This window comes from Nocardia sp. NPDC057227, assembly GCF_042669725.1.
GTDB classification, from domain to species: domain Bacteria; phylum Actinomycetota; class Actinomycetes; order Mycobacteriales; family Mycobacteriaceae; genus Nocardia; species Nocardia asteroides_A.
Window position 1 is genome coordinate 1 of sequence record NZ_JBHUXA010000033.1, and the last position, 57,671, is coordinate 57,671.

Sequence of the window (57,671 nt, forward strand, 5' to 3'; positions counted from 1 at the left end):
GCACCGATATCGGTGCGGGGCCCTCGTCGTCGGGTCAGGGCCGCTCGAGCGGGTGCTGCAGCGGGACGTGCGAGAGACCGCCCCAGGCCAGGGCGACGGTGGTGTCCACCGCCTCCTCCTTGGGGATCGGGCGATCCGCCTCCAGCCAGTACCGCGCGGTGAACTGGCTGGCGCCGACCAACCCGACCGCGAGGATGCGGGCGCGGTACGGGTCGAGCCCGGAGTCGTGCGCCACCACGTCGAAGACGGCGTCGACGCAGGCCTCGGTGGCCTGCTCGACCCGGCGCTGCACCTGCGGCTCGCTGGTGAGGTCGGATTCGAAGACCAGCCGGAAGCCCTGCTGCTCGTTGTCGACGAAGTCGTAGTACGCCTGGACGGCGGCGCGCACGCGCTGCCGGTTGTCGGTGGTCGAGCGCAGCGCCTGGCGCACGCTGGAGACCAGCATGTCGACGTAGTTCTGCAGCACGGCGACGTACAGCTCGAGCTTGCTGGTGAAGTGCTGGTACAGCACCGGCTTGCTCACTCCTGCGCACTGCGAGATCTCGTCCATCCCGGAGGCGTGATAGCCGCGGAGCACGAAGACCTCGCTCGCGGCCTGGAGTAGCTGCTGCCTGCGCTCGTCGCGCGGCAGCCTGGTGCCACGTTTGGTCGCGGTGGCACCGCGGTTGCCCGCGGGCTTGGGATCGGGCGACGAGTTGCGCGCCATCCGATCCACGAGGTCAGTCATTTCGGCTCTCCCAGTCGACGCCCCGGCAAGAATGGGGGTTTGCACCGGGTATCCCAAGCACGATACCAATTGTCGGGCGCCGCCCGTGCCCGGCCGTGATTACCGGCCCAACCCCGCTGCGGCGTGCGGCGATTCGAGGCAGACTGGCCGCTGTGAGAGTCTGTCTCCCGTGACCGACCGACCGGAACCACCGTCCGGCGCCGAGCTCGACCGCCTTCCCGTCGCGGCCGGTGGGGCCCCGCCCGTCCTGTACAGCCCGCCGGATCGCTCCTTCCAGCCGCTCTCCGCGAGCTGGAATCCGATCGAGGACGGCCCGTTCGCGGGCGAGCCGGAGTCGCCGCGGCGCGGCCCGATCCGGCGGTTCCTCGCCACCTACGGCTGGCGCGCCTACGCGCTGCCGGTGCTGCTCGCGGTGACCGTGCTGGTCGGGGTGGACGCGGTGCGCGGCGGCGGGCCGCCCGCGGTGGTGGTGGCGAGCGGGGTGCCCGGCTTCGGCACGCTGAGCCCGCGCGCGGACGACGTCGGCATCATCGGCGCGCCGCCGGGTGAGGGGAAGTTCCCGGCCGACCTGCCCACCGGCGCGCTGCCGGACGGCGGGCCGTTCACCGAGGTCGGGGCGGGGACCTGGCGCGTCGTCCCGGGCGGCACCGAGCAGGTCGGGCCGGGCACGCAGTACGTCTTCCGGTACACCGTCGAGGTGGAGGACGGGGTCGACACCGCGGCGTACGGCGGCGACGCGGCGGTCGCCAAGATGGTCGACTCCACGCTCGCCAACCCCAAGAGCTGGAGCCATGATTCGCGCTTCGGCTTCCGCCGGATCGACCAGGGCGACCCGGACTTCCGGGTGGCGCTGAGCACGAGGGCGAGCACCAGGAAGGCGTGCGGCTTCGACATCCCGATCGATTCGTCCTGCTACAACGCCGACTCCGAGCAGGTGGTGCTCTCCGAGGCGCGCTGGGTGCGCGGGGCGCCCGCCTTCGAGGGCGATATCGGCTCCTACCGGCAGTACCTGGTGAACCACGAGATCGGCCACGCCATCGGCTACCACCAGCACCAGCCGTGCGAGACCGACGGCGGGCTGGCGCCGGTGATGATGCAGCAGACCTTCGGCACCGACAACAACGCCATCGCCACGCTGGATCCGAGCGGGGTCGTTCCCATGGACGGGAAGCGCTGCCGGTTCAACCCGTGGCCCTACCCCCGTGGGTGAGGGCGGCTGCTCGGCCCGCGCGGGCGGCGGGTGCGCGGACCGACAGCCCTACCCCCGGGGGTGAGCGCGGTCTCCCGGTGCGCGACGATGACCGGGAAGAACCGGCCGGTCACCGGCGTTGCACGGAGAAACTCACCGGCCATCGACGCGAGGAGCCCTTGACGTGTCATCACCGAAGTCGCTGCCGCCACTGGTCGAACCGGCCGCCGAGCTCACCAGGGACGAGGTGGCCCGCTACAGCCGCCACCTGATCATCCCGGACCTGGGCGTCGACGGGCAGAAGCGGCTGAAGAACGCCAGGGTCCTGGTGATCGGCGCCGGCGGGCTCGGCTCCCCGGCGCTGCTCTACCTGGCCGCGGCGGGCGTCGGCACGCTCGGCATCGTCGAGTTCGACGAGGTGGACGCCTCCAACCTGCAGCGCCAGGTCATCCACGGCGAGTCCGACATCGGGCGGCCGAAGGCGGACAGCGCGCGCGACTCCATCCTGGAGATCAACTCCGGCATCGACGCGCGGCTGCACAAGATTCGGCTGGAGCCGGAGAACGCCGTCGAGCTGTTCCGCGAGTACGACCTGATCGTGGACGGCACCGACAACTTCGCCACCCGCTACCTGGTGAACGACGCCGCCGTGCTGGCGGGCAAGCCCTACGTCTGGGGCTCGATCTACCGCTTCGAGGGCCAGGTCTCGGTCTTCTGGGAGGACGCCCCCGACGGTCGCGGCATCAACTACCGCGACCTCTACCCGGAGGCCCCGCCGCCGGGCATGGTCCCCTCCTGTGCCGAAGGCGGCGTGCTCGGCGTGCTCTGCGCCTCGATCGGCTCGGTCATGGTCACCGAGGCGATCAAGCTGCTCACCGGCATCGGTGAGCCGCTGCTCGGCAGGCTCATGGTCTACGACGCACTGGACATGAACTACCGCACCATCAAGCTGCGCCGCGACCCGGAGCGGCAGTCGATCACCGAGCTGATCGACTACGACGCCTTCTGCGGCGTCGTCTCCGACGAGGGCCAGGCCGCCGCCGCGGGCTCGACGATCACCGCCCGCGAGCTGGAGGCGCTGCTCGCCGCGGACAAGGTCGAGCTGATCGACGTGCGCGAGCCGGTGGAGTGGGACATCGTGCACATCGACGGCGCCACGCTCATCCCCAAGGACCGGATCCTCTCCGGCGAGGCGCTCGCCGAGCTGCCGCAGAACCGGCCCATCGTGCTGCACTGCAAGACCGGGATCCGCTCGGCCGAGGCGCTGGCCGCGCTCAAGCAGGCAGGCTTCGCGGACGCGACGCACCTGCAGGGCGGCGTCATCGCCTGGGCCAACCAGGTGGACAGGACACTGCCCGTGTACTGACCGCAGCCGCTGGTCACGGCGGATGCTACGGATGTGCTACAGCAGTTTCCCGCTGCGGCGCGGCGACCGTCGGGGTTCCGGGAGCGGCGTTACGGTACCGCCGTGACCTCCGAGGAACCTCCCGACTACGTGCGGGCAACCTTCGGTCTCCAGTCGGTGACTCCGGTGTCGCTGGGTGACTGGGACGGCGGCTGGTTGCTCGACAATGTGGTGCTCAGCCCGGTGGCCGACCACGCGCGGTCCGCGTGGTCGGCCCGGGTGCGCGAGACGCTCGCGGTGGACGGCGTGCGGCTGGCCCGCCCGGTGCGCGCCACCGACGGCCGCTACGTCGTCTCCGGCTGGCGCGCCGACTACTACCTGGACGGCGTCCCCGAGCCGAGGCACGACGAGGTGGTCTCGGTCTCGCTGCGGCTGCACGAGGCCACCGCGGGCCTGGAGCGGCCGCGCTTCCTGGCGCAGCCGCCGGTCGCGCCGTGGCTGGACGTCGACGTCTTCGTCGCCGCCGACCGCGCGGCCTGGGAGGCCATCCCGCTGCGCAGCCTGCGCGGGGCGGGGGCGCCGGCGCCCACCTCGCCGGACGGCGTCCGCAGCATGGAGCTGATCGGCCAGCTGGCCACGCTGCGCCGCCCGGTGCGCACCCCCGCGCAGCTGGTACACGGCGACCTCTTCGGCACCGTGCTCTTCAACGGCCTCAGCACACCCGGCCTCACCGACCTCACCCCCTACTGGCGCCCCGTCGCCTGGGCGGCCGGGGTGATCGTGGTGGACGCGCTCTCCTGGGGCGGCGCCGACGACGGGCTGCTCGAGCGCTGGAGCGAGCTGCCCGAGTGGCCGCAGATGCTGCTGCGCGCGGTCATGTTCCGGCTCGCCGTGCACGCCCTGCACCCGCGCTCGAGCGCGGAGGCGTTCCCCGGCCTCGCCCGCACCGCCGACATGGTCCGGCTCCTGGTCTGAACGCGCGAACGGCGCGCCGGGGGCTCCGGCGCGCCGTTCCTCTCGTGCTGGGGTCAGACGTTGGCGTAGGCGAGCGAGGGCGCGCGCTGCACCGCGAACGAGGACCGCAGGTAGAACCACCAGGTCACCCCGGCCATCACCAGGAAGGCGACGGCGTAGGCCCAGAAGGCGGGCGCCATGCTGCCGAAGTTGATGTTCGACAGCCGGAGCGCCTGCTGCAGCAGGTACCCGCCGGAGGCGCCGACCGCCCCGATGACGCCGATCGCCGCCCCGGCCTGGCGCCGGGCCGATGCCGTCGCCTCCGCGGCGCTCATGCCGTGCGCATCAGCCCGCCGGGTGGCCTCGGCGCTGAAGATCGACGGGATCATCCGGTAGGTGGAGCCGTTGCCGATCCCGGTGAGCACGAAGAGCAGCAGGAACGAGATCAGGTACAGCGGGAAGCTCTTCATCTCCAGCGCCGCCATGATCAGCACCACCGCGACCGCCATTCCGCCGAACACCCCGACGGTCATCCGCGCGCCGCCGACCCGGTCCGAGATCCAGCCGCCGAACGGCCTGCTGAACGAGCCGACCAGCGCGCCGAGGAAGGCCAGGTTGCCGAGCGTGGTGATCCAGCCGATCTGCGCCAGGTTCGGGAAGTTGGCCTTGATCAGGGTCGGGAAGGCGAAGGAGAAGCCGATGAAGGAACCGAAGGTGCCGATGTAGAGGAACGACATCACCCAGGTGTGCTGGTTGGTGAGCGCCAGCTTGTACGAGCGGCCGTCCGACTTCGCGGTCGCGATGCTGTCCATGTAGCGCAGCGCGCCGAAGGTCGCCACCAGGATGAACGGCACCCAGACCAGCACCGAGAGCGTGATGCCGAAGCGGTACCCGGCCGGGTCCTTCGCGGTCAGGTGGGTGCCGAGGGTGATCAGCAGCGGCAGCACCAGCTGGGTCTGCGCGACGCCGAGATTGCCGCCCGCGGCGTTGATTCCGAGCGCCGCGCCCTTCTTGCCCTCCGGGAAGAAGAACGAGATGTTCGCCATCGACGAGGAGAAGTTGCCGCCGCCGACCCCGGCCAGCGCGGCCAGCACCAGGAAGACCCACATCGGGGTGCCCGGCTGGTTCACGAACCAGGCGAGCCCCAGCGTCGGGATGAGCAGCATGGCCGCGCTGAAGGCCGTGAACGCCCGCCCGCCGAAGCGTGGGATGGCGAAGGTGTACGGGATTCGCAGCGCCGCGCCGACCAGGGTCGGGGTGGAGGTGAGCAGCAGTGCGTTGCTCACCGCGACGGGGTCGCCCTTGCCGAGCCCGGCCAGGAACGGGAAGCCCGCGGCGCCCATGCTGGTCACCACGGTTCCCCAGATCACCCAGACGCTGAAGCCGAGATTCTCCGCGAACACCGAGAAGGACAGGTTCTTCTTCGCCGTGCGCTTGCCGCCGGACTCCCAGAATTGCGTGTTGTCCGGCTCCCAGCGCTCCAGCCAGCGGCCGCGCTTCTGATGGATGAACGGTTCTGTCTGCGTACCGGATTCGGCCACCGCTGTCATCGGATTCCTTCCCCTCGACACCTCGGTCCAGAAAAAGGTAGGAAATCGTTGTTGCGTCCCCGTGGCCCCCGGTGACGCGGGCGGCAATTCCCGCTCACATCGGCGGCAACCGGATGGTGACCCTTCGGTTACCTCAGTGGTCCGGGTACTCGGCGATGAGCGAGCCGAGGAAGCAGTGCGCGGCCCGCTCGGCGCGCTGCTGGTCGCCGTCGATCACGGCCCGCACCAGGTCGGTGTGCTCCTCCTGGTACCCGGAGGGCTGCTTCACCGCCCGCGCGGCGATCACCCGCTCGATGGTCGGCAGCAGCGAGTCGTAGAACTCCAGGTACACCGCGTTGTGGCTGGCGACCACGATGGCCCGGTGCAGCTCGACGTCGGCGGCGACCGAGCCGGCGTCGTAGTGGTCCCAGTTCTGCTCGTTGCGCACCGCGAGCAACCGGAGCAGGTTCTCGATGTCGGCGTCGTCGCGGCGGCGCGCGGCCAGCCCGGCGGCGGTGGTGTCCAGCGCCTTGCGCAGCTCGAGGATGTCGCGCTCCTCGGCGTCGGCGAAGTACTTGCCGAGCGTGCCGCCCACCTCGGAGGCGGCGATGACGTAGGTGCCCGAGCCCTGCCTGCGCTCCAGCATGCCCGCGTGCACCAGCGCCTGCACCGCCTCGCGCACGGTGTTGCGGCCGGTGCCGGTGAGCTCGGTGAGTTCGGGTTCGGTGGGTATGCGCGAGCCGATCGCCCAACGGCCGGAGCGTATTTCGGCTCGCAGCTGTTCGGTCACCTGGGCGATGAGGCTGGTGCGCCGGACGGGTTGCACCGGAACAGGGTACCGCTGCTCACACCGGGTTGCCCGACATCATCGGGTCATCCTATGATTTCCGGGTGACTGCCACACTCGACCCATCGGCGACCGAATCCACGTCGACGCAGCCTGCGGTGCGTCGGCGCGCGTTGCTGGAGGGTCGCCTGCTGGTATTCGCCGCGATCGTGATGTCCGCCTTCACCCTCCGGGTGGCGGTCACCGCGTTCAGCCCCCTGGCCGAGCGGATCGGCGCCGACATCGGCTACGGCACCGCGGTGGTCGGGGTCTTCGGCATGATTCCGACCGCGGCCTTCGCGCTCTCCGGCGTGCTCGCGCCGCTGCTGGTGCGCCCACTCGGGCTGGAGCGCACCGCGCTGGTGGCCATGCTGGCCGCTGGCACCGGCATGCTGATCCGCGCCACCGTCTCCGGCACCGGGGCGCTGCTGGTCTTCTCCGCGCTCGCGCTGATCGGCATGGGCATCGGCAACGTGGTGATCCCGCCGCTGGTCAAGCGGTACTTCCCGGACCGGGTCGCGGTGCTGAGCGCGCTCTACATCACCATGGTGCAGCTCGGCACGGTGTTGCCCGCGCTGGTCGCGGTGCCGCTGGCGGAGGCGCAGGGCTGGCGGATCTCGATCGGGGTCTGGGCACTGGTCGGCTTCGCGGCGGCGGTGCCGTGGTTCGCCGTGCTGCGCGTCCGGCGCGGGCGGGACCGCGCCGACGGCACCGCGCTGCCCGCCCCCGGCACCGCGCGTGGCCGGGTGTGGCGCTCGCCGGTGGCCTGGGGCATGGCCGTCATGTTCGGCATGACCTCGCTCTCCACCTACGCGATCTTCGCCTGGCTGCCCGCCGTGCTCGTCGACGCGGGCGCCGACGCGGCCTTCGGCGGCACCATGGTGGCGCTCTTCGCGCTGCTCGGGCTGGTCGCGGCGCTCGGCTCGCCGGTGGTGATCGCCCGCTTCGCGAACCCGTTCCCGATCGTCCTCGGCTGCGCGGTGTGCTTCTGGGTGGCCTTCGCCGGGCTGTACTTCGCGCCGATGGCCGCCCCGGTGCTGTGGGTGGTGATCCTCGGCCTCGGCCCGAGCACCTTCCCGATGGCGCTCACCCTCATCAACCTGCGCACCCGCACCCAGGAGGGCTCGGCCGCGCTCTCCGGCTTCGCGCAGGGCGTCGGGTACGCGGTGGCCTGCGTCGGCCCGCTGCTCTTCGGCGTGCTGCACACGGCGACCGGCGGCTGGGCCGCCGGTTTCGGGCTGCTCTCGGTGGTGGCCGTGGTGATGCTGCTCGGGGCCTGGCAGGCCTGCAAGCCGCGGATGCTCGAGGACAGCTGGTGATCCGGTTGCGCCCCGCGCCTGCCCGGTTCATGCTGTAGGTCACACCTCACCGGCGGCAACCTGCGGTTTCGGCTCTTCGTGACGCGACGAGAACCGTTGTGTCACCTGCCCGAAACAAAGCTCCGGGTCTCACCCCCACTCCGCGCGGCAGGTGAGCAACCGTTGATCCGGTGGCAATTTCGCGCAGCATCCCGGCAATACCCGTTCCCTACCGTTGGGCCATCCGCATGACAGGGAGGCCCCGTTGAGCACGTCGACCCGCACGCACACCATCACCGACTGGGATGCCGAGGACGTCGCGGCCTGGGAAGCAGGCGGCAAGGATGTCGCCAGGCGCAATCTGATCTGGTCGGTCTTCGCCGAGCACGTCGGGTTCTCGGTCTGGTCGATCTGGTCGGTCATGGTGCTGTTCATGCCCGCCGACCAGTTCGGCATCGACCCGGCCGGGAAGTTCTTCCTGGTCGCGGTGCCGACGCTGGTCGGTGCGCTCCTGCGCATCCCCTACACCGTGGCGACGGCCCGCTTCGGCGGCCGCAACTGGACGGTCTTCAGCGCGCTCATGCTGCTGATCCCGACACTGCTCACGCTGTACTTCGTGAACCAGCCGGGCACCTCGTACACCACCTTCCTGGTGGTGGCGGCCTTCGCCGGGCTCGGCGGCGGCAACTTCGCCTCGTCGATGACCAATATCAACGCCTTCTACCCGCAGCGGCTCAAGGGCTGGGCGCTCGGGCTGAACGCGGGCGGCGGCAATATCGGCGTCCCGGTGATCCAGCTGGTCGGGCTGGCCGTGATCGCGACGCTCGGTAACGAGTACGCCTCGGTGATCTGCGCCGTCTACCTGGTGCTGATCGCGCTGGCAGGCGTCGGCGCCGCGCTCTACATGGACAACCTGGCGAACCAGAAGGCCGATCTCGGCTACATGCTCACCGCGCTGAAGGTGCGCCGCTCCTGGGCCGTCGCGTTCCTCTACATCGGCACCTTCGGCTCGTTCATCGGCTACGGCTTCGCCTTCGGCCAGGTGCTGCAGCTGAGCTTCCGGGCGGGCGGCGACACCGCCGCCCAGGCCACCCTGCACGCCGCGTCGATCGCCTTCCTGGGCCCGCTGCTCGGCTCGCTGGCCAGGCCCTACGGCGGCAAGCTCGCCGACCGGGTCGGCGGCGGCCGGGTGACCGCGGTGGTCTTCGTGCTGATGACCGCGGCGGCCGTACTGGTGGCGGGGGCGAGCACCGTCGGTGACAGCAACGGCGGCGTGCCGACCGGCGGCACCATGACGGCGCTCGTCGTCGGCTTCATCGCGCTCTTCGTGCTCTCCGGGCTCGGCAACGGCTCGGTCACCAAGCTCATCCCGTCGGTGTTCGAGGAGGAGTCCCGCACGCTCGGCCTGGCCGAGCCCGAGCGGGCCGCGTGGTCGCAGAACACCTCCGGCGCGCTGATCGGCTTCGTCGGCGCCATCGGCGCGCTCGGCGGCGTCGGGATCAACCTGGTGCTGCGCTCCTCCTACGCCTCCACCAGCTCGGCCACCACCGCTTTCTGGGTCTTCACCGGTTTCTACGTCGCGTGTGTCGCGCTCAGCTGGCTGGTGTTCGTCCGCCGTCCCGCCACCGCGGCCACCGACATCGTCGTCGAGGCGGAGGCGCTGGTCCTCGAAGCCGAGGCCGACGCCGTCCCCGCCCGCTGACCCGCAACGACTCCCCGAAGGGACTCCCCATGACATCCACAGCAACTCGCACCGCCGTGGTCGTCGGTCACGGCATGGTCGGCCACCGCTTCGTCGAGGCACTGCGCGCCAGGGACACCGAGGGCACCTGGCGGGTGATCGTGCTCAGCGAGGAGGCGCTGCCCGCCTACGACCGGGTCGGGCTCTCCTCCTACATCGGCAACTGGGAGACCGCCGCGCTGGCGCTGCCGGGCAACGAGTACGCCGGCGACGCCCTGGTGGAGCTGCGGCTCGGCCAGGGCGGCGCGGCCATCGACCGGGATGCGCGCACCGTCACCACCACGACCGGCGACGTGCTCGCCTACGACGCGCTGGTGCTCGCCACCGGCTCCTACCCCTTCGTGCCGCCGGTGCCCGGCCACGAGAACGCCGAGTGCTTCGTCTACCGCACCCTCGACGACCTGGACGGCATCCGCGCCGCCGCCGAGGCCGCCGGGCCCGGTGCGCACGGCGTTGTCGTCGGCGGCGGGCTGCTCGGGCTGGAGGCGGCGAACGCGCTGCGCATGCTCGGGATGACCCCGCACGTCGTCGAGTACAACCAGCGGCTGATGCCCGCGCAGGTCGACGAGGGCGGCGGCGCGGTGCTGGAGCGGCTGGTCAGCGACCTCGGGCTGCACGTGCACACCGGCGTCGGCACCTCGTCCATCGAGGCCACCGGCGACACCGCGGCGAACCGGCTGAAGATCTCGCTGAGCGACGAGAGCGTGATCGAGGCCGGGCTGCTGGTCTTCTCGGCAGGCGTCCGCCCGCGCGACCAGATCGCCAGGGACGCCGGGCTCGAGGTCGGGCCGCGCGGCGGCATCGTCACCGACCTCGGCCTGCAGACCTCGGACCCGCACATCTACGCCATCGGCGAGTGCGCCGCGGTCGAGGGCGTCTGCTACGGCCTGGTCGCCCCCGGCTACACCACCGCCGAGATCGTGGCCGACCGGCTGCTCGGCGGCGCGGGCGAGTTCCCCGGCGCCGACCTCTCCACCAAGCTCAAGTTGCTCGGCGTCGACGTCGCCAGCTTCGGCGACGCGCACGGGACCACCGAGGGCGCGCTCTCGGTGGTGCTGCACGACGCCGCCAAGGGCACCTACGCCAAGCTGGTCGTCTCCGACGACGCGCAGACCCTGCTCGGCGGCATCCTGGTCGGCGACGCCTCGCAGTACGCGGCGCTGCGCCCGCTGGTCGGGCGGCCGCTGCCCGCCGAGCCCGCCGCGCTGATCTCCCCGGCCGGCGCCGAGCTCGGCGCCGACGCGCTGCCGGACGACGCGCAGATCTGCTCCTGCAACAACATCTCCAAGGGCGCCATCTGCGGCGCCATCGCCGACGGCGCCTGCGACGTCCCCGGCATCAAGAGCTGCACCTCGGCGGGCACCTCGTGCGGCGGCTGCGTGCCGATGCTCAAGAAGCTGCTGGAGCAGTCCGGCGTCGCCATGTCGAAGGCGCTCTGCGAGCACTTCGAGCAGTCCCGCGCCGAGCTCTTCCAGATCGTCCAGGTGACCGGGATCCGCACCTTCTCCGGGCTGATCGCCAAGCACGGAAAGGGCTCCGGCTGCGACATCTGCAAGCCGACGGTCGCCTCCATCCTGGCCTCCACCTCCAGCGAGCACATCCTGGACGGCGAGCAGGCCGCGCTGCAGGACACCAACGACCACTTCCTGGCCAACCTGCAGAAGAACGGCACCTACTCGGTGGTGCCGCGGATGCCGGGCGGCGAGGTCACCGCCGAGCAGCTGATCACCATCGGCCAGGTCGCGAAGGAGTTCGACCTGTACGTGAAGGTCACCGGCGGCCAGCGGATCGACCTCTTCGGCGCCAGGGTGGAGCAGCTGCCGCTGATCTGGCAGCGGCTGGTGGACGCGGGCATGGAGTCCGGGCACGCCTACGGCAAGTCGCTGCGCACCGTGAAGAGCTGCGTCGGTTCCACCTGGTGCCGGTACGGCCAGCAGGACTCGGTCGGCATGGCGGTGCTGCTGGAGAAGCGGTACCGCGGGCTGCGCTCGCCGCACAAGATCAAGCTCGGGGTCAGCGGCTGCGCCCGCGAGTGCGCCGAGGCGCGCGGCAAGGACGTCGGGGTGATCGCCACCGAGAACGGCTGGAACCTCTACGTCGGCGGCAACGGCGGGCTCACCCCCAAGCACGCGGTGCTGCTGGCGGGCGAGCTGGACGACGCCACCCTGATCAGCTACATCGACCGCTACCTGATGTTCTACGTCCGCACCGCGGACCGGCTGCAGCGCACCGCGCCGTGGCAGGAATCACTCGAGGGCGGCATCGACTACGTGCGCTCGGTGGTCTGCGAGGACAGCCTCGGTATCGCCGACGAGCTGGAGCGGGCCATGGACCAGCACGTGGATGGTTACCGCGACGAATGGGCCGCGGTGCTGGATGATCCGGAGAAGCTCTCCCGGTTCGTGTCCTTCGTGAACGCGCCGGAGGAGTCCGACCCGACCATCTCCTTCGACGACAGCGGCGAGCGCAAGGTGCCGGTTCTGCTCGGCATGCCCCCGATCACCGCTACCGCCGGGAAATGACCGTTTAACCGCGTGGAAACAGGACGCCGGTACCAATAGGTAGGGCTTCGGCGAGGAGAAGAGTGATGACCGTTATCGACACCCCCGGCTACGCGCCGGCCACGACGACCGGGTGGACACAGGCCTGCCGCCTCGACTACCTGACCCCCGGCCGCGGCGTCGCGGTCCTGCTGCGCGGCGGCCGCCAGGCAGCGCTGTTCCTGCTCCCCGGCGGCGTGCTCTACGCCGTCGGCAATATCGACCCGTTCGGTCGCGCCGCGGTGATGTCGCGCGGGATCGTCGGCGATCGCGGCGGCGTGCCCGTGGTGGCGTCGCCGCTGCTCAAGCAGGCCTTCTCCCTGGTGGACGGCCGCTGCCTGGACGACGATTCGGCAGCGCTGCCGGTATACGCGGTGCGGGTCGACGACGGGCTGGTGTCGATTTCGAACAAGCCGGTCGGTGATACCGCCTCGGATGGATGAGGCCACACCCATGACGACGCCCGACCCGCCCGCTGCCCTAGCGGGCTTCACCATCGGCATCACGGCCGCGCGCCGCGCCGAGGAATTCGCCACCCTGCTCGTCCGGCGGGGAGCGGGCATCGTCTCCGCGCCCGCCATCCGGATCATCCCGCTCGCCGACGACACCGAGCTCGAGCGCGTCACCAGGCAGCTCATGGCCGAGCCGCCGCAGATCGTCGTCGCCACCACCGGCATCGGCTTCCGCGGCTGGATGGAGGCCGCCGAGGGCTGGGGGCTGGCCGAGGAGCTGCGCGACACCTTCTCCGGCGTCCGGATGCTGGCCCGCGGCCCCAAGGCCAAGGGCGCCATCCGCGCCGCCGAGCTGCGCGAGGAGTGGTCGCCCGCCTCGGAATCCTCCGCCGAGGTGCTCGACCACCTGCTCGCCGAGGGCGTGGAGGGGGTGCGGATCGCGGTGCAGCTGCACGGCGCCACCACCGAGTGGGAGCCGGTCCCCGACTTCTGCGAGGTGCTGCGCTGCGCGGGCGCCGACGTGGTGCCGGTCCCCGTGTACCGCTGGGTGCCGCCGGACGACAACGGCCCGATGGACACCCTGATCGAATCCGTCGTCACCGGCAGCATCGACTGCGTCACCTTCACCAGCGCGCCCGCGGTGGCCTCGATGCTCATGCGCGCCAAGGCGACCGGGCTGCTGGAGGGGCTGCTCTACGCGCTGCGTGGCCGGGTGCTCGCCGCCTGCGTCGGGCCGATCACCGCGGCCCCGCTCGAGGAGCTCGGCGTGCCGACCACCCAGCCCGCGCGGGCCAGGCTCGGTGCGCTGGCCAGGCACGTCGCCGAGGAGCTGCCGCGCCGCGCGAACCGGATCTACGCCGCCGGGCACCACATCAGTGTGCGCGGCGCCTGCGTCGTCGTGGACGGCGAGGTGCGGCAGCTCGCGCCCGCGCCGATGGCGCTCATGCGGGCGCTGGCCAGGCAGCCGGGGCGGGTCGTCTCCCGGGAGGACCTGCTTGCCGCGCTGCCCGGCGGGGGCGACGACACGCACGCGGTGGAGACCGCCATCGCCCGGCTGCGCGCCGGGCTCGGCACGCCCAAGGCGATCCAGACCGTGGTCAAGCGCGGCTACCGGCTCGCGCTCGACGCCGCCGAGTGCATCGACAACAATCCGCCGCCGCCGGTGGTGACGCCGGGTGGCGGGGCTGGTGCGGTGCAGCCGTTCCGCGGTGGCAGGCAGGTGCCCGGCAGGCGCGTCGTGGGGGCCTGGTGAGCGCCCCCGCGCTGGTGCTGGTCGCGCACGGGACGCGGAGCACGAGGGGCGTGCAGATGATCGCGGCGCTGGCCGAGGCAGTCGCCGCCGAGCCGGAGGCGCCGCGGGTGCGGACCGCCTTCGTGGACGTGCTCGGGCCGTCGCCCGCCGAGGTGCTCCGGGATCTCGATTCCGAAGCGGCGGTGCTGGTTCCGGCCTTCCTGGCCTCGGGGTACCACGTCTACCAGGACGTGCCGCGCGAGGTGGCGGAGAGCGGGCACGGCGCTGTCACCGTGACGCCCGCGATGGGGCCGGATGCCGCGCTGGCCGGGGTGCTGGCGCTGCGGTTGCGCGCGGCCGGATGGCGGCGCGGGGACGCGGTGGTGCTGGCCGCGGCGGGTTCGTCGGATGCCAGGGCGCGCGCGGATGTCCGGCGGGCGGCCGGGCTGCTCGCCGAGCAGTTGCGGGTTCCGGTGCGGATCGCCTACGTCGCCACCGGGACGCCCCGGGTGCCCGAGGTCGTCGCCGAACTGCGCGCCGGGGGTGCGGAACGGGTCGTGGTGGCCTCGTACCTGCTGGCGCACGGGTTGTTCCACCAGCGGCTGCACGATGCCGGTGCGGACGCGGTCGCGGAGCCGATCGGTGTGCACCCGGCCATCGTCCGGCTGATCCTGTCGCGCTACCGCGCCGGGGTCAGGGAGCTGGCACACGCCCGCTGAGCGGCAGTCTCCGCGCCGCCGGGGAGCCGCCCGCGAACCCCGGGCCGTGAACCGGACACGCTTCCGCGCGCTGCGCGCATCCCCACGCCGGGAGGAGCAAACTACAGGCATGATCCGCCGGACCCTGCTCGTCCTGCTCACGGCGTTGCTCGGCGCGCTCCTGGCGCCCGCGACCGCCACCGCCGACCCGGGCCCGGCGCGCATCCTGGATGTGCGCCCCATCGGCGGCAGGCAGCTCGAGGTGGTGGTGCACTCCGCCGCCATGGACCGGCCGATCACGCTCTGGGTCTCGAACGCGGGCGAAGGCGCGCCGGTCCTCTACCTGCTCAACGCGGTGGACGGCGGCGAGGACGGCGGCCCGTGGACCCGCCGCACCGACGTCGCCGAGTTCTACGCGGACAAGCCGATCACCGTCGTCGTCCCGATGGGCGGCCGCGCCTCGTACTACACCGACTGGCAGGCCGACGACCCGGTCCTCGGCCGCAACCGCTGGTCCACCTTCCTCGGCGACGAACTCCCGCCACTTCTCCAGCAGCGCTTCGGCGCCGCGGACCGGATGGCCGTCGCAGGCGTCTCCATGTCCGCCACCTCGGCACTGAACCTCGCCATCGAGCACCCCGGCCGCTTCCGGGCGGTCGGCGCCTTCAGCGGCTGCCCGCGGACCAGCGACCCGGCCGCCCGCGCCATGGTCTACGCCCAGCTCGGCGTCTTCGGCGCGAACGCGACGAACATGTGGGGCGGCCCCGCCGACCCGGCCTGGCCCGCGCACGACCCAACGGTCAACGCCGACCGGCTGCGCGGCACCGCGCTCTACGTCTCCGCGGGCAACGGCCTGCCCGGCCCGCACGACTCGCTCGCCGACCCGGACCGCGCGCTCGTCGGCGGCATCATGGAGAGCGTGATCAACGGCTGCACCGGCCCGTTCCTCGCCCGGCTCGCCGAACTCGGCATCCCGGCAGGCACCGACCTGCGCACCGGCACCCACGCCTGGCCCTACTGGCAGGACGACCTGCGCAATTCCTGGCCGGTCATCGCCGCCGCGGTCGGCGCCTGACATCTTTTCGCCGACTGTGTCGAGAACCGGAAACCGGCTCCGACCGCAGGGTGACAGCAGCTCACCGATCGAGGAGACACCATGACCGTCACCACCTTCCTCTGGCTCGAGTCCGGCGCCGAAGAAGCCGCCGCGCTCTACACCGCCGCGATCCCGAACTCCCGGATCACCTCGAGCACCCCGGGCCCGGACGGCCGCGCCTTCATCGTCGGCCTCGACCTCGACGGCCACGCCGTCACCCTGATGAACGGCGGGCCGGGCCACCCGCTCTCCGACTCCGCCTCATTGCAGCTGACGGTGGACGGCCAGGCCGAGGTCGACCGGCTCTGGGCCGCGCTCACCGCGGACGGCGGCACGCCGGGCCCGTGCGGCTGGCTCACCGACCGCTTCGGGCTCTCCTGGCAGGTCGTCCCCGCGGAGCTGCCCGAGCTCATGGGCTCGCCGGACCCGGCCCGCGCCGGCGCGGTCGCCACCGCGCTGCGCACCATGTCCAAGATCGACGTCGCCGCCCTGCGCGCCGCGCACGACCAGGGCTGATCAGGGCGTCTGCAGCGCGGGGAACCAGATGTCGGCGAGCACCGCGGCCGCCCGGTCCGCGGTGACGTCGATGGTGCCGAGCAGCGCCCACCGGGTGAAGAACCGCTCCAGCTGCGCGACCAGCATCTCCACCCGCAGCCGGGCCTCGTCGCGGCGCTCGGCGGGCCAGCGCGCCAGGTAGGCGGTCATGGATTCCGGGAGCGCGGCGAAACCGGCTCGCATCAGGTCGCGGAACTCCGGCTCCAGCGCGGTGGCCTCGTCCCAGGCCGAGAGCAGGTCGCGGTGCTGCTCGAACCAGTCGATGGCCCGGCGCATCCAGTCCTCGAACTCGGCGCGCGAGCCGGTCTCCAGCACCCGGTCCAGGTCTTCGCAGAAGGCCAGCGCGTTCGGCAGCGCGGTGCGCTCGCCGAGTACGCTCAGCACCTCCATCTTGCCGGTGAAGTGCAGGTAGAAGGTGGCGCGGCTGCACCCGACGGCGGCCGCGACGTCGTCCACCCGGACGGCGCCGTAGCCGCGCTCGACGAAGAGCGTGTTCGCCGCCTGCAGAATGCGCTCCCTGGTGCGCAGCTTCTGCTCCTCGCGCAGCGTGCGCCGAGGCTCCGTGTGGGCGGGCATCGTTCGATCATAGACATTCCGTCGTTCACTGGACGCTGTGTCCAGCGACTGCTAGCGTCCTGTGTGCCAGGTCACGTCGGGCCCGGCGCGAACAGGAGCGTGTGGTGGGCGATACCTCGACGATGCGAGCGCTGCAGCTCACCGGCCCCGGAACCCTCGAGTTGCGCGAAGTGCCGATCCCGGAGCCCGGCCCCACCGAGCTGCTGGTCCGGGTGGGCGCGGTCGGCATCTGCCACTCCGATCTCTACGTGCTGGAACTCGAGTTCCCGCTGCCCGCCCCGCTCACCATGGGGCACGAGGTCGCTGGCACCGTCGCCGCGGTGGGCAGCGCGGTCACCGGGATCGCCGACGGCGAGCGCGGGCTGATCTACCTGTGCTGGTCCTGCGGGGTCTGCCGGGAGTGCGAGCGCGGCAACGAGAACGTGTGCCTGGCGGCCGGGCGCACCGCCATGCCGCCCTGCCCCGGGCTGGGCCCGGACGGCGGCATGGCCGAGTACATCAAGGTCCCGGCGAGCTCGTTCGTGCCGATCGGCGACCTGGAGTTCGCCGCCGCGGCGCCGCTCGCCGATGCCGCGCTCACCTCGTACCACGCGATTCGCGGCGCCCGCGAGCAGCTGTACCCGGGTGCCACCGCGGTGACCATCGGGATCGGCGGGCTCGGGCATGTCGCGGTGCAGATCCTGAAGACCTTCGACGGGGTGCGGGTGATCGCGGTGGACGTCGGCCCGGACAAGCTGGAGCTCGCCACCGAGTGCGGCGCCGACCTCGGGCTGATCGCCGGTCCGGACACCGCCGCCGAGATCCTCGCGCGCACCGACGGCCGCGGCGCCGAGGCGGTCTTCGACTTCGTCGGCACCGACGCCACCGCCGCGCTCGCGGTGCAGGCGGTGGCGCCGAACGGCGCGTACCGCATGGTCGGGCTCGGCGGCGGTGCGCCGGAGCTCACCGCAGGCCCGTCCGGCGGGCCCGGTTGGCCGTGGGGCGCCTCGGTGCGGAAGTCGTACGGCGGCACCAAATCCGACCTCGTCGACTCGGTCGCGCTGGCCCGCGCCGGACGGCTGCATGTGGCGGTCGAGCGGTTCGACCTCGCCGACGGCCGCACCGCCTTCGACCGGCTGGCCCGCGGCGAGATCCGCGGCCGCGCCGTCCTGGTTCCGTAGAGCAGACAGGGAGAATCTCCGATGACGCAGGCTGCCGATCTACAGCAGCTCGCCGCGCAGGTGGTGGCGAAACTCGCCGGGCCGGGCGGCCCCTTCGCACTCACCGTCGAGCCGATGCTCGGCACGCAGCTCCCGGTCTTCGAGCACCGCCGCCGCTCGCTCGGCACCGCGCTCACCGACTCCAGGGGCTGGGGCGACCGCGACTACCTGGTCACCGCCGAGCGCCGCTGGACCTACACCGAGCACGCCGACGCCGCTGGCGCGCTGGCCGCCGGACTGGCCGCGCGGTACGGCGTCGGCAAGGGCGACCGGATCGCCATCCTCGCCGCCAACTCCCCGGAGTGGGTGATCGCCTTCTGGGCGGCGCAGAGCCTCGGCGCCATCGCCGCCGGGTACAACGCCTGGTGGGCGCCGCGCGAGATCGACTACGCGCTCGGCCACTCCACGCCAACGGTGGTGATCGCCGACGCCGCGCGGGCCGAGCGAATCACCGGCACCGACATCCCCGTGCTCACCATCGAGCACGACCTCCCCGCGCTGCTCGCCGAGTTCGCCGGCGCCGCCCCGGAGACCCCGGTCGAGGAGGACGACCCCGCTGTCATCCTCTACACCAGCGGCACCAGCGGCAGGCCCAAGGGCGTGGTGCACACGCACCGCAACCTGCTCGCCGTCACCGAGTACCACCGCTTCACCGAGGCGCTCGCCGACACCTTCGCCGGCCTCGCCTTCGACCTCGAGCGTCCGAGCGCCAAGCGCTGGCTGCTCAGCTCGCCGCTGTTCCACATCGCCAGCCTGCACAACCTGGTGGTGCCGCGGATCGCCACCGGCGCGGCGGTCATATTCCCGGACAACAAGTTCGACGCGGGCAAGGTGCTGCGGCTGATCGAGCGCGAGCGGGTGACGCACTGGGGCGCGGTCCCGACCATGGCGATCCGGCTGCTGGAGCAGAACCTGGGCGAGTACGACCTGAGCTCGCTCAGCGCCTTCTCGCTGAACACCGCGCCCTCCTCGCCCGCGCTGCACCAGCGGCTCCGCGAGGCGCTGCCGGTGCAGCTGGCCACCAGCTACGGCCTCACCGAGGCTGGCACCGCGGGCACCCTGGCCACCCCCCCGGAGCTGGCGGCCTTCCCGGAGACGGTCGGCAGCCCGATCATCGGCGTCACCATCGCCATCCGCGACCCCGAGGGCAATGACCTGCCGGAGGGCACCGAGGGCGAGATCTGCGTGCGCAGCCCGTACGTCATGCTCGGCTACTGGAACGACGAGGCCGCCACCGCCGCCGCGCTTGACGGCGAGCGCTGGCTGCGCACCGGCGACTTCGGCCTGCTCCGGGACGGCAGGCTCTACCTCGTCGGGCGGCGCAGCGACCTGATTCTGCGCGGCGGCGAGAACGTGTACCCGACCGAGATCGAGAACGTGCTGGACGAGCACCCCGCGGTCGCCGAATCGGCGGTCTTCGGCGTTGCCGACCCGGATCTCGGGCAGGCGGTGGCGGCGCTGGTCGTCACCACCGCGCCGGTGACCGAGGCCGAGCTGCGCGAGTTCGCGGCGGCCCGGCTCGCCTACTTCAAGGTGCCCGCGCAGTGGCGGTTCACTCCGGAAGCACTGCCGCGCAACGCGACCGGGAAAGTCGTCCGGCGCGACCTATCGCTCTGAGAGGAGACATCGTGTACGACACCATCGTCAAGGGCGGCCGCTGGTTCGACGGCACCGGCGCGCCCTCGGCCGTCCGGCATCTCGGCATCGTGGACGGCCGGGTCGCGACTGTCTCCACCGTTCCGCTGGACGAGACCGGCTGCCCGCGGGTGATCGACGCCGAAGGCCGCTGGGTGCTGCCCGGCATCGTCGACGTGCACACCCACTACGACATCGAGGTGCTGCAGCAGCCCGGGCTCGCTGAATCGGTGCGGCACGGCGTCACCACCGTGCTGCTCGGCTCCTGCTCGCTCTCCACCGTGCACGTCGACGCCACCACCGCCGCCGACCTCTTCGCCCGGGTCGAGGCGATTCCGCGCAAGCACGTCGTCGACGGCGTCGAGACGCACCAGGTCTGGCGCGATGCCGCGGAGTACGCCGCCTACCTGGACGCGCTGCCGCTCGGCCCGAATATCGCCGCCTTCATCGGCCACTCCGACATCAGGGCGGATGTGCTCGGCCTCGACCGCGCCACCGACCGTTCCTTCCGCCCCAGCGCCGCCGAAATCGGTGAGATGGAGCGTCGGCTGGTTGCCGCGCTGGAAGCCGGGTTCGTCGGCATGTCCTCGCAGCAGCTCGAATTCGACAAGCTCGACGGCGACACCTGCCGCTCCCGCACCCTGCCCTCCACCTACGCCCGCAGCCGCGAACGGCACCGGCTGAACTCCGTGCTCCGCCGCGTCGGCCGCGCCCTCCAGGGCGGCCCCGACGTTCAGCGCCCGCACAGCCTCGTCACCATGGCCGCCAGCACCGTCGGCATCTTCCGCAAGCCTTTGCCGGTCAGCCTGCTCGCCGCCGCGGACCTGAAGGCCATCCCGTTCGTCATCCGGGTCTTCCCGCTGCTCGCCCGGCTCTTCAACGGCCTCGGCGGCAACCTCCGCTTCCAGCACCTCCCGGTGCCCTTCGAGGTCTACGCCGACGGCATCGACCTGGTCATCTTCGAGGAGTTCGGCTCCGGCGCCGCCGCCCTGCACCTCGCCGACCGGATCGAGGAGCAGCGCTCCCTGCTCCAGGACGAGGAGTACCGCCGCCGCTTCCGGGCCGACTACGACAACAGCTTCGGCCCGCGCGTCTGGCACCGCGACTTCTTCGACGCCGAGATCGTGGACTGCCCCGACCATCTGGTGATCGGCAAGACCTTCGGCCAGGTCGGCGTCGACCGCGGCGGCCTGCACCCGGTCGACGCCTACCTGGACCTGGTGGTCGAGCACGGCCGCAAACTGCGCTGGCGCACCACCATCTCCAACCATCGCGAAGACGTGCTCAACCGCATCGCCGTCGACCCCGGCGTCCAGCTCGGCTTCTCCGACGCCGGGGCACACCTGCGCAACATGGCCTTCTACAACTTCGGCCTGCGCTTCCTCCGCCGGGTGCACCAGGCTCGGAAACCCTTCATGACCATCGAGCACGCGGTGCACCGCCTCACCGGCGAACTCGCCGACTGGTACGGGCTCGACGCCGGTCACCTCCGCCTCGGCGACCGCGCCGACCTCGTCGTCCTCGACCCGGCGGGGTTGGATTCGTCGCTCGACGACTACGCCGAAGCCGCTATCCCCGCCTACGACGGGCTCTCCCGCATGGTCAACCGCAACGATCGCGCGGTCACCGCTGTGCTGGTGAACGGTGAGTTCGTCTTCGGGGAGGGTGTCGTCGCCGAGCGCCTCGGCACCGTCCGCACCGGTCGTTTCCTGCGGGCCGAGAGCCGCTGATCAGCACACAGTGCCTGCCCGCGGCGGGATGACCGCCGCGGGCCCCGCGCACTCGGCCGGGATGTCGAGGCGGGTGGCCAGCACAAGGTCCTGATCGACGATCTGCCGCCGCGTCTCGCGCCACAGCGCGGCCACCGCCGCAGGCGAGTCGACACCGGGCGCTGACCGGTGGCTCTGCGTGCTGGCCGAGTTGATCGCACCGGGAATCCGCACGGAAGGCCGGGCGAACCGAGGGCCGTCGGCCGCCGCGGGCAGCGCCGGGACGAAGCTGTACATGCCGTCGACCGGGTCATCGAAGGTGGCAGCGCGATAGAGCGTGAGCACCGCCTTCGGCGCCGGCGCGCAGTTGCCCTTGCCGTCGGGCACCGAGCAACCGTCACCCGCCGGTGCACCGAGCGGCTCGGCGGTCGCCGCCAGAAACGCGTCGTCCAGCCCGTGCTCCGCCACCGCGAGCGGAGTCCACGGCTCGGCCGAGGCCACCACGAACACCGTGTCCACGCAGAACTCGCCCCCGAGCACCGAACCGAAGACGATCACCGAACCCCGCTCCAGGCCCCGCAGAGCAGTCGGCCCCTTCCTGGTGTTCTGCTTGCAGTTGCTGTAGATCATCCGATCCCCGAACACCCACGGGTCGGTGTTCTGCCGCGGATACGGCTCGATCGGCCGCGTCCAGCACGGCTCGTGCAGCGCCCGTGGCAACTGCCTCGCGCGCGGCCACCGCTCGACGATCCGCGACGGCGATTCCCACTCACCCCAGAACACGAGTTCACCGCTGCGAGGGAGGGTTTCAGCGCCCTCGGCCAGGTACTCCCCATTCCCACGCAGGAACTTGCGCCCGTGCGACCCGGTATTCCACGGAACGGCATCCTGCCGAGGCGCGATCTCCCGTCCGGGATGCGGCAACTGGACGAAGCGAGGACGTGTGCTGCTCACACCCGCCTCCATCGCCTGCGCGGCAGCGGAAGTTACTCGCGAAGTCAGTGCTGGTGGTCAGGCAGGCAGTAGGGAGCTTTCGGGGTAGAACCCGCCCACCGGGCCGTCCGTACCCTCGATATCGAGCGAGACGTGTGCGTGTCCATTGCGCACGCTGGTGACGGTTCCGTCCACGAGGCGCCGCCCGAATCGCACTCGGATCCGGTCGCCCGGGTGCAGCGACCTCCGCTTCCGCTCACGCATGCCGGCCCTCCTCGTCCCAGTTCGTTCCCGTCAGGTCCACCAAGTGTGCACCGACGACGCGGTCCAGGCCAGCGGCCGCTCCGTCGAGCGAGCGCCGCCATCGCCGGAATGTCCCGAGGTGCAGCGGATGGTGGCGACGTGCTTCCCGCAGTTTGGCGCCGTCGCTGTGCGCGACTGCATTGCGAACCTCGTTCAGCGCGGTCAGCGTCGAGTTCCACTGTTTGCCCCGTGCCGGGTAGGCGGCGTGGATGGTCGGCCAGAGGGTGAGGCCGAGAACGGCGAAGTCGCTGCCGAGCGCCGCCGGTGCGGCATTGCCACGGTCGAGCCTGCGTTCTCGGACCAGTGCGTTCAGGACGACCGGAATCTGCTGGTCGTTCCCTGGCGCCAGGCTTCCTGCCAGCACGATCGCCGCATCATCGTGCAGGTCGCGGCAGTAGCCCTGGAACTCTGCGGCGAGACTCACGAAGAGCGCGAGGTTCAGGTGCTTGGTCGCGTTCCAGCGGCCGGGCCGGCCGCCGGTCGCCGCGGTGTGTACAGCCTCGAGGCTGTCCAGCACGCCGCAGCGCTCGAACTTCCAACGGGTGAGAGCGGAGGACCTGGGTCGCGGCACGCGCCGACCGTAGGCCAGAGTGCCGAATCCACGAAATCAATTGCTGGGCGGAAGAACTGACGACTCCCACGCCCGCGCATACCGCCGCGTATCGGCGGCATTCGTCTCCTTGCTCCGGTAGACGATGTACGGCCGCGTGAGATACCCGATCGGGGCGCTGAACATATGCACCAAGCGGGTGTAGGGCCAGATGGCGACCAGGACTAGGACGAAGAGCCCGTGCGCCTGGAAGGTCCACGGCACCCCGACCATCAACTCCGGCTGCGGGTCGACGGTGAAGAGACTGCGGAACCAGGGGGAGACGGTTTCGCGGTAGTTGTAGGTGCCCCAGAGCAGGTTGCTGCCGACGGTGTTGAGCAGGCCGGTGATCAGCGCTCCGGCGAGCAGGAAGTACATCACCTTGTCGGAGCGGGTGGTGGCGCGGCGCACGGCGGGGACGGTGAAGCGGCGGTAGAGCAGGATGCCGATTCCGGCGATCACGGCGAAGCCCGCGACGGAGCCGGCGGCGACGGCGACCACGTGGTACGTGTGGTGCGAGATGCCGATGGCGTCGGTCCAGGACTGGGGGATGAGGACGCCGAGCACGTGGCCGCCGAAGACGCCGAGCATGCCGAAGTGGAAGAGCGGGGAGCCGAGGCGGAGCAACCGGCTCTCGTGCAGCTGGGAGGAGCGGGTGGTCCAGCCGAATTGGTCGGTGCGGTACCGCCAGACGTGCCCGAGCAGGAACGACGTGAAGGCGATGTACGGCAGCGTCATCCAGACGATGGTGCTCATCGGCGGCCCTCTCCCTCGGTGAACAGGCTTGGGTCCATGGCGAACGGCTCCAGGCCGACGTCTTCGTCCGGCGGGCCCTGTGCGGCGAGTTCGGCGATGCGGCGGCGGTCGGCGGTGGTGAGCGGGGGGAGCGTGGCGGTGACCGCGCCGAGGACGGCGGCGTAGGGGGAGCCGGTGTCGGACAGCGAGAGGCGGAGGAGTTCGATCACCGGGAGGTGCTCGCCGAGCAGGCGTTCGCCGCCGATGGGGTCGACGGTGGCGGCGAATTCCAGCAGGACCGGGAGGTGGTCGGGGAGTTCGCGGTCGTCGAGTTCGACGCCTGCGTGCTGGTAGGCGTGTTTGAAGCGGAGCAGGGCCATGCCGCGTTTGCGGGTGTCGCCGTAGGCGTAGAAGGTGAGGTGCAGGCTGGCGCGTTTGCGCAGGTCGAAGGTCTCGACGTAGGTCGCGGCCAGTTCGATCTCGCCGGTGTCGCGGAGGTAGTCGACGAACCCGGCGAGAGCGGGGGCGATCGGCGCGGGGAGCCGCGGGAGAGCGGACGACACGGTGTCGAGCAGCTTGAGCGTCTCCCGCCCGGGGTAGTCGAGCAGCAGCGCGGCGAGCCGCCACACCAGCAGCCGATCCGGTTCGGGCAGCGCGACCGCCGGTTCCGGGCGGCGCCGCAGTTTGAGCAGGCTCACCGGACCGCCGCCTCGCCCGCCGGTGCGGCGCCGGATCGGGTGGCGCCGTTGCCACCCGACGTCGCGGCGCCGTTGCCGCTCCCCGCCTCCGCGCCGGTCGACGACGTGTCCACCGGCACCAGGCCCCGCGTGCTCTGTCCGTCCCAGTCGAGCAGGTTGATCCGCCCCGACTTCGACTCCGGCGCGGCGGAATTGCTGTCCGTCAGGTGGAACTTCTCCACCATCTGATCGAGCGCCGTCATCCCCGGCCCGCCGTCCACGTCCAGACTGCACCCCGTAGCGAGCGAATCCAGCTGGTGCGCTTCGGATCCCGCGCCGTTCGGGATCACGTACCGATGCTCGTACTTGGCGATGGCGAGCAGCCGATACATGGCCTCGATCTCCTCCGGCTCCAGCCGAATCGATGGTGCGATAGTGAGATCCGGCTCCTGACCCAGATTCACCGAGCGCATGAACGCCCGCATTCCGGCGAGCCGCTGCAGCGCGGCCCGCACCGGCCCGATCTCCCCGGCGGTGAAGAGCTCGGCCAGGTACTCCACCGGAATGCGCAGCGCGTCGATGGCGCCGAAGAGATTGCCCGCGTCCTCGCCGTCGTGCCCGGTCTCGCTCAGCACGTCGACCACGGGTGAGAGCGGCGGCACGTACCAGACCATGGGCATGGTGCGGTACTCCGGATGCAGCGGCAGCGCGATCTGGTAGTCCACGATGAGCTTGTAGACCGGCGAATCCTGCGCCGCCTGAATCCATTCCGGCGAGATCCCGGCCCGCTCGGCCTCGGCGATCACGCGCGGGTCGTGCGGGTTCAGGAAGACGCCGAGCTGCGAGGGATACAAATCAGCCGTGTCGGTCACCGACGCCGCCTCGGCCACCCTGTCCGCGTCGTAGAGCATGACGCCGATGTAGCGCAGCCGCCCGACGCAGGTCTCCGAACACACGGTCGGGATGCCGACCTCCACCCGCGGGTAGCAGAACGTGCACTTCTCGGCCTTGCCGGTCTTGTGGTTGAAGTAGATCTTCTTGTACGGGCAGCCGGTGACGCACTGCCGCCAGCCGCGGCACTTGTCCTGATCCACCAGCACGATGCCGTCCTCGGCGCGCTTGTAGATGGCACCGGAGGGGCAGGCGGCCGCGCAGGACGGGTTCAGGCAGTGCTCGCAGATGCGCGGCAGGTAGAACATGAAGGTCTGCTCGAACTCCAGCTTGACCTGCTCGGAGAGCTTGCCGAGCAGCGGGTCCCGGCCCACCTGCTCCGGCCCGGAGCCGAGGTCGTCGTCCCAGTTCGCGCCCCAGGTGACCTGGGTGTCCTCGCCGGTGATCAGCGATTTCGGCCGGGCCACCGGAACGGTGTCGGTCGGCGGGGAGGAGAGCAGGTTGTCGTAGTCGTAGCTCCACGGCTCGTAGTAGTCCGAGACGGTGGGCAGCTCCGGGTTGGCGAAGATGTTCAGCAGCCGCTTGAACCGCGACCCGGATTTCAGCGTGAGCTTGCCGCGCTTGGTGAGCGTCCAGCCGCCCTTCCACCGCTCCTGGTCCTGGTACTGCCGCGGATACCCCTGGCCGGGGCGGGTCTCCACATTGTTGAACCAGACGTACTCGGTGCCGCCCCGGTTGGTCCACGCCTGCTTGCAGGTGACGCTGCAGGTGTGGCAGCCGATGCATTTGTCCAGGTTCATCACCATGGCGAGCTGGGCCATGACACGCATATCAGTACTCGACTTTCTGCGAGCGGCGGCGGATGGTGGTGACCTCGTCGCGCTGATTCCCGGTCGGGCCGTGGTAGTTCAGCGCGAAGGACTGCTGCGCGTACCCGCCGATCAGGTGCGAGGGTTTGATCATGATCCGGGTGAGCGCGTTGTGGATGCCGCCGCGCTTCCCCTTGCCCTTGAAGTCGGCGGCGCCGGTGCCCTCGATGCGCGGCACGTCCACCGCCCGGTCCTGCGCGTGGTACATGAAGACGGTGCCCTCCGGCATTCGGTGGCTCACGATCGCGCGGGCGACCACGACGCCGTTGCGGTTCACCGCCTCGATCCAGTCGTTGTCCGCGACCCCGATCTTGGCGGCGTCCTTCTCCGACATCCAGATCGACTGCCCGCCCCGGCTCAGCGTGAGCATGTGCAGGTTGTCCTGGTAGGCGGAGTGGATGGACCACTTGGAGTGCGGGGTCAGGTAGCGCACAGTGACGCCGCGCTCGGTGACGCTGCCGATGCCGGGCTCGGCGAAGAGCGCGGACATGTCCAGCGGCGGCCGGAACACCGGGAGCTGCTCGCCCAGCTCGATCATCCAGTCGTGGTCGAGGTAGAAGTGCTGCCTGCCGGTGAGCGTGTGCCAGGGCTTGAGCCGCTCGACATTGATGGTGAACGGGGAGTAGCGGCGGCCGCCGGTCTCGCTGCCCGACCACTCCGGCGAGGTGATCACCGGGACCGGGCGGGCCTGGGTGTCGGCGAAAGTGATCCGCTTGCCCTCGTGCTCGCGGGCCAGGTCGGCGAGCTCGGTGCCGGTGCGCCGCTCCAGCGCCTCGAAGCCCTCGACCGCCAGCCTGCCGTTGGTGGTGCCGGAGAGCGCGAGGATCGCCTCGGCGGCGTGCGTGTCCTTGGCCAGTGAGGGCCTGCCCTGCGCGATCCCGGAGACGACGGTGCCGTTGGTCCCGGCCAGGTAGCGCACCTCCGGCTCGGGGTAGGTGGTGACGCCCTTGGTGGTGACGCCGAGCGTCTCGACCAGCGGCCCGAGCGCCGCCATCTTCTCCGCCAGCCGCGGGTAGTCGCGCTCGACCTCGACCAGCTTGGGCATGGTGCGGCCGGGGATCGGCTCGCACTCGCCCGCGCGCCAGTCGAGCACCTTCCCGCCCGCCTGGGCCAGCGCGTCCGGGGAGTCGTGCTGCAGCGGAACCGCGACGATGTCCCTGCGCACCCCGAGATGCTTCTCAGCGAGCCAGGAGAAGCCGCGCGCGATCCGGTGGAACGCCTCGAAATCGGTCTTCGCCTCCCACGGCGGCGAGATGGCCGGGGAGAAGGCGTGCACGAAGGGGTGCATGTCGGTGGAGGAGAGGTCGTGCTTCTCGTACCAGGTGGCGGCGGGCAGCACGATATCGCTGAAGAGCGTGGTGCTCGTCATCCGGAAGTCGAGCGAGAGCAGCAGGTCGAGCTTGCCGGTGGCGGCCTCGTCCCGCCAGACCAGCTCCTGCGGCCGCACGCCTGGGGTGTCGTCGGTCTGCAGGTTGGAGTCGGAGCCGAGCAGGTGCCGGTGGAAGTACTCGTTGCCCTTGCCGGAGGAGCCGAGCAGGTTGGCCCGCCAGACCGTGAGGCAGCGCGGGAAGTTCTCCGGGGCGTCCGGGTCCTCGCAGGCGAAGCGGAGGGCGTTCGATTTCAGCTCGTCCACGATGTATTCGGCGGCGGGCTTGCCCGCTTCGGCGGCTTGGTCGGCGAGGTCGAGCGGGTTGCGGTCGAAGGTGGGGTAGCTGGGCATCCAGCCGAGGCGGGTCGCCAGCGCGATGTTGTCCGCGGCGGTGCGCCCGGCGAAGCGGCCGGTGCCGAGCGGGGAGGCGAAGGACTCGGCGGTGAACGGGTCGTAGCGCCACTGGTCGTTGCTCAGGTACCAGAAGACGGTGCCCTGCATCTGCCGCGGCGGGCGCTGCCAGTCCAGCCCGAAGGCCAGCGTCGACCAGCCGGTCACCGGGCGGCACTTCTCCTGCCCGACGTAGTGCGCCCAGCCGCCGCCGTTCACGCCCTGGCAGCCGGTGAGCAGGGTCAGGGTGAAGAACGAGCGGTAGATCTGGTCGGAGTGGAACCAGTGGTTGGTGCCCGCGCCCATCAGGATCATCGAGCGGCCGCCGGAGCGCTCGGCATTGTCGGCGAACTCGCGCGCGATCCGCTGCGCCTGCACCGCGGGGACGCCGGTGATCCGCTCCTGCCAGGCCGGGGTGTAGGGGCGCTCGGGGTCGTCGTAGCCGGTCGGCCAGTCGCCGGGCAGACCGTCGCGGCCGACCCCGTACTGCGCGAGCAGCAGGTCGAAGACGGTGGTCACGCGCTTGCCCGCGACCTCCCGGGTCGGCACCCCGCGCAGCAGCACCTCGGGGGAGTCGGCGTCGAAGCGGGGAAGGCGCACGGTCGCGGGATCGCCGCCGAGCAGGGTGAGCAGCGGGCGGGTATCGCCCAGATCGAGGTTCCAGCGGCCGGCGTCGGCGGCGTTGAAGCGGTGGCCGAGCGCGCCGTTCGGCACCACCGGTTCGCCGCCCTCGTCCAGCAGGACCGGCTTGTGCGCGGCACCTTCGCCGGTCTCGCCCAGGTCGGCGGCGGTGAGGAACTTGCCGGGCAGCTCGCCGTCCAGGCACACCAGGTACGGCAGGTCGGTGTAGCGGGTGACGTAGTCGTGGAACCGCTCGGTACGCCGCTCGGTGAAGAACTCGCGCAGGATCACGTGGCCCATCGCCATCGCCAGCGCCGCGTCGGTGCCCGGCCGCGCGGGCACCCACTCGTCGGCGAACTTGGTGTTGTCGGCGTAGTCGGGCGAGACCACGATGACCTTCTGGCCGCGGTAGCGGGCCTCGGTCATGTAGTGCGCGTCCGGGGTCCTGGTCACCGGGACGTTCGAGCCCCACATGATCAGGTAGCTCGCGTCGAACCAGTCCGCCGACTCCGGCACATCGGTCTGGTCGCCGAAGACCTGCGGCGATGCCACCGGCAGGTCCGCGTACCAGTCGTAGAAGGAGAGCATGGAGCCGCCGAGCAGCGAGATGAACCTGGCGCCCGCGGCATGGCTGACCATGGACATGGCCGGGATCGGGGAGAACCCGGCGACCCGGTCCGGCCCGTACACCTTGACCGTGTGCACATGCGCCGCCGCGGCGATCTCGGCCGCCTCCCACCACTCGGCCCGGACGAAGCCGCCCTTGCCGCGTGCCGCCTTGTACCGCTTCGCCTTCACCGGGTCCTCGACCACATCGGCCCAGGCCAGCACCGGATCCTTGAGCCGCTCCTTGGCCTCCCGGTACAGCTCGAGCAGCACCCCGCGCACGTACGGGTAGCGGACCCGGGCGGGGGAGTAGGTGTACCAGGAGAAGGAGGCGCCGCGCGGGCAGCCGCGCGGCTCGTACTCCGGCTTGTCCGCGCCGACCGACGGGTAGTCGGTCTGCTGCGACTCCCAGGTGATCACGCCGTCCTTGACGTAGATCTTCCAGGAGCAGGACCCGGTGCAGTTCACGCCGTGCGTCGAGCGCACCACCTTGTCGTGCGACCAGCGGTCCCGGTAGAACTCGTCGGCCGAGCGCCCGCCCACCCGGTGCACGCTGCGCAGATCGTCCGAGGTCTCGTCGCGCCGGAAGTAGCGCCCGAGCCGGAGCAGCGCCTCACCCGGATCCTGCGTTTCTCGCGTATCGGCCACCACCCGAGGGTAAGGAGGCATCGTCGCAGGTCAAAACGGTTGTCTCACAGCCCGCTTCGGTCCGGGGTGAGCTGTGAGGCGGCAGCAACACCCCGGTCACGGAGGCCGCGGATCACCTGGCGGAACGGGCCCGGCGGGCGCCGCTGTGATGGTTCGGAAACAGCCGGTTCTCGGGCGCTTTACATTTGTTTACACAACCGGCGGCGGGACCTTAGGTAAAGAATCGATAAAGTTTCGTGGCTCCGCGCGCTGTTTCCGCCCGGATCGCTGAGCATGGGGCAACACAGGATCGGCCCACACACCGCGGCCGGCGCGTCGATGAGCTCCGCTGGTTCGCGGTGTACGACAGCGCAGGGAGTGGTGTGCCGTGTCGGATGGTGTGCTGGAAGCTCGCGACCGCCTCGACGTGGTCCCCCCGACGTTCGGGGGCACGTTGCGCCGGATCCGGGACGATCGCGGCGTCTCCCGCGAGAAACTCGCCTTCGCCGCCGGGGTGAGCGCCAGCTACATCGCGCACCTGGAGAGCGGCGAGCGCGAGCACCCCACCCGCTCGGTGGTCGACGCGCTGCTCCGCTACCTGGACCGGGTGGTCCGGCTGCCCGCCGACGACCGCAGGCACCTGTTCGAGCTGGCCGGGCTCGCCGTCACCGAGGTGCCGACCGTCGATGAGCTGCGCGCGGGCATCGGCCCGGCCATGCGCCGCGGGCTGAGCCTGCACGACCCCAACCCGGCGGGCTTCTTCGACGCGCGCTGGAACCTGCTCGCGGTGAACCGGGTGGCCGCGGCGATGTTCCCCGGCCTCGCCGAGGGCGGGAACATGCTGCACTGGATGTTCGGCGACCCGGCCGCGCGCCGCGCCCTGCCGGACTGGGAGCGGGTCACCGCGCTCAGCGTCGCGAACCTGCGCGGCCGGATCGGCAGGCCGGGCGAGGCGGCGTGGGCGGGCGGGCTGCTCGCCGAGCTGAGCCGCTACCCGGAGTTCCGCAGGCTCTGGAGCACCGGCGCCATCTCCTACGGGGGCGACCTGCCGAAGCTGCGCTTCCACGACGCCGCGGCGGGCGCCACCTGCCTGCTGGAGTTCCAGGTCTACGAGGTCGACTCCGGCGTGCACCCGGGCTGGATCCGCTTCTTCCTCGGTTTCCGGAGCGGCTGAGCGCGGGCTCGTCCGCGCAGGGTCGATCGGCAGGGCCGAAAGTCCCCACTTCGCCGGGGCGACCGGCGCTGGTCAATTCCCCGGTAATTCGTCGTTTAATATCGGCTCAGCGTGCTCGACGGGGTGGGCCGCCGATATGGCACGCGCTGTGGGAAATGTCTCGCACCGTCGCGCGCCTTCGGTTTGCCACCGGAAAGCCGGGCCGCATGTGGTCAACTACGGTGCTGCGTCGGATGGCGAATCGGGAGCGGGGTTGCTGTGGCACGCAAGACACCCGGGTCGGGTGCGGAGGGGCAGCTGCGGCTGCCGACGCTCGGGGGTCTGCTCCGGGAGTTGCGGGACAGCCGCCGGATCTCCAGGGAGAAGCTCGCCTTCGCGGCAGGCGTGAGCGCCAGCTACATCACGCACCTGGAGAACGGCGACCGGGACCGCCCCACCCGCCCGGTGCTCGCGGCGCTGATCGCGTACCTGGACCGGATCGAGGTGCTCGGCGACGACGAGCGCAGGCACCTGCTCGAACTGGCCGGGCTCGAGCACGCCGAGCTGCCAGCGCCGGAGACCCTGCGGGCCGCCATCACCAGGGACATGCACCGCACGCTGGCCATGCAGGAGCCCAACCTCGCGGCCTACCTCGACATCCGCTGGAATGTCCTGGCCTGCAACGATGCCTACCGCGGCGCGTTCCCCGGGCTGGAGGCGGCGGGCAATGTGCTGCGCTGGTTCTTCGCCGATCCGATCGCCGCGCGGGTGGTGCTGGAGTGGGAGGACGAGGCCATGCTCGCGGTGCAGTCGCTGCGCGCCGCGATCGGCCGCTACGCCGAATCGGAGTGGGCGGTCGGTTTTCTCGCCGAACTGGCCGAGTTCCCTGAGTTCCGCAGGCTGTGGGAGCGTGGCGGCGCCTCGTACGGGCGCGAGCGGCTCGCCATGTACCTGCGCGACCCGCGCACCGGGGTGCCGCAGCACATCGCGGTGCAGACCTTCCGGCTGGACGCGGGGCCGTACCCGGGCTTCGTGCAGTACTACCTCGGGATGCGGGTGCGCTGAGATCGACCGGCAAACGGGCGAATTCGATTAACTGAAAGTTAGCTGAAGTGCTCCGCCGAGGGTGTGGTCGACCCCTGCGGCGAGATCGCGTGGTTCGCAATGCATGCTTCGGAGCGGATGCCGAGATTTTGCCCGACCACGATCGATTCCGCCTGCGGTTCAGCGGAATCCGGTGTGTCACTGCCGGGTGTATGTACAACAAGGGGTTTGCCGGAACAACGGCGATTCGTGGACATCTGCCTGTCCGCCTCGGTAGACCTGACTCCGAGACAATTCAGCTCGAGTGGGCGAGACGTATTCCGGAGCAGGGATCCAGTGGTTCGAACCGAACCGGACCGGAATCGTGGACCGCGGGGAAGTGAGCCGGAATGGTGCAGGGTTTCGAGTCCGTACCGCATATTTCGCTGGCCGCCGCCGGAGACGGCAGCTCCGGCACCTTCGCGGTGTGCGGCGAGGAGGGGAACGCGCTGTGGTACGGGCCGTTCGCGGCCGACGATCCGGACCACCCGCGCGGTGACCGGCTGGCCGCGGCGACGGCCGCGGCGACCCGCGCGGTCTGGCTGGCGGGCCGGGCCCGCACCGACGCCGGGCTGGACGAGGCCACCCTGCACCTCTGCGTCATCGACTCCGACATCGACGCGACCGCACTGGCCTGCTCGGCCTCCCTGGCCGGGCTGGCGCTGGATCTGATCGTCACCGACGACAATCCCGCACTCGACTGGTGCCACGCCTACGGGCGGCTGAACTGGCGCGCCGGAATCCTCGACGACCTCATCGGCGACTGCGAACCCGCGGCGCTCGACGATGCCGCCGACCCCGGCTCCACCGCCAGGCTCGTGCACCGACAACTCCATACGGCCCCTGAGGAAAGGCTTGCCACCATGTACCACGCCACCGCCGACCGTCCGGACTCCTTCGACCCCATCGACGAGAGCGTCGAGCTGCGCGCCGCGCTGGAGGCGCTGCTGCTGCACGACGCGGTCGGGCTCGACGCCAAGATGCGGCACGCGATCGCCGCGGTGGTCCACCTCGCGGTGGATACCCCGCACGGCCCGCCGGAGGACGCCATCGAGTTCCTCGGCAGGCTGGACGCGGCCTGGCTGATCGCCGCCTGGCAGGAGCAGGACACCGAGCTCTCGCTGATCGCCACGCTCGCCGCGGGCGAGGTGCCCGCGCTCTCCTGGTGCGAGCTCATGTTCACCACGGCGCTGGCGCCGTGGTCGACCAGCCCGGTCGCGCTGCACGCGCGCCGCATCTTCGCCACCGACCGCTCCGGCAGGCAGATGCAGCTGCGCGCGCACGGCGCGTAGTCGGGGGCGCGATCCCGCGGTGCACGCCGGGATCGAATCAGCGGGAAAGTGGCAGGAATTCGACGAGCGCGCCGTCGGCGGCGCCCGCCGGGACCACCACCAGCCCGTCGCGGCCGACCAGCCCACCGAGGTGGGCGGTGCGGATGGCGGGGTCGCCGAGGAATCCGCCCTCCGGGGCGTACCTGGCCGGGACGATGCGCGGCACCGCGGCCGCGATCTCGGCGGCGTTGTGCAGGGGGCCGCGCAGGGTGGGGTTCGGGGTGGCGCCGGTGCGGCCGGAGACGATGGCGGGGGCCAGGGCGAGCAGGGTCGCCACCGCGGCGTAGGGGTTGCCGGGGAGGCCGAGAATCGTTGTGCCGCCTACTGTCTCGGCTACGAGGGTGGAGCCGCCCGGGCGGAGGCGGAGGCGGGGAACGAGGATGCGCGCGCCCGCCCTCGCCACCGCGCCGCGCAGCTGGTCGGCCGCGCCGCCGCCGGTCGCGCCGACGACGACCAGCAGGTCGCGGTCGTGCGCGGCGTCCAGGACGGCGTCGAAGCCGTGCGCGGTGTCGCGCAGGTGCACGCGGTCGACGGTGGTGATGCCGCAGGTCGCGAGGAGGTCGGGGAGGACGGGGCCGATCGAGTCCCTGGTCTGGCCCGCGTGCAGGGGGCCGTCGGCGCGGATCTCGTCGCCGGTCATGACGATTCGGGCGCGGACCGGGCCGCGCACGGCGGCGGTGGTGACCTCGACCGATGCGGCGGCGGAGATCAGGGCCGTGGTGATCGGGGTGTCCGCCGGGGCGATCTCGTCGCCGGGCGCACGGTCCTCGCCCCGGCGGCGGATGTCGTCGCGGAGCGGGGAGTCGGGGAGCAGCGCGAGGGTCTCGGTGCGGGCCGGCTGCGGATCGGCGTCTTCCGCGCGCACGGGGGCGCTCGGGCCAGGGAGCAGACTCGCGAATTCGTCGCGGACGACGCGGGTGGTCCCGTCGGGGACGTGCGCGCCGGTGGCGATCCGCACCGCCTCGCCCGGCTCGAGTCCGGCCGGGCGTTCGCCGCCCGCGTACCCGATGTCGCGGCGGATCCGCCACGGGCCGGGCCCGGCCACGGCGTACCCGTCCATGGCGGAGACGTCGAAGCGGGGGAGCGGGCCCGCGGCGCGCAGCGGCTCGGCCAGTGCGGCGCCGCGGGCGGCGGCGAGCGCGGTGCCGCGGGCGGGCAGCGGGGTGAGGCCGGTGCGCAGGGCGGCGCGGGCGTCGTCCAGGGTGTCGCCGAGCACGGTGCGGGCGCGCAGCACCTGCTCGGCGGTGTCGCAGTCGTCGGTGCCGGGCAGCTCCAGCACCGTGCTCGTGGCCGGGACCAGCGCCTTCATCGGGTGGTTCACCGGCGAGCCGAGCCCGGCCAGCGCGGCATCGAGCGCACTCCGCCGCCACACCCCGATCAGGTACTGCGGGCGGCCGTCCCGATCCGCCGCGAAGGCCGCGTCCGCCGCGCCGAGGTGCTCGATGAGCCGCCGCACGGTGTCGGCGGTGAGGAAGGGCAGGTCCGCGGCGAGGACAACCACCAGCGGCGCCTGCTCCGCACCGAGCGCGGCCAGTCCGGCGGCGAGCGCCGCGACCGGGCCGGAGCCGGGCGGCCGCTCCCTGGTCTGGCGCACGGTCGGGTCGAGTCCGGCGCGTTCCGGGCCGACCACCGCGATCCGCGCGCATCCGGCGACCGCGGCCAGCGCGGCGTCGAGCAGCGACCGGCCGCCGACCACGATGCCAGGCTTGTCGACGCCGCCCATCCGGCTGGCCCGGCCGCCGGCCAGCACGACCGCGTCGGCCCGCTGCTGCGGTTGTGCGGCGCGGTTCCCCATGCGGGCGATGCTAGTTCGTCGGCTGCCCGCGCTCGGCCTCGACCAGACAGAACGGATTGTGCTCCGGGTCGAGGAAGCGGGTGCCGCCGTCCGGCCGCGCGACGGCGCCCGCGGCGGTGAGCCGCTCGGCCGCGGCGGTACCCGCGCGCGCTCCGAGCTCCAGGTGCAGCCGGTCGTCGCCGGGCCCCGGATGCGGGATGAACTCCAGCCAGGCACCCAGCTCGGTGGGCGAGCGCAGCCCGGGTACCGCGCCGTCCCGCGCGACCGGCCACCCCGATGCCACCGACCAGAACGCCGCCAGCCGGGCGGGCGCCGCCGCGCCGACCACCACCGCGGCCAGCGCGCCGGTGCCCGCGTACTCCGGCCGCGGCTCCAGCACGCAGAACTCGTTGCCCTCCGGGTCGGCGAGCACCACCCACGGCACCGCGCCCTGGCCGATGTCCAGGTGGGCGCCGCCCAGCTCCAGTGCCAGGCGCACGCGGTCGTCCTGCTGGCGCGGGCTGTACGAGGCGAGGTCGAGGTGCAGGCGGTTGGGGGCCGCGTGCGCGGGCGCGCCCGGCGGGGCAGCGCGGAAAGTCAGCGCCGGGCCGGGCAGGCCGGGGTCAGGCGGGGCGATGTCGACCCGGTCGCCGCGGTCGAGGGTCACGGTCCAGCCGAGCAGCCGGGCCCAGAACTCCGCGAGCGCCTGCGGCCGCTGCGCGCGGACCGCGACGTACACCAGGCGGGTGGACATGCCCCCACGGTAGTGCGCGGGTTCCGTCCCCGAGGGCGAACGACGCGGTCGCATGCGGCGGGGTGCGAACGGTGCGCGGCGGTGATCGCGAGGTGGATGTGCCCGGCGGCGTGCCGCGGCCGCTCAGTCCGATTCGGGGAAGGGGTGGCGGGCGGTGCGCAACCGGACTCGCCCGTCGACGATCGGCACCCCCTCGGCGGCGAGCAGCCGCAACTGCCGCTCGGCGAGGTGCGCGGCCGGGCGCCCGCTCGCGCCGAGCACCCGGTGCCAGGGCAGGTCGCCGGAGTCGGTGCGCATGATCCAGCCGACCGTGCGCGGGCTGGTGAGCCCCGCCGCCGCGGCCAGGTCGCCGTAGGTGGTCACCCGCCCGGCCGGGACCGCCGCCACCAGCGCCCGCACCCGTTCGATCTGCTCGTCGCTGGTCGTCACAGCATCGACCGGATCAGCGCCGCCGTCTCGGCGGGCAGCTCCTGCGCCACCATGTGATCGCAATCCCACTGCAGCAGCCGGAAATTCGACCCGAGCCGCGCGGAGATCGCCGCCTGGAACTCCGTCGTGAGGAACGGCGGCTGCACCCGCATGGCCTGCACAAGCACGGTCGGCAGCTCCGCGGGCGGCAGCACGTACCCGCGCGCCAGCTGCCCCCAGTAGGAGTTCACGGCCGGAATGCTCATCCGCCACCCCACCTGCCCGTTCGCGGTCGGCACCAGGTGCTCCGCCAGCTCCGCCTCCAGCAGCCGCGGTGCGACCGAGCCCCACCCGGTCTCCTGCTTGTCCCGGCGCGCCTGGGCCACGCTGTCGTAGTCCGGGTGCGCCAGCGAGGAGAGCGCGATGTCGAGCATCCGCTCCGGCTCCAGCCCGATCGCCGAGTCCAGCAGCACCAGGCTGCGCACCAGATCCGGCCGCCGGTGCGCGAGGTGCAGCGCGCAGGCCCCGCCGAACGAGTGCCCCACCAGCACCACCGGCCCGGTGCCCTCCGCCTCCAGCAGTGCGACGAGATCGGCGACCACCGTCTCGAAATTCCACGGCGGCACCCCGGTCGAGCGGCCGTGCCCGCGCAGGTCGGGCGCGAGCACGCGGAGCTCGGGGAGGTGCTCGTCGGCGAGCGCCTCCCAGCGTCTACCGTGCCCGGTCACGCCGTGCAGTGCGAGGACGACCCGGCCGGTCTCCGGACCGAAGCGATGGACGTGCAGATCGGGCATCCGATCATTTTGACGCGTGTCGAACCGCGGTGTCGCGGCGGCCGCCGAAGCGGGGCTGTCGGGGGCGTCTGTTGGAATAGCCGGCGTGGTGCGATCGGATAGCGCGGTGCGGCTCGTTCGCCGGCGGATAACCGCGCCCCGGATCCCCGTCCGGGGCGCCGAGGTGCGCGCGCTCTTCGCCGCCGAGGACGCGGGGCCGGTCCGGCCGGGGTGGCGGCCGTGGCAGGTGCTCGGCGGGCCGGGAACGGGCAAGACCACGCTGCTGGTCGAGTACGCGGCGGAGCGGATCGCGGCAGGCGTCGACCCGGGATCGGTGCTGGTCGTCACCTACTCGAAGGAGGCGGCGAACACCCTGCGGGACTCCGTCACGGCCCGGCTGCGCCCGGACGGCGCCGACGAGGGCGGCGTGCCGGGCGCCAGCCGCGAGCCGCTGGCCCGCACCCTGCACTCCTACGCCTTCGGCATCCTGCGCAGCCACGCCACCAGGCACGGCAACCCGCCGCCCCGGTTGCTCACCGGTGCCGAGCAGGACGCCGTCGTCCGCGAGCTGCTGCAGGGCGACCTGCTCGACATGGCCGCGGGTGCCAGGCTCTGGCCGCAGCGGCTACAGCCCGCGCTCGGGCTGGCAGGCTTCGCCGACCAGCTGCGCGACCTCATGCTGCGCGCCACCGAGCGCGGGCTCGGGCCGGAAGACCTGGTCCGGCTCGGCCGCGAGCACGACCGCGAGGAGTGGGTGGCGGCCGGGCGGTTCGCCCGCCGGTTCGAGGAGTCGCTGCTGCTGCGCTGGTCGGTCGGGGTGGAGGCGCCCGAGGCGAGCGCGCCCGCGCTGGACGCCGCCGAGCTCGTCGGCGCCGCGCTCGACGCGCTCGCCGCCGACCCCGAGCTGCTCGCCGCGGAGCGGGAGCGCATCCGCTACCTGCTGGTCGACGACGCGCAGCACCTCGACCCGCAGGCCGCGCTGCTGGTGCGCGTGATCGGCACCGGATCGGCGACCACCGTCCTCGCCGGCGACCCCGACCAGGCCGTCTTCACCTTCCGCGGCGCCGACCCCGCCTTCATCGCCGACCCGGGGGCCCCCGCCGACCGGCGGATTCTGCTGCGCCGCAACCACCGCACCGATGGCCCGATCGAGCTCGCGGTCGCCCGCATCGCCGGGCGGTTGCCGGGGAATCCGCCGCACCGGGTGGTGGAGTCGGCGTTGCCCGCCGTGCGGGATGCGCCTGGCTACCGGGACCACCCGGAGGGGGCCGACACCATCGGCCCGGTCTCCGCCGCGGCCGGAGGGCCGTCCGGCGCACCTGAGCGGGCCTCCGGTCGGCCCGCGCCGGGCGGCGATCGAGCCGATGACGGTCCGATCCGCGCCGAGGAGCCGGACGATGCTCCGCCCGCGGAGGTGCGGGTCCGGGTGCTGTCGACGCCGGCGAAGGAGGCCGCGCTGGTCGCCGACCACCTGCGCCGCGCGCACCTGAGCGACGGCGTCCCCTGGTCGCGGATGGCGGTGATCCTGCGCTCGGTGCCGGCCTCGCTCGCCCCGCTGCGCCGCGCCCTGCTCGCGGCGGGCGTCCCCGTGCACCAGCCAGCCCCCGACGTCCCGCTGGCGCGCAGGCGCGGCGCCGCCTGGCTGCTGCTCGCGGTCCGCGCCCTGCTCGCCGGCGACGAGACCCGGCGCGGCCCGGACGGCTCCACCGCCCAGCTCTTCGAGCCGGAGGACGCGCTCGACCTGCTCGCGGGCCCGCTCGGCGGCGCCGACCAGATCGCGCTGCGCAGGCTCCGCCGCGGCATCCGCCGCGCCGCGCTCGACCGCGAACCGGACCCGGACGACCGCTCGTCCGCGGAGGCGCTGCGCGACATCATCGTCGGCACCGGCGACAGCGCCCTGCCTGCCCGGCTCACCGAGGTCGAGTCGGCCCCGCTGCGCCGTACCCTCAGCGCGCTGCAGCGGGGAAGGGCCGCCCGCCGCCGCGGCGGTGCCGTCGAGGACGTGCTCTGGGCACTGTGGACCGGCTCCAGGCTGGAGCGCCGCTGGGTCGCGCAGTCCGAGCGCGGCGGCGCCGTCGGCATGCAGGCCGACCGCGACCTGGACGCCGTGGTCGGGCTCTTCGACGCGGCCGCCGCCTACGTCGACCGGCTGCCGCGGGCCAGCCTGGAGGGGTTCGTCGAGTACGTGCGGCAGCAGGAGATCCCGCAGGAGTTCTCCGCCCCGGCCGCCCCCGGCGACGCCGTCGAGCTGCTCAGCGCGCACGCCGCCGCGGGCCGCGAGTGGGACGTCGTCGCGGTGGCCGCGGTGCAGGAGGGGCTCTGGCCCAACCCGCGCCCGCGCGGCACCCTGCTGCACACCGAGGACCTGGTCGACCTGTACGGCGGGGTCTCCGGCGCGGGCGAGCGGGTCAGCCGGGCGGCGCCGATCCTGGCCGAGGAGCGCAGGCTGCTGCTGGTCGCGTGCAGCCGGGCGCGGCGCTCGCTGCTGGTCACGGCGGTCGAATCGGTCACCGGCGACCGGGATCTGGTGCCGTCGCGCTTCCTCACCGAGCTGCTCGGGCACAGCGACGACGGCGAGCCGGGGGTGCTCCCGGTGGCCGATCCGGGCCGCGCGCTGGTGCTGCACGCCCTCGTCGCCGAACTGCGCGGCGTCGTCTGCGATCCGGAGGCGGACGGGGAGCGGCGCGACCGGGCCGCGCACCAGCTGGCCCGGCTCGCCGCCGCCGGGGTGCGCGGCACGCACCCGGACGAGTGGTACGGCACCGGCGCGCCGAGTACCGCCGAGCCGCTCTGGGCCGACGACGGCACGCCGGTGAACCTCTCGCCCTCCACCGTCGAGCTGCTGCGCACCTGCCCGCTGCGCTGGGCGCTGGAGCGCAACGGCGGCAGCGACGGCGAGAACCCGTACGCGCTCAAGGGGAACCTGGTGCACACCCTGGTACAGGCGTTGGCCGGGGAGGTGTCCGAGGAGCGGGTGCGGGAGGCGCTCTACGAGGCGTGGGCCAATGTCGAGCCGGGCAATGGCTGGCATTCGCGCCAGGAGCTGCGCCGCACCGAGGGCATGCTGGAGAACTTCCTCGCCTGGTTCCGCGCCACCCGTGCCGAGCTCACCCAGGCCGGGGTGGAGATCGCCGTCGACTGCCTGCTGCCCGCCCGCGGCGAGGGTGAGCCGCCGGTGCGCATCCGCGGCCGGGTGGACCGGCTGGAGCGCGATGCCGACGGCCGGTTCGTCATCGTCGACGTCAAGACCGGCAAGAGCCCGGTCACTCGGCAGGCCGCCGCCGACCACGCCCAGCTCGCCACCTACCAGGTAGCCGTCGCCGCCGGCGCGATCGACGCCGCCCTCGCCGCCGCCGCGGCCGCCGACAGCCCCGATGCCGGTGCGCCGACTCCGGGCGACCCCGGCGAGGCTGCGCCGGGTGGCGGCGATGTGTCCGGTGGCGAGGCAGCGCCGGGTGGCGGCGCGTCCATGGGCGCCGACGCCGGCCCTGAGCCCGCTGCGGGTGCCGCGACCGAACCACAGGCCCCCGGCGGGGCCCGGCTGGTCTACGTGGCCGTCCCGAACACCAAGCAGGGGGCGGCCGAACGCGCCCAACCCCCGCTGGCCGACGAGGCACTGGACGGCTGGCGCGATACCGTGCACGATGCGGCGGGCGCGACCAAGGGCCCCGGCTTCCGCGCCGTCCGCAACGAGGGATGCAGGCACTGCCCGGTCACCGGGTGCTGCCCGACGCGCGACACGGGGAGGCAGGTGACCGACGAGTGAGCGCCGCAGGCGCGTACCCCGGCTCGGCCGTGACCCCGCACGCACTGGCCGACGCACTCGGCCTCCCCCCGCCGACCGACGAGCAGGCGGCGGTGATCGCGGCCCCGCCCGGCCCCGCCCTCGTGGTCGCGGGGGCAGGCGCGGGCAAGACCGAGACCATGGCCGCCCGGGTGGTCTGGATGGTCGCCAACCACCTCGTCGCCCCCGACCAGGTGCTCGGCCTGACCTTCACGCGCAAGGCCGCGCAGCAGCTCACCGCCAGGATCCGCACCCGGCTTGCCCGGCTGGCCGGCGCACCCCTGCTCCGCGACCTCGATCCCGGCGGTGAGCTGCGCACCCTGCTGGCCGGCGCGGAGCCGGAGATCAGCACCTACCACTCGTACGCGGGCAGGCTGCTCACCGAGCACGGCCTGCTGCTCCCGGTCGAGCCGTCCGCCACCCTGCTCACCGAGACCCAGCTCTGGCAGCTCGCGCACCAGGTGGTGCGGAGCTGGGAGGGCGAGCTGGACACCGACCGCACCCCGGTCTCGGTGACCGAGGCGGTGCTCGCGCTGAGCGGCCAGCTCGCCGAGCACCTGGTGGAGCCGGAGCAGCTGGCCGAGGCGCACACCGAGCTGGAGAAGCTGGTATTCACGCTGCCCGCGGGGCCGCGGCAGCGCGGCGGGCCGAGCAAGAGCCTGCAGGACATCGTCGGCACGCAGCGCGAACGGGTCGCGCTGCTCCCGCTGGTGCGCAGGCTCGCCGAGGCGCTGCGCAAGCGCGGCGCGCTGGACTTCGGCTCGCAGATGTCGCTCGCCGCCCGGCTCGCCGCCGAGCACCCCGAGGTCGCCGCCGCCGAGCGCGACCGCTTCCGGCTGGTGCTGCTCGACGAGTACCAGGACACCGGCCACGCCCAGCGCATCCTGCTCGCGGCGCTCTTCGGCGGCGACACCAAGCGGGAAGCGGACCGGCTCCCGCTCGCGGTGACCGCGGTCGGCGACCCCATGCAGTCCATCTACGGCTGGCGCGGCGCCTCCGCGGCCAACCTGCCGCGCTTCACCACCGACTTCCCCGCCGCGCCCGGCGTGCCTGCCCCGACGCTCTCGCTGCTCACCAGCTGGCGCAACCCGCCGGAGCCGCTGGTGCTGGCCAACCTGGTCTCGGAGCCGCTGCGGCGCGCGGCGATCGACGCGGGCGGCGTCACCGTCGCGCAGCTGCGCGCGGCCCCGCACGCCGGGCCGGGCACGGTCGCGCTCGCGCTCACGGACACCGTCACCGCCGAGCGGGACTGGGTCGCGGAGCGGGTGGCCGCGGAGTGGCAGGCCAAGCGCGCGGCAGGCGAGCCGCCGCCGACCTCCGCGGTGCTGGTGCGCCGCAATGCCGACGCCGCCCCGCTGGCCGAGGCGCTGCGCGAGCGGGACCTGCCGGTGGAGATCGTCGGGCTCGGCGGGCTGCTCGCCGCCCCCGAGGTCGCCGACGTGGTCGCCACCCTGCGGCTGATCGCGGAGCCGGGCGCGGGCAGCGCCGCGCTGCGGGTGCTCACCGGCGCCCGCTGGCAGCTCGGCATCGCCGACGTCGCCGCGCTGGCCAGGCGCGCCCGCGAACTCTCCATCGCCCGCCGCCAGGACGAGGCCGGTGGCGACATCACCGACGCCGCCGGGCTCGCCGCGGCGCTGCGCGACGTGGCGCCGGAACCGGCCGAGCAGGCCGGGCTGGCCGACGCCGTCGCCGACCCGGGCCCGGCGACCAACTACTCGGAGCAGGGGTACGCCAGGATCGCCGCGCTGGCACGGGAACTGGCGGCGCTGCGCGAGCGGGCCGGGCAGCCGCTCACCGAACTGGTCGCCGACGTCGAGCGGACCATCGGCGTCGCGGTGGAGACCCAGGCCAGGCGGGCCATGCTCGGTGCGGGCGCCGGCCGCGAGCACCTGGACGCCTTCGCCGACGTGGTCGCCGGCTACGCCGCCGACTCCGATGCCACGCTGGCCGGGCTGCTCGCCTTCCTCACCGCGGCCGAGTCGGTGGAGAACGGGCTGGAGCCCGGCGAGATCGAGGTCGCCAAGGACCGGGTGCAGATCCTCACCGTGCACGCCGCCAAGGGGCTGGAGTGGGAGGTGGTCGCGGTGCCGCACGTCGCGGCGGGCGTCTTCCCCTCCGGCACCGGCTCCTCGACCTGGCTCGGCGCCCCCGCCGAGCTGCCGACCGCGCTGCGCGGCGACCGGGCCTCCGCGGACTCGGTGGACGGCGTCCCGGTGCTCGACCTGCTCGACCTCGGCGACCGCGCCGACCTGGATCGGGCCATCGCCGAGCACAAGGAGGCGCTCGGCGCCCGCAGGCTCGAGGAGGAGCGGCGGCTCTTCTACGTGGCGCTCACCCGCACCGAGCGGGTGCTGCTGGTCTCCGGCTTCTGGTGGGCGGAGACCGGCTCGAAACCGAAGGGCCCGTCGGACTTCCTGCTCGAGCTGCGGGCGGCGGGCGAGGCGGCAGACGGCCTGCTGGAGTTGGCGGAGTGGGCCGACCCGCCGGAGGACGGCGCGGAGAACCCGCTCACCGACGAGCCGATCGGCGCCGACTGGCCGCGCGACCCGCTGGGGCACCGGCGGGCCGCGGTGACCGGCGGGGCCGAGCGGGTGCGGAACGCGCTCTCCCGCCTGCGCGCCGAAGATTCCGATCATGCCGTCCCCCCTGGGTCGTCGAGCCCGGACGACCCCAGTGTGGCAGCGGGGTCCGACACCGAACCCGACCCCGACGGCTGGGCCGATGACGTGGACGCGCTGCTCGCCGAGATCGCGGCCGAGCGGGCGACGGGGGAGCGGGAGGTCGAGCTGCCCGGCCGGATCCCGGCCACCGCCCTGGTCGACCTGCGCGCCGACCCGGCCGCGCTCGCGGCCCGGCTGCGCAGGCCACTGCCGTACCCGCCGAACCCGATGGCGCGCCGCGGCACCGCCTTCCACGCCTGGGTGCAGCGCTGGTTCGCCGCCGACCAGCTCCCCGGCCTCGACGATCTGCCCGGTGCGGCGGACGCGGGCGCGGAGGGCAGCGATGTCGAGCTCGCCCGCATGCAGGAGCGCTTCCTCGGCTCGGCCTGGGCCAACCGCTCCCCGATCGACGTCGAGATCCCCTTCGAGACCACCATCGCGGGCACCGTCGTCCGCGGCCGGATGGACGCCGTCTTCGCCGACGCGGACGGCTGGACCGTCGTCGACTGGAAGACCGGCGCCGAGCCGGACAACGCCGACGAGCCCGCGCTGGCGATGCAGCTCGCGGTCTACCGCGTCGCCTGGGCCCGGCTCATGGCCGGGCGCACCGGCGCCCCCGAGGCCGAGCTGCTGGACAAGGTCACCGCCGCGTTCTACTACGTCCGCACCGGCCGCACCGTCGCCCCCGCAGGCCTGGCAGGCCCCGACGAGCTCGCGGCCCTGGTCCGCGCCGCCGCCCCCGCCCGCGAGGCGGAATCCATCAGCCTCTCCGGCGACTGGATCGACGGGGACCCGGAGGCCTGACGCCCGCCGCCGCGGATTCGGCGCAGGCGGAATCTAACCCTTCGCCTTGCGGCTCACCGAGAGCGCGGTCGTGATCATCGGAATCTGCAGCGGCAGCCGCAGGATCGAGCCCAGCTTGAACAGCGGCGACGCCTTGGGATTCGTCGCCACGTCCACCGCCATCTGCACATTCGCCGGGAACACCGCGAGGAAGAGCAGCGCGGCCAGCTTGCCGCCGAGCCCCCTGGTCCGCGGTACCAGCAGGGTGCCTGCCACGGCGAGCTCGGCGACCCCGGAGGCGTAGGTGTAGGTGCGCGCCTGCCCGGGCAGCGCGGGCGGCACGATCGAGTCGAAGAACTTGGGGGTGACGAAGTGCATCACGCCCGCGCCGGCCAGCCCACCTGCGAGCAGCAGTGCGGGACGGCGGGCGGGGTCGATGGTTGTTGCCATGGTTCACCCTGACATTCGCCCCCCGTTCGCGTCGAGCCCCGCCGCCTTCTCCGGCATCGGTTAGGCTGCCGTCCTGTGCCGGAGGAAGATGCTGGGCTCCGCGAGGATCGGCCCGGCGAACGAAGCGGGCGGGTCTTCGCCGATCTGCGATTGCGGCCGCGTGCCGTCGGGCTGACCGGGCGCCCGGATTTCGCGCTCGTCGGCGTGCTGCGCATCCCGGAGATCCAGAGCAGCCCGTGGACCTCGCTCACCCGCCGCGTGCTGTTCGCGGTCTTCCTGCTCTTCTTCGCCGCCTTCGTGGTCTGGCTCGGCCGGGACGGCTACCGCGACAACTCCGGCGACGAGCTCTCCTTCCTCGACGCGTTCTACTACGCCACCGTCTCGCTCTCGACCACCGGCTACGGCGACATCGCCCCGATCTCGCCGGACGCCAGGCTGGTCAACATCATCGTCATCACCCCGCTGCGGGTGCTCTTCCTCATCGTGCTGGTCGGCACCACCCTCGGCGTGCTGACCGAGCGGTCCCGGCAGGCGTTCAAGATCCAGCGTTGGAGGCACCGCGTGCGCAACCACACCGTCGTCGTCGGCTACGGCACCAAGGGCCGGACGGCGATCGACGCCATGCTCGGCGACAACGTCCAGCCGGGCGACATCGTCGTGGTGGACACCGATCTCGCCGCGCTGGAGACCGCCGCCAACGCCGGGCTGGTCACCGTGCACGGCTCGGCCACCCAGTCCGACGTGCTGCGCCTGGCCGGGCTGCAGAACGCCAGCTCGGTGGTGGTCGCCACCAACCGTGACGACACCGCGGTGCTGGTCACGCTCACCGCCCGCGAGCTGAACAAGAAGGCCAAGATCGTCGTCGCCATCCGCGAGGCGGAGAACATCCACCTGCTGCGGCAGTCCGGCGCCGACTCGGTGGTCGTCTCCTCGGAGACCGCGGGCCGGCTGCTCGGCATCGCGACCACCACCCCGTCGGTGGTGGAGATGATGGAGGACCTGCTCACCCCGGAGCACGGCTTCGCGGTGGCCGAGCGCGAGGTGGAGCTCTCCGAGGTGGGCGGCTCGCCGCGGCACCTCAGCGACATCGTGCTCGGCGTCGTGCGCGGTGGCGACCTGATCCGGGTGGGCGAGCCCGAGGTGGACGCGATCGAGACCGGCGACAAGCTGCTCTACATCAAACGCGTCGCGAAATAGCCGCACGCTAGGCTCGACGCGTGCCTTTCACGCTCAAGGATGTTCCGCTGCTGTCGCGTTCCACGATCGATCGGGCCGAGCACATCAGGGCCGACGAACAGGCGCTGAAGGAGGGCTGGGCCCAGGCCAGGCTGCTGCACGTCGATCGGCGCGGCCGATTCCGCCGCACCGAGGGCGCGCTGGTGCTGGAGCCCGCCGTCGACTACTCGGCCGAGCCGAGCCCGAACGCGGTCTTCCTCGGCACCGACCCCGATGGCAGGCACCTCTGGGCGATCCGGGAGCCCGAGCTCACCGGCGACCTCACCGACCTGCGCGCCCTCGCCGGCGACCTGGACGACTACACCGCGGGCATCCTCACCGCGGCCATGGCCCTGCTGAACTGGCACGACAAGGCCGGCTTCAGCGGCGCCGACGGCGCGCCGACGGCGACGAGCAGGGGCGGCTGGTCCCGGACCACCGAGGCCGGGCACGAGGAGTTCCCGCGCATCGACCCCGCGGTGATCTGCCTGATCCACGACGGCGCCGACCGGGTGCTGCTCGCCCGCCAGCACAGCTGGCCGCCCACCCTGTTCTCGCTGCTCGCCGGCTTCGTCGAGGCCGGTGAGTCGCTGGAGCGCTGCGTCGAGCGGGAGATGCTGGAGGAGGTCGGCGTGCACGTGCGCGACATCACCTACCTCGGCAGCCAGCCGTGGCCGTTCCCGCGCTCGCTCATGCTCGGCTTCGCCGCCGTCGGCGACCCCGAGGAGGAGCTGGTCTTCTCCGACGGCGAGATCGCCGAGGCGCACTGGTTCACCCGCGCGGAGGTCAGGGAAGCCCTCGAGCAGGGCGACTGGTCCGCGCGGGAGAGCGGCTCCCGGCTGCTGCTGCCGAGCAGCATCTCGATCGCCCGCACCATCGTGGAGTCGTGGGCGGGCGTCTAGCTCCCCGAGGGGATGCCCGCCAGGATTCGCTTGACATCGACGAGCGTCGGGTTGGTCGCGGTGGAGCCGTCGGCGAACTTCACCGTCGGCACCACGTGGTTGCCGTTGTTGACGGAGCCGACGAACTCGGCGGAGGCGGGATCCTGCTCGATGTCGACCTCGGCGTAGGTGATGCCGTTCTCGTCCAGCTGCTTCTTCAGCCTGCGGCAGTAGCCGCACCAGGTGGTCGAGTACATGGTCAGCTGCGGGGTTGCGTCACTCACGACCGGAACAACGCCGCCGCGGCCGAACCTGTTCCCGCCGGGACCTGTCGGCGCGCACTGCCATGATGGGAGCCGTGCCCCCCTTCGACCTCGCCGCGCTCGACCCCGAGCAGGCCGCCGCCGTGCGCGCGCCGCGCGGGCCGCTGTGCGTGCTCGCCGGCGCGGGCACCGGCAAGACCCGCACCATCACGTACCGGATCGCGCACCTGGTCTCGGCCGGGCACGTCAAGGCCGACCAGGTGCTCGCGGTCACCTTCACCGCGCGGGCGGCGGGGGAGCTGCGCGGGCGGCTGCGCGGCCTCGGGCTCGGCGGCGACGCGGGCCGGGTGCAGGCCCGCACCTTCCACGCCGCCGCGCTGCGGCAGCTGCGCTACTTCTGGCCGCAGATCGTCGGCGACGTGCCGTGGCGGCTCATCGACAACAAGTTCCCGCTGGTCGCGAAGGCCGCGCACGCCGAGGGGCTGCCCTCGGACGTGGAGAGCGTGCGCGACTTGCTGAGCGAGATCGAGTGGGCGAAGGCATCGCTGATCGCGCCGGAGGACTACCCGGCCGCGGTCGCCGAGCGCCGCCGCGACACCCCGCGCGAGGCGCTGCGGGTGGCCAGGGTCTACGACGCCTACGAGACCGCCAAGTCCTCCGCCGACGGCATGCTGCTCGACTTCGACGACCTGCTGCTGCACACCGCGGCCGCGCTGGAGGACTACCCGTCGGTGGCCCACGAGTTCCGCGAGCGCTACCGCAGCTTCGTGGTGGACGAGTACCAGGACGTCACCCCGCTGCAGCAGCGGGTGCTCGACGCCTGGCTCGGCGAGCGCGACGACCTCACCGTCGTCGGCGACGCCAACCAGACCATCTACTCCTTCACCGGCGCCAGCCCGCGCTACCTGCTCGACTTCTCCCGGCGCTTCCCGGAGGCCACCGTGGTCCGGCTGGAGCGCGACTACCGCTCGACCCCGCAGGTGGTGTCGCTGGCGAACCGGGTGATCGGCGCCGCCCGCGGCCGGATCGCGGGGACCAGGCTGCAGCTCATCGGCCAGCGCGCGGACGGCCCGGAGCCGGTCTTCGCCGAGTACGACGACGCCCCGGCCGAGGCCGCCGCGGTGGCGAAGGAGATCGAGCTGCTGATCGCGGCGGGTACCCCGGCGGCCGAGATCGCGGTGCTCTTCCGGATCAATGCCCAGTCCGCGGCGTACGAGGAGGCGCTCGGCGCGCTCGGCATCGCCTACCAGGTGCGCGGCGGCGAGGCGTTCTTCGCCAGGGCCGAGATCAAGCAGGGCGTCTCGGCGCTGCGCCGGGCCTTCGGGCGCGACGACCTGCCCGCCGAATCCCGCAGCGGAGCCGGTCTGGCCACCCTGACCAGGGCCGAGCTGGCCGGAATCGGGCTCACCGCCGAGGAGCCCGCGGGGGCGACCATGCGGGAGCGCTGGTCCGGGCTCTCCGCGCTGGCCGGGCTGGTCGACGAGCTGGTCACGCACGATCCCGAGCTGGACGCGGCCGGGCTGCTCCGCGAGCTGGCCGCCCGCTCCGAGGCCAGGCACCCGCCCACCGTGCAGGGCGTCACGCTGGCCTCGCTGCACGCCGCCAAGGGGCTGGAGTGGGACGCTGTCTACCTGGTCGGGCTGACCGACGGCACGCTACCGATCGGGCACGTGCTCGGCGACGACGGCGCGGTCTCCGACCAGCACCAGCTGGAGGAGGAGCGCAGGCTGCTCTACGTCGGGGTCACCCGCGCCCGCGAGCACCTGCGGCTGTCGTGGGCGCTGGCCCGCAATACGGGCGGCAGGCGCAATCGCCGCCGCTCCCGCTTCCTCAACGGCCTGGTCCCCGACGAATCGCCTGCCTCGCGGATCGCCGCGGCGGCGGCACCCGCGCGCTCCACCGAGCGCCCGCTCTGCCGGGTCTGCGCCAAGCCGCTGATCGGCACCTACGCCACCATGCTCGGCCGCTGCAGGCGCTGCCCGGCCGAGCTCGACCAGGAGTTGCTCGCCGCGCTGCGGGACTGGCGCGGGGAGAAGGCCGAGGCCACGCGGGTGCGCGAGTTCACCGTCTTCACCGATCTCACGCTCACCGCGATCGCCGAGCAGCTGCCCGCCGACGACGCCGCGCTGGCGAGCATCGCGGGTGTCGGCGCGGGCAAGCTCGAGCAGTACGGCGCCGACGTGCTCGCGATCGTGCGCTCGCGGCGCCGCCATACCACTCCCGCCGAGCCGGCGAATGCCCCTGAAACTGCAGGTAGAAAATAGGTTGTGGCGTTATGGGGCGCACCTTTAAGGTGAGAAGCGCGCAACGGGAGGTCTCTCCCGCGCGCACCTACCGGGCTCGTACCCGGTGAACACGGAACACGACATCCGACGAGTACAGGAGGGAGGCAGACCAGTGGACAACATCACGATCTTCGGCAGCACCGGGACCGGCACCGCACCGCGCGGTGGCGAAACCGTGCGCGTCGACGGCGCGATGGGCAAAGCCATGTCGGCCTCCCGGGGGATCCTCGCCGTGCAGGGGATCGGTCTGTCCGGTGTCGGCGGCGGCAATGCGCAGGTCTGCGATACGCACGGCATGCGACTGCCCGTCTACGCCATCTCGCAGGACAAGCCCAGTGCAGGCTGGCAGCCCGCATTCGCCGAGGAGCTCGGCAATGCGGCAGCACGCCTCCGCAATGCACACCCAGCGTCCGTGATCAGGATTCGACAGAGATGTCGACCTAGGTAGGGAATTCTCCCCGACCTCCTGGCCACGGATCGCACAGCGCGAAATCGTGGCCAGTATTCTCCGGCTCTTTCAGCCGCAGTGGCACCGGTTTCGCACCGAACACCCGAACCGCTGCAACGAGCTGAAGGAGAACGACGTGTTCACCGCCCAGGAATGGCCGCAGGCCGCTACTGACGTGACATGCCTGACCGTGGCCCAGTCCCCGCGCGCCTGCGCGGTGGCTGCCCTGCCCTGCCGAGCGGGCGACCCCGACCTGTGGTTCGCCGAGAGCCCGGTCCAGCTGGAAGAGGCCAAGGCACTGTGCGCCAGCTGCCCGATCCGGAAGCGCTGCCTGAGCGCCGCCATCGACCGGCGCGAGCCGTGGGGGGTCTGGGGTGGCGAGATCTTCGATCAGGGGGTCGTGATCGCCCGCAAGCGGCCGCGTGGCCGGCCGCGTAAGGTCGCGATCCCGGCATGAGGCCCGGCTTCCCGACTGTCCGCCGACGAACCGCTCACCGTTTTCCGGTGGGCGGTTCGTTGGTTTGCGGGGTCAGCGCAGCGACGATTCCTCGGTGAAGCCCGGCAGCCACTCCCGAGCCAGCTGCATGAAGGGCAGCTCGGCGTCGAGCTGGGCCAGGATCCCGATCGAGCCGCCGAGAACCCGGAAGATCATCACGTACTCCGCCGGAAGTTGCAGCGCCCGTGCGGTTTTCATCTCCGAACTGGAGATGTCGGTCGCCTTGCCCGCCACCCGCTGCATCCACCGCCGGGTGAAGTGGAAGGAGTCGGTCGTGATCGGGTCGGTGAACGGGCGCAGGTAGTCGGCGATCTCCCGGTGGGTCACCGTGCGGCCGGGGATCACCCAGCCGTTGTCGTGCATGAGCGCGGTCAGCTCCTCGTACCGCTCCGACACCGAGAGCGCCAGCATCCGGCCGAGCTCCGGCGGGAAGCCGTTCGGCAGCGGGGCGCAGGCGCCGAAGTCGATCACCGCGAGCCTGCCGTCCGGCAGCATTATGAAGTTGCCCGGGTGCGGATCGGCGTGCAGCAGCCCGGCCCGCGCCGGCGAGGAGAAGTGGAAGGTGCCGAGCAGCGCCGCCACCCGGTTGCGCAGCTCCACCGTGCCGTCCGGATCCTCGGCGCCCGCGCGGATGATGCCGGAGAGCGGGGTGCCGGTGACCCACTCGGTCACGATCACCTTGGGCGAACCCGCGACAACTTTCGGGATCACGTAGTCCGGGTGGTCCGCGAACGCCTTCGCGAAGGCGCGCTGGTGCCCGGCCTCGTTCCGGTAGTCCAGCTCCTCCTCGGTGCGCTCGGTGATCTCGGCGAGCAGGGGTTTGACGTCGGCGCCCGGGATGACCGAGGCGAACAGCCCCGACATCCGGGAGAGCGTCTTGAGGTCGGCGCGCAGCGCCTCGTCGGCGCCGGGATACTGCACCTTCACCGCGACCTGGCGGCCGTCCGACCAGACCGCGCGGTGCACCTGCCCGATGCTCGCGGACGCCGTCGGCTCGTCGTCGAACTCGCTGAACCGCTCCCGCCAGCGGGTGCCGAGCTGCTGGTCGAGCACCCGGTGCACGGTGGCGGTCGGCATCGGCGGGGCCGCGGCCTGCAGCTTGGTCAGCGCCTCGCGGTAGTGCTCGCCGAACTCCTCGGGAACCGCCGCCTCCATGACGCTCAGCGCCTGGCCGAACTTCATGGCGCCGCCCTTGAGCTCGCCGAGGACCGAGAACAGCTGCTCGGCCGCCTTCTGGTTCAGGTCGGCGCTGATCTCGGTGCGATCCCCGCCCGCAAGCCGCCTGCCGAACCCCATGGCGGCGCGGCCGGCGATCCCGAGTGGAATCTTGGCTAACTTCGCGTTGCGGGATGAACTGCGGCGCGCAATGTCGGACACAGTTCCCATCATGGCCGAAACCTCCCCGGGAGTGCCATGAAAATCGGTGGTCTGTGCGCCACACCCGCGATCCGGTTTCGAGCTCATGCGGCCGGACCTGCCGCGACGAGCCGGCAGCCGCAGTCCGGGTGCGCCGGCCACCGCCTGCTGTGCACCGCGTGCGAATCGGGATCCGGCTCCAGCGTCGCGTCGAGCGTCTCCGGCTCGCGGCGCGCGGAACATGCGAAGATCGCCTCCAGCTCGGTCAGCGCGAGCGCACTGGTCCGCGCGACCATGGCGGGCGAGGCCGCGCCGACCCGGTCCAGCAGCTGCGCGGCCAGGTGCGGCCACTCGGCGTCGCCGCTGCTGCGGGTCAGGTCGGCGCAGCGCAGGCAGCTGGTCGCGCCGGGCAGCACCAGCGGCCCGACCACCCCGCGGCCGTCCCGGATCCGGACCGGCAGGTGCGCGATCCTGGCCAGCACCAGCTCGGCGCCGAGCCGCGGGTCGATGACCAGGGTGTCGGTGAGGATCACCAGGTCCTCGCGCCAGCCCCGCACCTCGCCGCGGCGGTAGCCGCCGGGCGAGCGGGCCGGCTCGACGCCCTCGGCGCGCAGCCAGTCGAGCACCCGGTCGGTGAGCGGGCCGCGGCCGTGCACCCGCACGCTGCGGACCAGGGCGGGGCCGTCGGCGGGGAGGAGTAGCAGCCCGGCGTTCTGCACCGCGTCGAGCAGGGCGTTCGCCTGCTCCGGCCGGAGCCCGAGCTCGCCTGCCCGCCAGAGCACCTGCGGCCGGGTCTGCAGTCCGTCCAGCCCGCGCAGGAAGCGCTCGACGACGGCGGGCTCGAGGCCGGGCGGGCGCAGCACGACGGCGCGTTCGGGGTCCCAGCCGAGCTGGATCGACCCGGAGGGGCGTACCAGGATGGCGACCCCCGGCTGCAGCAGGGGCCCTCGCGGTCGTGGCGTCATGCCTCGCAGTATTGCCACTCCGCAGTCCGGCCGACTGCGGGCGAGCGCGAGTTATCCACAGGATCGCCCCTGTTCACAGGGGCATTCGCTCAGGACTTGCCGGACTCGTCGTCCGGGTCCGGCTCGGCCTGGGATTCCGCCTGCTCCCTGCGCTCGCGCTCCTCGGTAGCGGCGAGCTGCGCGAGCGGGTCGTCGAAGCTGGAGGCGGTGCCGCCGAGCACGCCGTCGATGAAGCCGGCCGGATTGTCCAGGTCGTCCGAGCCGGGCAGCAGATCCGGGTGCGCCCAGACCCCGTCGCGGGCGTCGACCCCGGCGTCGTCGGTGAGCCGCTGCCAGAGCACCGCGGCCTCGCGCAGCTTGCGCGGCCGCAGTTCCAGCCCGACCAGGGTGGCGAAGGTCTGCTCGGCCGGGCCGCCGGTGGCGCGCCTGCGCCGCAGCGTCTCGGCCAGTGCGCCCGCGCCGGGCAGCCGGTCGCCGAGCGCCTCGGCCACCACCACCTGGACCCAGCCCTCGATCAGGGCGAGCAGCGTCTCCAGCCGCTCCAGCGCCTGCTTCTGCTCCGGCGTCGTCTGCGGCTCGAAGGCGCCCGCGGCCAGGATCTCCTCCAGCTTGGAGGGGTCGGCCAGTGCCGTCGGGTCCAGGTTCTGCGCGGCCTGCTCCAGTGCGGAGAAATCCATCCTGATGCCGCGCGCGTAGCTCTCCACCGCGCCGAGCACCTGCTGGCGCAGCCACGGGACGTGCGCGAAGAGCCGCTGGTGCGCGGCCTCGCGGGCGGCGAGGAAGACCAGGATCTCGCTCTCCGGCTGCTCCAGCCCGGCACTGAACTCGGCGACGGCGGTCGGCAGCAGCGCGGCGGTGCCGTCCGGGCCGAGCGGCAGCCCGATGTCGGTGGAGGTCAGCACCTCCTTGGCCAGCTGGCCGAGCGCCTGCCCGAGCTGCGAGCCGAAGGCCATGCCGCCCATCTGCGTCATCATGCCGAGCAGCGGCCCGGCGAACTGCTTGGCCTCCTCCGGTAGCTGGCTGCTCCACATGCCGCCGAGCTGCTCGGCGACCGGATCGCAGAGCCGCTGCCAGGTGGGCAGGGTCTGCTCGATCCACTCGGTCGCGGTCCAGGCCACGGTGCGGGTCGCGCCCGCGGGCAGCGTGGTCGCGCCGTCGAGCCAGAGCTCGGCCAGGTGCGCGGCGTCCGCGACGGCCTTCTTCTGCTGCTCGGAGACCGGGTTGCCCGCGGTGCCGAGCTGCTGGCGGGCCAGCCGCTTGGCGACGTCGTAGTTCACCGGGCCGGAGCCGCCGCCCGCCTGCGTGCCCGCGCCGCTGAACATCTGGCCGAGCTGGGTGAACATCTGCCCGAGCTGCGCCGGATCGAAGCCGGGGACCGCGCCGGGCGCGCCTGCCCCGGCCGGGCCCGCGCCACCGAACAGGAAGCCGAACGGGTTGCCCGCGCCGCCGCCGAAGGGGTTGCCCGCGCCGCCGAACGGGGCGCCGCCGGACGGATCGCCCCCGGGATTGCCGCCGCCCGCACCGGGCTCGTCGCCACGCCGTTCCTTGTCGTCGTCGCGGTTCGAGAAGCCGAACGGGGTGTCACTCATGCCCCCAACGGTACGCGGAACCTCCCCCACCTCTGTGTTCGCGCAGCGCGAAATCGCGGCGGGCCGGTGCCGAGCGGCAGGCCCGCCGCTCATTACTGTGGGCCGGGTGAATCGCCGCATCCTCACTCTGCTGGCCGCGCTCGTCCCCGTCCTCGTGCTCGGGCTGGCAGGCAGCGTCTTCACCGTGCCGTTCGTCGCGCTCGGCCCCGGACCCACCTTCAACACCCTCGGCGAGGTGGACGGCAAGCAGGTGGTCGACGTGCAGGGCGCCGAGGTGGATCCGACCACGGGCAACCTGAACATGACCACGGTGTCGGTGCGCGACCGGCTCAATATCTTCGAGGCGTTCGGCTTCTGGGTCAGCGGCGAGCACGGCCTGGTCCCGCGCGCCGAGGTCTACCCGCCCGGCGTGCCGCGCGAGGAGATCGACCGCTCCAACCAGCAGGAGTTCGAGAACTCCGAGGCCTCGGCCGAGGTGGCGGCGCTGCACTTCCTGAATCTGCCCACCGTCGTGCTGATCGGCGAGGTCGGCGAGGATGGCCCGGCCAACGGGGTGCTGCGGCCCGGGGACGAGATCGTCAGCATCGACGGCACGCCGATCACCGCGCCCAAGGGTGTGGTGGACGCGGTCTCCGCGCGCAAGCCGGGCGACGTGCTGAGCCTGGTCGTGCGCCGGGAGGCCGCCGAGCAGACGCTTTCGGTCACGCTCGGCGCGCGCCCGGACGACGCTGCCAAGGGGTACCTCGGCATCACCCCGACCGAGGGCGCGCGCCCGCCGCTGCAGGTGACCTTCAACCTCGCCGACATCGGCGGCCCGTCCGCCGGGCTGATGTTCAGCCTCGCGCTGATCGACAAGCTCTCGCCCGGCGAGCTGGACAACGGCCGCTTCGTCGCGGGCACCGGCACCATCGACCAGGCGGGCGCGGTCGGCCCGATCGGCGGCATCCAGTACAAGATGATGGCCGCCAAGGACGAGGGCGCCGAGACCTTCCTCGTCCCCGCCGCCAACTGCGCCGAGGCGCGGCAGCGCACCCCCGAGGGGCTGCGGCTGGTCAAGGTGGAGACGCTGACCGGCGCCGTCCAGTCGCTCGCCGACATCGGCGCGGGGCGCGAGACCCCGAACTGCGGCTGAGCCCCGAGCCGGGCCGCGGCGGGTGCCGCGCGTCCGGCACGCTCGCCGGCCGTGCCGCGAGGTCCGGCCGTGCCGCGAGGTCCGGCTGCGCCGCGAGGTCCGGCTGCGCCGCTGACGGGCGTCAGTCGAGAGTGTGCCGCAGCGCCTCGATCACGTTCGGCGCGAGGCCGGGGTAGGTGCGCAGGTCGAGGTCGCCGAAGTCGTCGCTCTCCGCGTCCTCGTCCGGGCGCACCTGGAGCAGGCAGAGCGACGTCCCGCCGCGCAGCACCGCGGCGAACAGCCTGGCCTCCCGTCGCCCCGGGTGCTCGGCGGCGGCGGTGCGCGCCGCCTCGTCCGCGGCCTCCGGGTCGGCGAGCAGCGGCGCAAGCGCCTCGTCCAGCGCGGTCTCGGCATCGGGCGGGAGGATCACGATCTCCTGCACCAGCAGGCAGCCGCTCACGCTCGGCGGCCAGGTGGTGGTCGCCAGGAACTCGTCGAGCGCCCACGACCCGCCGGTGATGTCCTCCGGGAACGGCTCCTGCGCGATCGGGGTGTACTCGGCGCCCTGGTCCAGCTGATCGACGAGCCCGGGCTCGGCGGCGACCAGGTCGCCGGTCGGTACCAGCGCGAAGATCTGCGGCGGTCGGTCCCAGCCCTCGGCGTCCACGAATTCGGCGACCTCCCGGACGGAGCGGGCGAGGGCGAGTTCGGCGTGCAGGTCAGCGGTCACGTCGCACATCCTGTCAAATTCGCCCCTGGCACCGGCACGGTGTCCGATTTCCGTAGAGTGGGCTCGGGCGGTCCGGCAACGGCCCGCGCACAACATCCACCCGGACCCTGGAGCGTGGCATCGTGGGCATGCGGCCCCCCACCGGCTTACCATCACTGTCCCGACGCAGCCGCGTGCTGCTGGTGGCGGCCGTCGTGCTCGCGGCTCTGCTGCTGCTCGGCCCCCGGCTGGTCGACACCTATACCAATTGGCTGTGGTTCGGGGAGGTGGGGTACCGGGGGGTCTTCCTGACCGTGCTGCGCAGCCGGCTGCTGCTGTTCGCCGCGGTGGCGATATTCGTCGGGCTCGTGGTCTGGCTGGCGCTGCTGCTCGCCTACCGCTCGCGGCCGGTCTTCGTCCCGGTCGCCGGGCCGAACGACCCGATCGCGCGGTACCGCACCACGGTGATGAGCAGGCTGCGGCTCTTCGGCATCGGCATCCCGGTGCTGCTCGGGCTGCTCTCCGGGCTGGTGGCGCAGTCGAACTGGGTGACGCTGCAGCTCTTCCTGAACGGCGGCGCGTTCGGCACCGAGGACCCGCAGTTCCACATCGACGTCGGCTTCTACGTCTTCGACCTGCCGTTCTACCGGATGGTGCTGAACTGGCTCTTCGTCTCCGTCGTGATCGCGTTCTTCGCGAACCTGGTGACGCACTACATCTTCGGCGGGCTGCGGCTGAGCGGCCGCGAGGGCACGCTCACCACCGCCGCCAGGGTGCAGCTCGCGCTGCTGGCCGGGATCTTCGTGCTGCTCAAGGCGGTGGCGTACTGGTTCGACCGGTACGAGCTGCTCTCCAGCGCCAGGAAGGAGCCCACCTTCTTCGGCGGCTCGTTCACCGACATCAACGCGGTGCTCCCGGCCAAGCTCATCCTGCTGGCGATCGCGGTGATCTGCGCGATCGCCTTCTTCGCCGGCATCGTGCTGCGCGACCTGCGGGTGCCCGCCATGGCCGCGGCGCTGCTCGTGCTCTCCTCGATCCTGGTCGGCTCGGTGTACCCGCTGCTGGTCGAGCAGTTCTCGGTGCGCCCGAACGCGGCGGACAAGGAGAGCGAGTACATCGAGCGGAACATCGCCGCCACCCGCACGGCGTACGGCATCACCGACGACAAGATCGACTACCAGGACTACAAGGGCGACGGCACCAAGAACCCGGTGGACGTGCCCGCCGACGTCGAGACCATCCAGAAGATCCGGCTGCTCGACCCGAACATCCTCTCCCGCACCTTCACCCAGCAGAAGCAGCTGAAGAACTTCTACGGCTTCCGCGACCCGCTCGACATCGACCGCTACACCATCGACGGCGAGGTGCAGGACTACATCGTCGGCGCGCGCGAGCTCACCCCGAGCAGCCTGACCGGCAACCAGACGGACTGGATCAACCGGCACACCGTCTACACGCACGGCGACGGCTTCGTCGCGGCCCCGGCGAAC

Annotated in this window: 46 protein-coding genes (1 of these 46 running past the window's edge); 26 read left to right on the forward strand and 20 right to left on the reverse strand. The window is 72.5% G+C overall.

Features of this window, described 5'->3' with window-relative positions; translation table 11 throughout:
• Positions 1 to 34 precede the first annotated feature (34 nt).
• On the reverse strand, positions 35 to 727 hold the full coding sequence (locus tag ACFUJ1_RS30800) for a TetR/AcrR family transcriptional regulator (RefSeq protein WP_378650826.1): 693 nt from the start codon (positions 725 to 727) through the stop codon (positions 35 to 37).
• Positions 728 to 896: 169 nt separating this feature from the next.
• On the opposite strand from ACFUJ1_RS30800, the gene ACFUJ1_RS30805 reads away from it, so the two are divergent.
• The 3 genes from ACFUJ1_RS30805 (at position 897) to ACFUJ1_RS30815 (ending at position 4,236) form a co-directional block, all read left to right on the forward strand.
• Entirely contained in the window at positions 897 to 1,937 is a 1,041-nt protein-coding gene (locus tag ACFUJ1_RS30805) for a DUF3152 domain-containing protein (protein ID WP_378650827.1), read from the forward strand.
• A gap of 163 nt (positions 1,938 to 2,100) precedes the next feature.
• Positions 2,101 to 3,282 carry an adenylyltransferase/sulfurtransferase MoeZ gene (gene moeZ, locus ACFUJ1_RS30810; protein ID WP_378650828.1) on the forward strand — a complete coding sequence of 394 codons (1,182 nt, stop codon included), beginning with the start codon at positions 2,101 to 2,103 and terminating at the stop codon, positions 3,280 to 3,282.
• 102 nt (positions 3,283 to 3,384) lie between these two features.
• Positions 3,385 to 4,236, forward strand: coding sequence for a TIGR02569 family protein (locus ACFUJ1_RS30815; RefSeq protein ID WP_378650829.1), 852 nt, complete (start codon positions 3,385 to 3,387; stop codon positions 4,234 to 4,236).
• Between the two features lie 53 nt (positions 4,237 to 4,289).
• Here the strand turns inward: ACFUJ1_RS30815 and ACFUJ1_RS30820 are convergent, their stop codons facing one another.
• Both ACFUJ1_RS30820 and ACFUJ1_RS30825 read right to left on the reverse strand, forming a co-directional pair.
• Positions 4,290 to 5,765 carry an MFS transporter gene (locus ACFUJ1_RS30820; RefSeq protein ID WP_378650830.1) on the reverse strand — a complete coding sequence of 492 codons (1,476 nt, stop codon included), beginning with the start codon at positions 5,763 to 5,765 and terminating at the stop codon, positions 4,290 to 4,292.
• A 133-nt stretch (positions 5,766 to 5,898) separates the two neighbouring features.
• On the reverse strand, positions 5,899 to 6,570 hold the full coding sequence (locus ACFUJ1_RS30825) for a FadR/GntR family transcriptional regulator (protein ID WP_378650831.1): 672 nt from the start codon (positions 6,568 to 6,570) through the stop codon (positions 5,899 to 5,901).
• A 65-nt stretch (positions 6,571 to 6,635) separates the two neighbouring features.
• Here ACFUJ1_RS30825 and ACFUJ1_RS30830 point away from each other — a divergent pair, with 65 nt between their 5' ends.
• From ACFUJ1_RS30830 to ACFUJ1_RS30865, 8 genes are all read left to right on the forward strand, one after another.
• Positions 6,636 to 7,889 carry an MFS transporter gene (locus ACFUJ1_RS30830; RefSeq protein ID WP_378650832.1) on the forward strand — a complete coding sequence of 418 codons (1,254 nt, stop codon included), beginning with the start codon at positions 6,636 to 6,638 and terminating at the stop codon, positions 7,887 to 7,889.
• 244 nt (positions 7,890 to 8,133) lie between these two features.
• Complete coding sequence (locus tag ACFUJ1_RS30835; RefSeq protein WP_378650833.1) at positions 8,134 to 9,570, forward strand: nitrate/nitrite transporter; 1,437 nt, start codon at positions 8,134 to 8,136, stop codon at positions 9,568 to 9,570.
• 29 nt (positions 9,571 to 9,599) lie between these two features.
• A complete protein-coding gene (nirB, locus tag ACFUJ1_RS30840; protein ID WP_378650834.1) occupies positions 9,600 to 12,131 on the forward strand; it encodes a nitrite reductase large subunit NirB in 2,532 nt (843 codons plus the stop codon).
• A gap of 65 nt (positions 12,132 to 12,196) precedes the next feature.
• Positions 12,197 to 12,592, forward strand: coding sequence for a nitrite reductase small subunit NirD (gene nirD / locus ACFUJ1_RS30845; RefSeq protein ID WP_233020104.1), 396 nt, complete (start codon positions 12,197 to 12,199; stop codon positions 12,590 to 12,592).
• Between the two features lie 10 nt (positions 12,593 to 12,602).
• Positions 12,603 to 13,853 carry a uroporphyrinogen-III synthase gene (locus ACFUJ1_RS30850; protein WP_378650835.1) on the forward strand — a complete coding sequence of 417 codons (1,251 nt, stop codon included), beginning with the start codon at positions 12,603 to 12,605 and terminating at the stop codon, positions 13,851 to 13,853.
• Positions 13,850 to 14,551, forward strand: a complete 702-nt coding sequence (locus ACFUJ1_RS30855) for a sirohydrochlorin chelatase (protein ID WP_378650836.1) — start codon at positions 13,850 to 13,852, stop codon at positions 14,549 to 14,551. Before ACFUJ1_RS30850 ends, ACFUJ1_RS30855 begins: the two co-directional genes overlap by 4 nt.
• Before the next feature lie 109 nt (positions 14,552 to 14,660).
• Complete coding sequence (locus ACFUJ1_RS30860) at positions 14,661 to 15,605, forward strand: alpha/beta hydrolase (protein WP_378650837.1); 945 nt, start codon at positions 14,661 to 14,663, stop codon at positions 15,603 to 15,605.
• 81 nt (positions 15,606 to 15,686) lie between these two features.
• Positions 15,687 to 16,142 (forward strand): VOC family protein, encoded by a 456-nt coding sequence (locus tag ACFUJ1_RS30865; RefSeq protein WP_378650838.1) that lies wholly within the window; start codon positions 15,687 to 15,689, stop codon positions 16,140 to 16,142.
• On the opposite strand, the gene ACFUJ1_RS30870 is transcribed toward ACFUJ1_RS30865, so the two are convergent.
• Positions 16,143 to 16,757: a TetR/AcrR family transcriptional regulator gene (locus tag ACFUJ1_RS30870; RefSeq protein ID WP_378650839.1), complete on the reverse strand. Its 615-nt coding sequence runs from the start codon at positions 16,755 to 16,757 to the stop codon at positions 16,143 to 16,145.
• 122 nt (positions 16,758 to 16,879) lie between these two features.
• Here ACFUJ1_RS30870 and ACFUJ1_RS30875 point away from each other — a divergent pair, with 122 nt between their 5' ends.
• Genes ACFUJ1_RS30875 through ACFUJ1_RS30885 form a run of 3 tightly spaced genes read left to right on the forward strand, consistent with a single transcriptional unit; the run spans position 16,880 to position 21,321 of the window.
• Entirely contained in the window at positions 16,880 to 17,917 is a 1,038-nt protein-coding gene (locus ACFUJ1_RS30875; protein ID WP_378650879.1) for an NAD(P)-dependent alcohol dehydrogenase, read from the forward strand.
• 21 nt (positions 17,918 to 17,938) lie between these two features.
• On the forward strand, positions 17,939 to 19,573 hold the full coding sequence (locus ACFUJ1_RS30880) for a class I adenylate-forming enzyme family protein (RefSeq protein ID WP_378650840.1): 1,635 nt from the start codon (positions 17,939 to 17,941) through the stop codon (positions 19,571 to 19,573).
• Between the two features lie 8 nt (positions 19,574 to 19,581).
• Complete coding sequence (locus ACFUJ1_RS30885) at positions 19,582 to 21,321, forward strand: amidohydrolase family protein (protein WP_378650880.1); 1,740 nt, start codon at positions 19,582 to 19,584, stop codon at positions 21,319 to 21,321.
• Here the strand turns inward: ACFUJ1_RS30885 and ACFUJ1_RS30890 are convergent, their stop codons facing one another.
• From ACFUJ1_RS30890 to ACFUJ1_RS30915, 6 genes are all read right to left on the reverse strand, one after another.
• Positions 21,322 to 22,254, reverse strand: a complete 933-nt coding sequence (locus ACFUJ1_RS30890) for a hypothetical protein (RefSeq protein WP_378650841.1) — start codon at positions 22,252 to 22,254, stop codon at positions 21,322 to 21,324. It abuts the gene before it with no gap.
• 235 nt (positions 22,255 to 22,489) lie between these two features.
• Complete coding sequence (locus ACFUJ1_RS30895) at positions 22,490 to 23,107, reverse strand: hypothetical protein (protein ID WP_378650842.1); 618 nt, start codon at positions 23,105 to 23,107, stop codon at positions 22,490 to 22,492.
• Between the two features lie 36 nt (positions 23,108 to 23,143).
• On the reverse strand, positions 23,144 to 23,881 hold the full coding sequence (narI, locus tag ACFUJ1_RS30900) for a respiratory nitrate reductase subunit gamma (protein WP_378650843.1): 738 nt from the start codon (positions 23,879 to 23,881) through the stop codon (positions 23,144 to 23,146).
• Positions 23,878 to 24,558: a nitrate reductase molybdenum cofactor assembly chaperone gene (gene narJ, locus ACFUJ1_RS30905; RefSeq protein WP_378650844.1), complete on the reverse strand. Its 681-nt coding sequence runs from the start codon at positions 24,556 to 24,558 to the stop codon at positions 23,878 to 23,880. The genes narI and narJ overlap by 4 nt, the downstream gene beginning before the upstream one ends.
• The gene (gene narH, locus ACFUJ1_RS30910; protein WP_378650881.1) at positions 24,555 to 26,249 is read right to left on the reverse strand and encodes a nitrate reductase subunit beta; all 1,695 of its coding nucleotides are present in this window, start codon (positions 26,247 to 26,249) and stop codon (positions 24,555 to 24,557) included. The genes narJ and narH overlap by 4 nt, the downstream gene beginning before the upstream one ends.
• 10 nt (positions 26,250 to 26,259) lie before the next feature.
• Positions 26,260 to 29,952 (reverse strand): nitrate reductase subunit alpha, encoded by a 3,693-nt coding sequence (locus ACFUJ1_RS30915; RefSeq protein ID WP_378650845.1) that lies wholly within the window; start codon positions 29,950 to 29,952, stop codon positions 26,260 to 26,262.
• A 346-nt stretch (positions 29,953 to 30,298) separates the two neighbouring features.
• Here ACFUJ1_RS30915 and ACFUJ1_RS30920 point away from each other — a divergent pair, with 346 nt between their 5' ends.
• The 3 genes from ACFUJ1_RS30920 to ACFUJ1_RS30930 all read left to right on the forward strand — a co-directional run bounded on the left by ACFUJ1_RS30920 (position 30,299) and on the right by ACFUJ1_RS30930 (position 33,438).
• Positions 30,299 to 31,084, forward strand: coding sequence for a helix-turn-helix domain-containing protein (locus tag ACFUJ1_RS30920; RefSeq protein WP_378650846.1), 786 nt, complete (start codon positions 30,299 to 30,301; stop codon positions 31,082 to 31,084).
• Between the two features lie 258 nt (positions 31,085 to 31,342).
• Positions 31,343 to 32,128, forward strand: a complete 786-nt coding sequence (locus ACFUJ1_RS30925; RefSeq protein WP_378650847.1) for a helix-turn-helix transcriptional regulator — start codon at positions 31,343 to 31,345, stop codon at positions 32,126 to 32,128.
• Positions 32,129 to 32,496: 368 nt separating this feature from the next.
• Complete coding sequence (locus tag ACFUJ1_RS30930; RefSeq protein ID WP_378650848.1) at positions 32,497 to 33,438, forward strand: hypothetical protein; 942 nt, start codon at positions 32,497 to 32,499, stop codon at positions 33,436 to 33,438.
• A 37-nt stretch (positions 33,439 to 33,475) separates the two neighbouring features.
• Here the strand turns inward: ACFUJ1_RS30930 and ACFUJ1_RS30935 are convergent, their stop codons facing one another.
• The 4 genes from ACFUJ1_RS30935 to ACFUJ1_RS30950 all read right to left on the reverse strand — a co-directional run bounded on the left by ACFUJ1_RS30935 (position 33,476) and on the right by ACFUJ1_RS30950 (position 37,207).
• Positions 33,476 to 35,272, reverse strand: coding sequence for an NTP transferase domain-containing protein (locus ACFUJ1_RS30935; RefSeq protein WP_378650849.1), 1,797 nt, complete (start codon positions 35,270 to 35,272; stop codon positions 33,476 to 33,478).
• Positions 35,273 to 35,282: 10 nt separating this feature from the next.
• Positions 35,283 to 36,005, reverse strand: coding sequence for a VOC family protein (locus tag ACFUJ1_RS30940; protein WP_378650850.1), 723 nt, complete (start codon positions 36,003 to 36,005; stop codon positions 35,283 to 35,285).
• Between the two features lie 123 nt (positions 36,006 to 36,128).
• Entirely contained in the window at positions 36,129 to 36,434 is a 306-nt protein-coding gene (locus ACFUJ1_RS30945) for an MGMT family protein (protein WP_378650851.1), read from the reverse strand.
• Complete coding sequence (locus ACFUJ1_RS30950) at positions 36,431 to 37,207, reverse strand: alpha/beta hydrolase (RefSeq protein ID WP_378650852.1); 777 nt, start codon at positions 37,205 to 37,207, stop codon at positions 36,431 to 36,433. The genes ACFUJ1_RS30945 and ACFUJ1_RS30950 overlap by 4 nt, the downstream gene beginning before the upstream one ends.
• 106 nt (positions 37,208 to 37,313) lie before the next feature.
• Here ACFUJ1_RS30950 and ACFUJ1_RS30955 point away from each other — a divergent pair, with 106 nt between their 5' ends.
• Together ACFUJ1_RS30955 and ACFUJ1_RS30960 are read left to right on the forward strand one after the other, a co-directional pair.
• Complete coding sequence (locus tag ACFUJ1_RS30955; RefSeq protein ID WP_378650853.1) at positions 37,314 to 40,952, forward strand: ATP-dependent helicase; 3,639 nt, start codon at positions 37,314 to 37,316, stop codon at positions 40,950 to 40,952.
• Positions 40,883 to 44,434, forward strand: coding sequence for an ATP-dependent helicase (locus ACFUJ1_RS30960; RefSeq protein ID WP_378650854.1), 3,552 nt, complete (start codon positions 40,883 to 40,885; stop codon positions 44,432 to 44,434). Before ACFUJ1_RS30955 ends, ACFUJ1_RS30960 begins: the two co-directional genes overlap by 70 nt.
• Before the next feature lie 33 nt (positions 44,435 to 44,467).
• Here ACFUJ1_RS30960 and ACFUJ1_RS30965 read toward each other — a convergent pair whose 3' ends face one another.
• Positions 44,468 to 44,863, reverse strand: coding sequence for a hypothetical protein (locus ACFUJ1_RS30965; RefSeq protein ID WP_378650855.1), 396 nt, complete (start codon positions 44,861 to 44,863; stop codon positions 44,468 to 44,470).
• A 144-nt stretch (positions 44,864 to 45,007) separates the two neighbouring features.
• Between ACFUJ1_RS30965 and ACFUJ1_RS30970 the strand changes: the two genes are divergently transcribed.
• Positions 45,008 to 46,060 carry a potassium channel family protein gene (locus ACFUJ1_RS30970; protein ID WP_378650882.1) on the forward strand — a complete coding sequence of 351 codons (1,053 nt, stop codon included), beginning with the start codon at positions 45,008 to 45,010 and terminating at the stop codon, positions 46,058 to 46,060.
• Between the two features lie 20 nt (positions 46,061 to 46,080).
• Positions 46,081 to 46,980: an NAD(+) diphosphatase gene (nudC, locus tag ACFUJ1_RS30975; RefSeq protein WP_378650856.1), complete on the forward strand. Its 900-nt coding sequence runs from the start codon at positions 46,081 to 46,083 to the stop codon at positions 46,978 to 46,980.
• On the opposite strand, the gene ACFUJ1_RS30980 is transcribed toward nudC, so the two are convergent.
• On the reverse strand, positions 46,977 to 47,216 hold the full coding sequence (locus ACFUJ1_RS30980; RefSeq protein ID WP_378650883.1) for a mycoredoxin: 240 nt from the start codon (positions 47,214 to 47,216) through the stop codon (positions 46,977 to 46,979). The genes nudC and ACFUJ1_RS30980 overlap by 4 nt on opposite strands.
• A gap of 92 nt (positions 47,217 to 47,308) precedes the next feature.
• Between ACFUJ1_RS30980 and ACFUJ1_RS30985 the strand changes: the two genes are divergently transcribed.
• The 3 genes from ACFUJ1_RS30985 to ACFUJ1_RS30995 all read left to right on the forward strand — a co-directional run bounded on the left by ACFUJ1_RS30985 (position 47,309) and on the right by ACFUJ1_RS30995 (position 50,412).
• Positions 47,309 to 49,486, forward strand: coding sequence for an ATP-dependent DNA helicase UvrD2 (locus tag ACFUJ1_RS30985; protein ID WP_378650857.1), 2,178 nt, complete (start codon positions 47,309 to 47,311; stop codon positions 49,484 to 49,486).
• A 133-nt stretch (positions 49,487 to 49,619) separates the two neighbouring features.
• Entirely contained in the window at positions 49,620 to 49,955 is a 336-nt protein-coding gene (locus ACFUJ1_RS30990; protein WP_378650858.1) for a hypothetical protein, read from the forward strand.
• Between the two features lie 136 nt (positions 49,956 to 50,091).
• The gene (locus ACFUJ1_RS30995) at positions 50,092 to 50,412 is read left to right on the forward strand and encodes a WhiB family transcriptional regulator (RefSeq protein WP_378650884.1); all 321 of its coding nucleotides are present in this window, start codon (positions 50,092 to 50,094) and stop codon (positions 50,410 to 50,412) included.
• Positions 50,413 to 50,484: 72 nt separating this feature from the next.
• On the opposite strand, the gene ACFUJ1_RS31000 is transcribed toward ACFUJ1_RS30995, so the two are convergent.
• The 3 genes from ACFUJ1_RS31000 to ACFUJ1_RS31010 form a co-directional block, all read right to left on the reverse strand.
• Positions 50,485 to 51,840, reverse strand: coding sequence for an ABC1 kinase family protein (locus ACFUJ1_RS31000; RefSeq protein WP_378650885.1), 1,356 nt, complete (start codon positions 51,838 to 51,840; stop codon positions 50,485 to 50,487).
• Between the two features lie 71 nt (positions 51,841 to 51,911).
• Positions 51,912 to 52,772, reverse strand: coding sequence for a hypothetical protein (locus ACFUJ1_RS31005; protein ID WP_378650859.1), 861 nt, complete (start codon positions 52,770 to 52,772; stop codon positions 51,912 to 51,914).
• A gap of 89 nt (positions 52,773 to 52,861) precedes the next feature.
• Positions 52,862 to 54,361 carry a zinc-dependent metalloprotease gene (locus ACFUJ1_RS31010; protein ID WP_378650860.1) on the reverse strand — a complete coding sequence of 500 codons (1,500 nt, stop codon included), beginning with the start codon at positions 54,359 to 54,361 and terminating at the stop codon, positions 52,862 to 52,864.
• 106 nt (positions 54,362 to 54,467) lie between these two features.
• Here ACFUJ1_RS31010 and ACFUJ1_RS31015 point away from each other — a divergent pair, with 106 nt between their 5' ends.
• Positions 54,468 to 55,493 carry a PDZ domain-containing protein gene (locus ACFUJ1_RS31015; protein ID WP_378650861.1) on the forward strand — a complete coding sequence of 342 codons (1,026 nt, stop codon included), beginning with the start codon at positions 54,468 to 54,470 and terminating at the stop codon, positions 55,491 to 55,493.
• Between the two features lie 121 nt (positions 55,494 to 55,614).
• On the opposite strand, the gene ACFUJ1_RS31020 is transcribed toward ACFUJ1_RS31015, so the two are convergent.
• On the reverse strand, positions 55,615 to 56,202 hold the full coding sequence (locus tag ACFUJ1_RS31020) for a PPA1309 family protein (protein WP_378650862.1): 588 nt from the start codon (positions 56,200 to 56,202) through the stop codon (positions 55,615 to 55,617).
• A gap of 122 nt (positions 56,203 to 56,324) precedes the next feature.
• Between ACFUJ1_RS31020 and ACFUJ1_RS31025 the strand changes: the two genes are divergently transcribed.
• Positions 56,325 to 57,671, forward strand: partial view of a UPF0182 family protein gene (locus ACFUJ1_RS31025; protein ID WP_378650863.1) — the beginning only. It continues 1,626 nt past the right edge of the window; the window shows 1,347 of its 2,973 coding nt (coding positions 1–1,347); its start codon is at positions 56,325 to 56,327; its stop codon lies beyond the right edge, outside the window.

Excerpts from the sequence above, each read along its gene's own strand:
- ACFUJ1_RS30800 (WP_378650826.1), bottom strand. The coding sequence starts at position 727 with ATGACTGACCTCGTGGATCGGATGGCGCGCAACTCGTCGCCCGATCCC.
- ACFUJ1_RS30820 (WP_378650830.1), bottom strand. The coding sequence starts at position 5,765 with ATGACAGCGGTGGCCGAATCCGGTACGCAGACAGAACCGTTCATCCAT.
- nirB (WP_378650834.1), top strand. The coding sequence starts at position 9,600 with ATGACATCCACAGCAACTCGCACCGCCGTGGTCGTCGGTCACGGCATG.
- nirD (WP_233020104.1), top strand. The coding sequence starts at position 12,197 with ATGACCGTTATCGACACCCCCGGCTACGCGCCGGCCACGACGACCGGG.
- ACFUJ1_RS30850 (WP_378650835.1), top strand. The coding sequence starts at position 12,603 with ATGACGACGCCCGACCCGCCCGCTGCCCTAGCGGGCTTCACCATCGGC.
- ACFUJ1_RS30860 (WP_378650837.1), top strand. The coding sequence starts at position 14,661 with ATGATCCGCCGGACCCTGCTCGTCCTGCTCACGGCGTTGCTCGGCGCG.
- ACFUJ1_RS30865 (WP_378650838.1), top strand. The coding sequence starts at position 15,687 with ATGACCGTCACCACCTTCCTCTGGCTCGAGTCCGGCGCCGAAGAAGCC.
- ACFUJ1_RS30870 (WP_378650839.1), bottom strand. The coding sequence starts at position 16,757 with ATGCCCGCCCACACGGAGCCTCGGCGCACGCTGCGCGAGGAGCAGAAG.
- ACFUJ1_RS30875 (WP_378650879.1), top strand. The coding sequence starts at position 16,880 with ATGCGAGCGCTGCAGCTCACCGGCCCCGGAACCCTCGAGTTGCGCGAA.
- ACFUJ1_RS30880 (WP_378650840.1), top strand. The coding sequence starts at position 17,939 with ATGACGCAGGCTGCCGATCTACAGCAGCTCGCCGCGCAGGTGGTGGCG.
- narI (WP_378650843.1), bottom strand. The coding sequence starts at position 23,881 with ATGAGCACCATCGTCTGGATGACGCTGCCGTACATCGCCTTCACGTCG.
- narH (WP_378650881.1), bottom strand. The coding sequence starts at position 26,249 with ATGGCCCAGCTCGCCATGGTGATGAACCTGGACAAATGCATCGGCTGC.
- ACFUJ1_RS30915 (WP_378650845.1), bottom strand. The coding sequence starts at position 29,952 with ATGCCTCCTTACCCTCGGGTGGTGGCCGATACGCGAGAAACGCAGGAT.
- ACFUJ1_RS30930 (WP_378650848.1), top strand. The coding sequence starts at position 32,497 with ATGGTGCAGGGTTTCGAGTCCGTACCGCATATTTCGCTGGCCGCCGCC.
- ACFUJ1_RS30935 (WP_378650849.1), bottom strand. The coding sequence starts at position 35,272 with ATGGGGAACCGCGCCGCACAACCGCAGCAGCGGGCCGACGCGGTCGTG.
- ACFUJ1_RS30940 (WP_378650850.1), bottom strand. The coding sequence starts at position 36,005 with ATGTCCACCCGCCTGGTGTACGTCGCGGTCCGCGCGCAGCGGCCGCAG.
- ACFUJ1_RS30950 (WP_378650852.1), bottom strand. The coding sequence starts at position 37,207 with ATGCCCGATCTGCACGTCCATCGCTTCGGTCCGGAGACCGGCCGGGTC.
- ACFUJ1_RS30960 (WP_378650854.1), top strand. The coding sequence starts at position 40,883 with ATGCAGGCACTGCCCGGTCACCGGGTGCTGCCCGACGCGCGACACGGG.
- ACFUJ1_RS30965 (WP_378650855.1), bottom strand. The coding sequence starts at position 44,863 with ATGGCAACAACCATCGACCCCGCCCGCCGTCCCGCACTGCTGCTCGCA.
- ACFUJ1_RS30980 (WP_378650883.1), bottom strand. The coding sequence starts at position 47,216 with ATGTACTCGACCACCTGGTGCGGCTACTGCCGCAGGCTGAAGAAGCAG.
- ACFUJ1_RS30985 (WP_378650857.1), top strand. The coding sequence starts at position 47,309 with ATGGGAGCCGTGCCCCCCTTCGACCTCGCCGCGCTCGACCCCGAGCAG.
- ACFUJ1_RS31000 (WP_378650885.1), bottom strand. The coding sequence starts at position 51,840 with ATGATGGGAACTGTGTCCGACATTGCGCGCCGCAGTTCATCCCGCAAC.
- ACFUJ1_RS31005 (WP_378650859.1), bottom strand. The coding sequence starts at position 52,772 with ATGACGCCACGACCGCGAGGGCCCCTGCTGCAGCCGGGGGTCGCCATC.
- ACFUJ1_RS31010 (WP_378650860.1), bottom strand. The coding sequence starts at position 54,361 with ATGAGTGACACCCCGTTCGGCTTCTCGAACCGCGACGACGACAAGGAA.